This window comes from Massilia sp. PAMC28688, assembly GCF_019443445.1.
In the GTDB taxonomy this organism is placed as follows: Bacteria; Pseudomonadota; Gammaproteobacteria; order Burkholderiales; family Burkholderiaceae_D; genus Telluria_A.
Window position 1 is genome coordinate 1,028,433 of record NZ_CP080378.1, and the last position, 57,237, is coordinate 1,085,669.

Genomic DNA, 57,237 nt, shown 5'->3' on the forward strand with positions numbered 1-57,237 from the left:
CTGTCGGAAGTCAATATCGTCAGCCAGTTGCCGGAATCGCCGGCCGCGGTATCGATCGTGGGCACCACCAAGCTGATGCTGAAGGTGGAGATTGACGTTGCCGCCGAGCGCGAGCGCCTGTCGAAGGAAATCGCGCGCATCGAAGCGGAGATTGCCAAGGTCAATGCCAAGCTAGGCAATGAAAGCTTCGTGGCCCGGGCCCCGGCGGCCGTGGTGGCGCAGGAAAACGAACGGCTCGTCAATTTCTCGGCGACGATTGCCAAACTGCGCGAGCAATTTGCTAAACTTTAAGCCGTTCTCACGCTTTCCAGGGGCCGGACCATGAAACAATTTCTGTGCGCAAGCGCGCTGGCTGTCATTGCGGCCTTGCCCGCCTGCGCCCAGGAGCTCTCTCCGGTGGGCTTGTGGAAAAACATTGACGATATCACGGGCAAACCCAAGGCCTTGATCCGGATTGTCGAGGCCAATGGCGAGGTGCAGGGCAGGATTGAAAAGCTGTTCGTGGCACCTGGCGAAGATCCCCATCCGCGCTGCAGCAAGTGCACCGGTGCCAACCGTGACAAGCCCGTCATCGGCATGGTCTTCATGTCGGGCCTGCGCAAGGATGGCAGGGATTACACGGGTGGCGAAATCATCGATCCCGATGACGGCAAGGTTTACCGCAGCAAGCTGACGGTGGTGGACGGCGGCAAGAAGCTCAACGTGCGCGGCTACATTGGCATGCCCATGTTCGGGCGCTCCCAGATCTGGGTGCGGCAAGAGTAGCCTGCCCGCTCACGCTGGCTCCGCCTTCCGCCTTTACATCACAAGCTGGCCTTCTCGCCCGACGACGCCGCACCAGTTGCCTTGCTAATGACGTCTTCCTTGGTGCGGATCCCCGTTCCCGGGATATAGACTTTGTACCCATCAGGCAGGCGTGCTGCGCCAGCTATAGCCGCTGAAAAATTTCCCAGCATGAGTTGTGCCGCGGCGCTGAACATCAGGGAAGAATTTGTGTAATAGCTGCTGTCCGCTGCCGCGTCTGCCCTTACCGCTTTCCGGAAATTTTCCACCGCATCAGCGGCGTCGCCCGCCTGCAATTGCAGGATGCCCAATGCATGAAAATCAGCCGGCTCGCAGGGGAACGCACGCACAACCTGCTCCAGGTCGGCGATAGCTGCCTTGATATTTCCTTGGTGACTGAAGATAGCGGCGCGCTGGCGCTGAGCGGCAATGACTGCCATGTCATCTTGCATTAGCCGGTCGCACAAGGCCAGAGCTTTAGTGTAGTCACCTTTGCATGCCATTGCGTAGGCGGTATCAAGCACCGCGTCAAGCTCCCCATCGGAGCCAGGCCTGTCGTTATTGGGCATCATCATTAACGCTTTCCATAGTCAACCATATTGCCGCCACACTGTTCGCTGACCAGTCCACGAGCGCAGCTCTCGATGTCAGTATAACCAGCCGTGACGTGACGGGAATCTTCTTTATAACGTGGGTTAGCAGGTTGTCCATTGAACAAAAATTTCCGACAGAGATGCCTGGCCTCAGACCACTGCCGATCACAATCGGCGATACCAGGCTTGGTTCTTGGCACCATCACTCAAGCCCACTGTGGCCAAAAATAGGTCTATTCATTTCCGGCTGCCCATATGCTCTCCCTGATGAAGCATCAGACAGCAAAAAAAACCCAAGCGTCGATGCGTCCGGTAAGCTGTTGAGCTCACTCAAGCGGTCGGCGCAAGCCCTCGCCAAGTTTGGCATAGCGCGCCAGATGGCGGTCGAGCGCGTTGGCAAAACTCTGGCGGTCGGCCTGGCTGAACGGCGCCGGTCCGCCCGTATCCACGCCGCTGCCGCGCAACTCATCCATGAACTTGCGCATGGTGAGCATTTGCGCGATGTTGTCGTTGGTGTAGAACTCGCCGCGCGGATTGAGGGCATAGCCACCCTTTTCCAGCACGTCCGAGGCCAGCGGAATATCGCCCGTGACCACCAGGTCGCCGGGCGAGAGCAGGCGCACGATTTCCGCATCGGCCACATCAGGACCGGACGGCACTTGCACCGAGCGCACAAAGCGCGACGCCGGCACCCGCATGAGCTGGTTCGCCACCAGGGTGACGTTCAATTGCAGGCGCTCTGCCACGCGGTACAAAATTTCCTTGATCACTGCCGGACAGGCGTCCGCATCCACGTAAATCTGCATCATTGCTGTGTCCATCCCATACGCCAACGTGGCGCCATGATTTTCATGATCATGTTATTTTTAAATTAATTACACCAACTCCGTCTGGATTAGACCTCAACATGTTTTACCTCAGAATTTTGTCGTTCCTGGCTGGCAGCGCCGTCTTGCTTGGCGCCCCCTTCCTCATGCTCAGCGCCCGCGCCGGGCTCGCTTCCGGCCACGTTTTCCTGGTCCTGCTGGGGACCATTGCCGTGCTGCTGTTCGGTTTTGCCTACTTCTTTGTGGCACTTGCCGGGCACCGCACCGTGCGTTCCCAGCGTTTGCGCACCGCAACCGGCGCGCTGCTGGCCTTCCAGTTCGTCTCCGGCGGCGTCCTGCTCGCATTGTCCCAAAATTCCCAGCTACTGATGGCTTGCGGTGCCTTGCTGTGCGTGTCCGTGTTCCTGTTCCTGGCCTTTGTCTACCCGGGCGAGTTGCCGCGCACCCATCGTCCCATGCGCCGCCGCGACACGGCCGAGATGCTGCCCAACTGACTACTGGCAATTTCCATTGTGCTAAGCTTGGCATCTTTACAGATGCCAAACTTGGCCCCATGCTGACCTACCTTGCGCTCGCCGCGATCCGCCTCTACCAGACCGTGCTGTCGCCCTACAAGGGCTTTCGCTGCGCCTACGCGGCAACAACCGGTTGCGCGAGCTGTTCCACCCTTGGCTACCGCGCGATCCGCCGCTTCGGACTGTTTGACGGCTTGATCGTGCTGCAATGGCGTTTCGAGGAATGCGGCAAGGCTTACCGCCGCAACAGGCCCAGGCGCCCGATGGCACTGGGACACCAGCGTGGCGACTGCGACTGCGGCGGCTGCGATGCCATCGACCTCGACTGCTGTTCATGCGACCTCGGCTGGAACAAGGACAAGCGCTCGCGCCGCCGCAACAGGCAACCGGCCGGCACCACGTGGCGCCGCTTCACCCATGAACTCATGCGCAAAATGCGCAAAATGCCACCTTAGCGTCCGCCGCCCGTGTCCCACAGGTCGCCGGTAGCGCTCATGCGCGGCACGGCCACGCCAAAGTGCTGGTAAGCCAGCGGCGTGGCAATGCGCCCGCGCGGGGTGCGCTGCAGGTAGCCCTGCTGGATGAGAAACGGTTCGAGCACGTCTTCGATGGTGTCGCTCTCCTCGCCAATGGCGGCGGCCAGATTGCCGATGCCGACCGGCCCGCCGCCGAACTTGAACAGCACCGCTTCCAGCAGCTTGCGGTCCATGATGTCGAACCCCACCTTGTCCACATCGAGCATCAAGAGCGCCGCGTCGGCCATGGCCTTGGTGATTTCGCCGGTGCCCTTGACTTCTGCATAGTCGCGCACGCGCCGCAACAGGCGGTTGGCAATCCGCGGCGTGCCGCGCGCGCGCAAGGCAATTTCGCGTGCGCCATCTTCCACGATGGGCGCGCCCAGCAGGGCGGCGCTGCGCGTGACAATCCGCGTCAGTTCCGTCGCGTTATAAAATTCCAGCCGCGCCACGATGCCGAAGCGGTCGCGCAGGGGATTGGTGAGCATGCCGGCGCGGGTCGTGGCGCCCACCAGCGTAAACGGCTGCAAGTCCAGCTTGACCGAGCGCGCGGCTGGTCCCTCGCCAATCATGATGTCGATCTGGTAGTCTTCCAGCGCCGGGTACAGGATTTCCTCCACCACGGGCGAGAGGCGATGAATCTCGTCAATGAAGAGCACATCGTTCGCTTCCAGGTTGGTGAGAATGGCGGCCAGGTCGCCCGGACGCTCAAGCACCGGGCCTGAAGTCTGGCGCAGGTTCACCCCCATCTCACGGGCAATGATGTGGGCCAGCGTGGTCTTGCCCAGGCCGGGCGGACCGAACAGCAAGGTGTGATCCAGCGCCTCCTTGCGCTTGCGGGCGGCGGCAATGAAGATTTCAAGCTGGCCGCGGATTTTCTCCTGACCTACATATTCGTCCAGCTGCTTGGGCCGCAGGGCGCGCTCGATCGCTTCCTCGTTGGGCGAGGCTGGCGTGGCCGCGATCAGGCGCGCTTCACTGAAATTGTCGGTCTGGATACTCATCCTTATCCCTTGGACAGCGCCTTGAGCGCAAACTTGATACCGTCGGAAACACTGCTACCGGCGGGCATATTCTTCAGGGATGCCACAGCTTCCTTGTCCGAGTATCCCAGCGCCAGCAAGGCATTGAGGATATCCGATTGCGCGTCCGGCTGGGCTCCCGCGACAGCGCCGATATCGGCACCGAGCTTGCCCTTCAGTTCCAGCAGCAGGCGTTCGGCCGTCTTCTTGCCGATGCCGGGCACTTTGACCAGGCGCCCGGCTTCCTGCAGCGTTACCGCCTGGGCCAGGTCGGCAACCGTCATCCCCGACAGGATAGACAGCGCGGTGCGGGCGCCGACTCCCGTAATCTTGATCAGCTGGCGAAACACTGCCCGCTCGTTGGCATTGCCGAAACCGAACAGCAGGTGCGCATCCTCGCGGATGGCCTGATGGGTAAACAGCGTGACTTTTTCACCGGTGTGCGGCAAGTTGTAATAGGTACTCATCGGCACATCGACTTCATAGCCGACGCCATTGCAGTCGACCAGCAGTTGGGGCGGATTCTTTTCAAGCAGAATTCCGGAAATACGTCCGATCATGGGAGCTTTCTACAGTTAAACAAGACGGCCGCGCTTCATGCGCAAGCCCGAGAATGCGGGCGCCATGGCCCCGATCAGCGCCAGCGCGTCGACACTGTTGGCGTGGCAGATGGCAACGCCCAGTGCATCGGCGGCATCGGCGCCGGGCAAGCCGGGCAAGACCAGCAGGCGCGCCACCATGTCCTGCACCTGTTCCTTGGCCGCCTTGCCGTGGCCGGTGACGGCTTGCTTGACTTGTAGCGCCGTGTACTCGGCCACGGCCAGGTCCGAGCCCACCAGGGCCGTGATGGCCGCGCCCCGGGCCTGGCCCAGCAGCAAGGTTGACTGGGGATTGACGTTAACGAAGACTTTTTCAATGGCGGCGCAGTCGGGACGGTAGGTCCGCACGATTTCACCGATGCCATGCAGAATAATCTTGAGGCGCCCGGGCAACTCGCTTTCGGCCGCCGTCTTGATGGTGCCGGAAGCGATGTAACGCAGCTGGTTGCCCCGCTTTTCAATAAGTCCGAACCCCGTGGTGCGCAAGCCCGGATCAATGCCAAGAATAATCATTACCGAATGGTATACCGCCCGGCAAGTTTGGTGCGAGTTCCTTGCAACTTTTGTCGCACGAAACTCGCTCCCCGAGCTTGTTGGCCGGCGCTGATGCCCGGCGCTGATGTCCTGCGTTTAATGACGGAAATGACGGGCGCCGGTGTACAGCATGACCACGCCGCGCTCATCGGCCGCATCGATCACTTCCTGGTCACGCATGGAGCCGCCGGGCTGGATCACGCAGGTCGCGCCGGCATCCACCACCACGTCGAGGCCGTCACGGAATGGGAAGAAGGCATCCGACGCCACCGCCGAGTTGGCCAGGGTGAGGCCGGCGTTCTGGGCCTTGATGGAAGCAATGCGGGCCGAATCGATGCGGCTCATCTGGCCGGCCCCCACGCCCAGCGTCATGCCATTGCCGCAAAAGACAATCGCGTTGGACTTGACGAACTTGGCCACGCGCCAGGCAAACATCATGTCCTGCAACTGCTGTTGGGTTGGCTGCTTCTTGCTCACCACGCGCAATTCGCCCAGGCCCACATGCTTCGCGTCCGGCGACTGCACCAGCAAGCCCCCGCCAACGCGCTTGACATCGAAGGGATTGTGGCCGGCCCCGAGGGCGATCTGCAGCAGGCGCACATTCTGCTTGGCCGCCATCACGGACCGCGCCTCTGCCGAAAACGATGGGGCAATCAGCACTTCCACGAACAGCTTGGCAATGGCTTCAGCCGTCTGCACATCCACTTCCGTATTGAAGGCAATGATGCCGCCAAAAGCCGAGGTTGGATCGGTCTGCAGGGCGCGGCTATAAGCGTCCAGGGCATCGGTGCCGATGGCCACGCCGCAGGGATTGGCATGCTTGACGATCACGCAGCCGGCCGGCTGGCCCAGGCCGCCGAGCGACTTCACGCATTCCCAGGCGGCATCGGCGTCGGCGATATTGTTGTACGACAGTTCCTTGCCCTGCAGCTGGGTGTAGCTGGCCAGCGCCCCTGCGGCCGGGGCCAGGTCGCGGTAGAACGCCGCGCTCTGGTGCGGGTTTTCGCCGTAGCGCATGTCCTGGACCTTTTCAAACGTCATGTTGAAGGTTTGCGGATAGGCGGCGCGGGTGGCGTGGGCCTTGTCTTCGCCCAGGCTGGTCAGGTAATTGGTGATGGCGCCGTCGTACTGGGCCGTATGGGCAAACACTTTCTTGGCCAGCATGAAACGGGTGTCGTAGCCCACCGTGCCTGCCTGCATTTCCTGCAGCACGCGCTGGTAGTCGGCCGGGTCGCACACGACCACCACATCCTTGTGGTTCTTGGCTGCCGAACGCAGCATGGTGGGGCCGCCAATATCAATATTCTCGATCGCATCTTCCAGCGAACATGCTTCCTTGGCCACGGTTTGCTGGAAGGGATACAGGTTCACCACCACCATGTCGATGGCCGGAATGTTGTGCTCTTCCAGCTTGGCCACGTGCTCCGGGAAATCGCGGCGCGCCAGGATACCGCCGTGCACCTTCGGATGCAGGGTCTTGACGCGGCCATCGAGCATTTCCGGAAAACCCGTGTAGTCCGCCACTTCCGTTACCGCCACGCCATTATCAGCCAGCAGCTTGGCGGTGCCGCCCGTGGACAGGATGGCGACACCCTGGGCCGACAGTGCGCGTGCAAAGTCGAGCACGCCGGTTTTATCAGAAACGGAAATGAGAGCTTGTTTGATCATGAGAGTGGCCTGGTGATGGAAATTCGTCGAATGCACTGGCGCGCCTGGCGCGAAAGGCTCGCGCGGGACAGCACGGCCACTCAGTGTGCTAAAGCTGCTTAGAGCAGTCCGTGTTCCTGGAGTTTCTTGCGCAAGGTATTGCGGTTGATGCCCAGCATTTGCGCGGCGTGGGATTGATTGCCTTCCGCGCGCGTCATGACGACCTCGAGGATCGGACGCTCCACGGTCAACACCACCATGTCGTAGATGTTCGACGCTTGCTGCTCGCCCAGGTCATTGAAATATTCCTCAAGACTTTTCTGGACGACTTCCTGGATACTTTCTTTGCTCATGTTCTCTACTTCGCTTGGGTGTTGGAGTTTCTCAGCGCGGCTCTGCGGCCGCGTCGTCCCGGGTTCTTATGGTGTAATCATGACGCTGCCAGCGCACCTGCTTGCAGCGCGGCGGGCCGGTATTGTAACCGCTCCCCGTGCTGCTGTTGTGATTCAAAAAAACGGTCCACGGCCAGCAATTGGGCGTCGGCCGATTCCAGCAGGTTCATTTCCTGGCGAAACGGCTCGCCGCCCAGCAAGTCGCGTACATACCAGCCAATATGCTTGCGCGCCGTGCGCACGCCCAGATAGTCGCCATAAAACGCGTAATGGGCCTGCAGGTGCTCATGCATCAGCTTGCGCACTTCTTCCACGTAGGGCGGCGGCAAGTGCTCCCCCGTGCGCAGGAAATGATCGATCTCGCGGCAAATCCACGGCCGGCCCTGGGCCGCGCGCCCGATCATGACGGCGTCGGCGCCCGTGTGGGCCAGCACCATCCTGGCCTTCTCGGGCGTGGTGATGTCGCCATTGGCCACCACGGGCATCGAAACGGCTGCCTTGACGGCGGCAATGGTGTCATATTCGGCGTCACCGGTATAGCCGTCGGCGCGGGTGCGCCCGTGCAGGGTCAGCATCTGGATGCCGGCCTGTTCGGCAATGCGGGCAATGCGCAAGGCATTCTTGTTGTCGCGGTTCCAGCCGGTGCGGAACTTGAGCGTGACGGGCACGTCCACGGCAGCGACGACCGCGTGCAGGATCTTTTCCACCAGGTCTTCATGCTGCAACAGGGCCGAGCCGCACCAGCTGTTGCACACCTTCTTGACGGGGCAGCCCATATTGATGTCGATAATCTGGGCCCCGCGCTCGACATTGAACCTGGCGCAGTCGGCCAGGTCTTGCGGATCGGCACCGGCAATCTGCACCGCCTTCGGTTCCATTTCGCCCGCGTGATCGGTACGGCGCGCACTCTTTTCCGTGGCCCACAGGCGGGGATTGGAAGCGGCCATTTCCGACACGGCATAGCCTGCGCCCAGCTGCTTGCACAGCTGGCGGAACGGGCGGTCCGTTACCCCTGCCATGGGAGCAACGAAAACATTATTGCGCAACAAGTAGGGACCAATTTGCACAGGCTAGACCGGGAGATTCGGGGAACCGGCTATTTTACCCGATTTGCTGCTCAAATAATAAGCACTATTTTTTATAAAGCAAACGCTCTATAGATGGCATTGTTGGCAAGGGTGGTCAGGCCAGTTCGTCCAGGACACCGGCGCGCAGGTGGTCCACTTCGCCCCAGCTGGCCAGGGCCAGCCGGCCAGCGTCCATGGTAAAGCGGTTGATGCTCGCGTTTAGCACAGGGAAGTCGCGCGGCGTGTCCAGCGCCAGCCCCAGTGCCGCGCGGTAAGCGCATTCGAGCACGCCGCCGTGGGCCACCAGTGCAATGGTCTGGCCCGGGTGCCGCTCGCCGATATCGGTGATGGTATCGACGCAGCGCTGGTAAAAGCGGCGAAAGGTTTCCGCCACGCGCGTGCCGCGCGGCATGACGCCATCGATGTCGCGCGCCTGCCAGGCGGCAAACTCGCGCGGGAAGCGCTCTGCTATCTCCGCATACAGCAAGCCTTCAAAGCCGCCATAGCAGCGCTCGCGCAGGCCGGCATCCATGACCACCGGCATGCCGTGCAGGCTGGCCACGGCGGCGGCGGTCTGGTGCGCCCGTTTCAGGTCGCTGGCATAGATGGCGTTCAGGGGCGCGCCTGCCAGGGCCCGTGCCAATGCCGCGGCCTGGCGCACGCCTTCATCATTGAGGGCAATGTCGATATGGCCCTGCAGGCGGCGCTCGGCATTCCATGCGGTTTCCCCATGGCGAATGAGGAGGATGTGGGTGGTGTCAGTATTGGTAGCGGGCATCTAGGTGAGCGTGGTTACAACGTCGGGATTGAGCGAATACACGCCGAAAATCTGGGCTTCGTCCAGGATATGGCCGCGAATGGCCAGGCGCGCCTCGGGACCGGTGAAGCGCCCTTCGAGCGGCAGGCGCGGGATATCCAATGCATACAGGGTAAAGATGTACGCGTGGGCGCGCTGGTCGTTCCAGGGCGGGCACGGTCCGTCATAGCCGTAATACTCGCCTGCCATGTCGGGATCGGACGCGAACCAGCTGGTGTAGTCGTTGACGCCCTGGCGCAGCTGGTGTTCGGTGCCATTCTTGATGGTAAAGGGTACCAGCGGCCCCGGCTTGCCGTGCGGCGTGACCAGTTCCGACAGCAGGCCCTGGCCCAGGCTGCGCAGGGCCACGGGAATATCGACCAGGGTCCAGTGGTAAAAATCGGCCCGCGGCAATTCCAGCGCCACCACGTGGCCCTCCTTGTTGACATCGGTGCCGATGGTGGGCGCGTCAATGTCGCGGCACAGCAGCACGAGCGACTCGGTACCGGCGGGAACGTCGTCCCAGGCCAGATGGGGATTGCGGTTGGGCGCAAAACGCACGTGCGTGACCGGATCAATCACGGCAAAGGCACAGTCTGGCGGGATGATGCCGCCATCATTAAAGGAATCGCTCCACAGCTTCATGTCATGCTCCTGCTACTGATGGTATTGACCGTTTTTAGGACCCGGGGTTCGGCTTGGGCGCGACTTGCAGCCAGATCGTGACGGGGCCGTCATTGGTGAGGGAAACCTTCATGTCCGCGCCGAACCGGCCAACCTCGACCTTAGCGTGGCGCGCCCTGGCCTGGCGCACGGCATGGTCGAACAGGCGCTGGCCATCGGCCGGCGCGGCCGCCGGCGTAAACGAGGGCCGGGTGCCGGAGCGGGTGTCGGCCGCCAGCGTGAACTGGGGGACCAGCAGCAGGCCGCCCGCCGTGTCCGTGATGCTCAGGTTCATCTTGCCTGCCGCGTCGGCAAACACCCGGTAGCCCAGCAGCTTGGTCAGCAAGGCATCGGCTTGCTTCTCGCTGTCGCCCTTTTCCGCGCACAGCAGCACCAGCAGGCCGGCCTCGATGGCGCCGATCGTCTCGCCTTCCACCACCACGCTGGCGTGGCTCACCCGCTGCAGCAGGGCAATCATGCGGACAGGGTGACGCGGGCAAACTTGCGCTTGCCAACTTGCAGGACAAACGTGCCGGCAGCCATTTTCATGGCCTTGTCGCTCACCACGGCGCCGTCAATACGGACCCCGCCCTGGTCCACCATGCGCATGGCTTCGGAAGTCGATGCGCACAGGCCAGCCTGTTTTAACAGGTGGGCCACGCCCAGCGGGGCGCCGGACAGCGCGATCTCCGCCACATCATCGGGAATCCCGCCCTTGGAACGGTTGACAAAGTCCGCCAGCGCATCGTCGGCGGCCTGGGCCGAATGAAAGCGCGTCACGATCTCCTTGCCCAGCGCCACCTTGGCGTCGCGCGGATTGCGCCCGCCCGCCACGTCCGCTTTCAGTGTGGCAATGTCCGCAATCGAGCTGAACGACAGCAATTCATAGTAGCGCCACATCATGACGTCCGAAATGCTCATCAGTTTGGCAAACATGATGTTGGCCGGCTCGGTGATACCTATATAGTTGTTCTTGGACTTGGACATCTTGTCCACGCCGTCGAGTCCTTCCAGCAAGGGCATGGTCAGGATGCATTGCTGCTCCTGGCCGTAATCCTTCTGCAGCTCGCGGCCAACCAGCAAGTTAAATTTCTGGTCCGTTCCACCCAGCTCAAGGTCTGCCTGTAAAGCGACCGAATCGTAGCCCTGCATGAGAGGATAGAGGAACTCATGGACGGCAATCGGGGTCCCACTCTTGTAGCGCTTGGTGAAATCGTCGCGTTCCATCATGCGCGCCACGGTATAGCGCGAAGCCAGCTCAATCATGCCGCGTGCGCCGAGGGGATCGCACCACTCGGAGTTGTAGCGAATTTCCGTACGGGCCGGGTCCAGCACGAGCGAGGCCTGCTTAAAGTACGTCATGGCATTTTGTTCCACCTGTTCCCGCGTCAGGGGCGGGCGCGTGGCGTTGCGGCCCGACGGGTCGCCAATCATGGAAGTAAAGTCGCCAATAAGGAAAATGACGTGGTGCCCCAGGTCTTGCAGCTGGCGCATCTTGTTGAGCACCACCGTGTGGCCCAGGTGCAGGTCCGGTGCCGTCGGGTCCAGGCCCAGCTTGATGCGCAGGGGCTGGCCATCGCGTTCGGAGCGCGCCAGCTTTTGCGCAAATTCGCTTTCAATCAGCAACTCGTCCACACCGCGTTTGGTGATCGCGAGGGCTTCCAGCACCTTGTCCGACAGGGGCAAGGCAGGAGTGGAGACAGGCTTGGAAGGTGTGGTGGTGGTCATGTTTAACTTATAACGGTTCAATACGGAGTGAGGAAAAAGTTGGCTGACTTCAAGAATTTGGTATAATTCCCGATCCGATTAATCTTGCCTAGCGAAAACTAAACACAATAACAACAAGAAAAAGTAGCGCTCTTCGTGAATGTTCAAGCGGCAAATTTTAACTGATTGCATGAATCCTATACATAAAATCACAGGTAAAAGCTGGACCGGCCTGCTGGGAACGACGCGAAAAGCGCGCATTACGCGTGCTGGCGCGACCTTCCTGACAGTGTGCGCTTTCGGCGCTTACGGCGTTGCGCCGATTGCACCTGATGCATCGGATCTGCCGGTAAAGTCCATCGCCCAAGATCTCGAACTGCCAGACCTGGCCGAGCAGATCGCTGCCCTTCAGCAAGACGAACAGCAATTCGTCCAGGAAGAGCGCATCCGCCCAGGTGACACGCTGGCCATTTTGCTGCAACGCTTAGGCGTGCAGGATGCCGCCGCGGTCGAATTCATCAAGTCCGACAAGGTCGCCAAGACCGTCATGCAGCTCAAGACCGGCAAGAAGGTCCAGGCGCAGGTGGACGAAGAAGGCCAGCTGCAGTGGCTGCGCGCCACGCTGGTCGACGGCCGCGACAATCCTACCAAACAAGTGTCGATCACCCGCGAAGGCGACAAGTTCTACGCCCGCAGCGTGGTCGCCCAGCTCGAGCGCCGCGTGGAAATGCGCGCCCGTGAAATCACCACTTCGCTCTACGGCGCCACCGATGCCACGACCGACGGCGGCAAGCTGCCTGACACCGTGGTGGCCCAGCTGATCGAAATGTTTTCGACCAATATTGACTTCCGTACCGACCTGAAACGGGGCGACCGCTTCAATGTGGTCTACGAAACGTTCTGGCAGGATGGCGAAATGGTGCGCGCAGGCCGCATTCTGGCCGGCGAATTCACCAACCGCGGCACCACCTACCAGACGGTCTGGTACGAAGATCCTGTGACCAAGCAGAGCGGCTACTACAGCATGGACGGCAAGGCCCTGAAAAAAGGCTTCCTCAAGTCGCCGCTGGAATTTTCCCGTATTTCGTCCGGCTTCTCCAACCGCATCCACCCCATTTCGGGTGTGTGGAAGGCGCACAAGGGCGTGGACTACGCTGCGGCCCAGGGCACGCCAATCCGCGCGTCCGGCGACGGCGTCGTTGATTTTGCCGGCGTGCAGGGTGGCTACGGCAATTTTGTTGTGCTCAAACACTGGTCCAACTACACCACCGCCTACGCCCACATGAGCCGTTTCGCGCCTGGCGTGCGCCGTGGCGCCCAGGTCAAGCAGGGCGATGTGATCGGCTATGTCGGTTCCACCGGCTGGTCCACCGGCGCCCACCTGCACTACGAGTTCCGCGTTGGCAACGTTGCCCGTGATCCGATGACGGTCAAGGTCCTGAACCAGGCCCCGATGTCCGCCGCCGAGATGGCCCGGTTCCAGATGACGGCCGCCGACATGACCCACCGCTTCGCCCTGCTGCGCCCGACCGGCACCGCGATGGCTGTGCGCTGACCCGCGTCGCACGCAAGATCCAGGAAGGCCCGGTGTTCGCCGGGCCTTCTTTTTTTTGCCCATCAGGTTTAGGATGAAGGCATGACCACTTCCACCCTCTTTATCGGCTTAATGTCGGGCACCAGCATGGACGGCGTGGACGGGGTGCTGGCCGACTTTGCCGGCAACGCCATCCGCACCGTCAAGGCCGCCTTTTCACCCTTTCCCGCCCCGCTCAGGGCGCGCCTGATGGACTTGCAGACGGCCGGCGCCAATGAAATCGAGCGCGAAGCCCAGGCTGGGAATGCACTGGCAGCCATCTATGCCGGCTGCGTGGCCCAGCTGACACCGTTCGCGCAAGGAAAGATCGCAGCGATTGCCGTCCATGGCCAGACCACGCGCCATCGGCCCGAACTGGGCTTGACGCGCCAGACCAACAACCCGGCCCTGCTGGCAGAGCTGACCGGCATTGACGTCATTGCCGACTTTCGCAGCCGTGACGTGGCGGCGGGCGGCCAGGGCGCGCCGCTGGTGCCCGCCTTCCACCGGGCCCAGTTCGGCAAAGAAGGGGCAACCCGGGTAGTGGTCAACATTGGCGGCATCAGCAATATCAGCGTGCTGTACCCGGACGGGCGCACCGGCGGCTTCGATACCGGGCCGGGCAACGTCTTGATGGATGGGTGGATCGGGCGCCACCAGGGCCAGCCCTATGACGCCGACGGCGCCTGGGCGGCCTCGGGCCGGGTCGATGGCGCCCTGCTGGCGCGCTTGAAGCGCGAGCCCTACTTCAGCCAGTCGGCGCCCAAGAGCACCGGGCGCGACCTGTTCCACATGGACTGGCTCGATGCCCGTCTGCAGGGATCGCGCGCGGCGCCGGAGAACATCCAGGCCACCCTGACGGCCCTGACGGCCCACACCATTGCCGACGCCATCGGCATTGCCGCGCCCGGGGTGGAGGCCGTCTACGTGTGCGGCGGCGGGGCGAGCAACGGCACCCTGCTGCGCGAACTTGCCGCGGCGCTGGGAGGAAGAGTACCGGTGGAATCGACGGAAGTGCTCGGGGTGGCACCGAACCACGTGGAAGCGCTGGCCTTTGCCTGGCTGGGCTACCGCTTCACGCGGCGCGAAGCGGGCAACCTGGCCGCGGTGACGGGCGCCAAGGGCCCCAGGGTCCTGGGCGCCCTCTATCCCGCGTGAAACGCGGCGCCGTGCAGCTTAGACGGAAAACGAGGAGCCGCAGCCGCAGGTGGAGGTAGCGGTGGGATTCTTGATCACGAACTGGGCACCCTCGAGGTCATCCTTGTAGTCAATTTCAGCGCCCACCAGGTACTGGTAGCTCATGGAATCGATCAGCAGTTGCACGCCGTTCTTGACCATGGTGGTGTCGTCTTCGTTGACGATTTCATCGAACGTGAAGCCGTATTGAAAACCCGAGCAGCCGCCACCTTGCACGAACACGCGCAACTTCAGGTCGGGATTGCCCTCTTCCTCGATGAGCTGGGCCACTTTTTGGGCGGCGCTGTCGGTGAAGACGATCGGGGCAGGCATTACATCCAGGGATTCGATAACGGCGTTCATGTGATACTCCTACGGGGACAATGGGTCCATTATAGACTGTTGGCGGTCCTCACGCCTCCGATACCTTGAAGATGGACGGGGGAGTGATGGCGATATGAAACTCCGGTTCGCCGGCTTCCTGATGGGTGAGCGTGCCGGCCACGGTGGCGCCACTATGCATTTCCAGTTTTTTATAGTGGACATTGCCTATGATGCGGCCTTTCGGCTGCAATTCAAGCAGTTCCGTCGCGTACACATCGCCGGCGATGTAGCCTTCCACGATCAGGGTGGCACAATGGACATTGCCCAGGATGCGGGCATGCTCGGACACGATCAGCACGTTTTCCGTGCTTTCGCCGCCCAGCACGTCGCCATTGACCTCGCCGTCAATGCGCAGCCCGCCTGTAAAGCACAGATTGCCCTCAATCCGGGCGGAAATTCCGACCAGGCTATCAATTTCCGTTTTTGAACTACGACCGAACATGATGGCACTCCTCAAAGTGACAGGTTGCGAAACCGCAGGCACCGGGAGGAGCGCGCGGACGGTGGGGTCTTGCCAGATCGACCAGAGCCTGAAGTGAATTTACAGCTATCAGTTCTGGCAGGAATTGATCTGCCCCACACCATCCGCAAGGAGCCGTAGCGGCCCCGTCAGACGTTTGCTCAAGGCAGCAGCGCCACCTGCTGCAAGCCCTTGCCTTCGTCCAGGCCAAACATCAGGTTCATGCACTGGACGGCCTGGCCGGATGCGCCCTTGACCAGGTTGTCCTGTACCGCCAGGATAATGACGGTATTGCCATCATTGGGGCGATGCAGCGCCAGGCGCAGCATGTTCGAGCCGCGGGTGGAGCGCGTTTCCGGGTGCGAGCCGAACGGCATCACGTCGACGAAAGGCGCATCGCGGTAAGTATCCTCGAACAGCTTTTGCAAGCCATCATTGTCGATCGCCGTCGTCAGGCGCGCATACATGGTCGAATGCATGCCGCGGATCATCGGCACCAGGTGAGGCGTAAAGATCAGGGATACCGGCATGCCCGTATAGCGCTGCAGCTGGGCCACGGTTTCCGGCGTGTGGCGGTGGCCGGACACGCCATAGGCCTTGAAATTGTCGCTCGACTCCGAAAACAGGGTGCCGATCTCGGCCTTGCGGCCGGCACCGGACACGCCCGACTTGGCGTCAGCGATCAGGGCACTGGTATCGATCAGGTTGGCCTTGATCAGGGGATAAAAGCCCAGCTGCATGGTGGTGGGATAGCAACCGGGATTGGCGACCAGGCGCGCGCCCTTGATGGCGTCGCGGTTCAGTTCCGGCAGACCGTAGACGGCCTCTTCCAGCAGATCCGGGCAGGTGTGGGGAATCTTGTACCACTGCTCAAAGACTTCCCTGTTCTTGATGCGGAAGTCGGCGGCCAGGTCGATCACCTTGACGCCGGCGGCCAGCAGTTCCGGCGCCTGGGCCATGGCCACGCCGTGCGGGGTGGCAAAGAAGACCACATCGCACTTGGTCAGGTCGACCTTGTCGGGCGCCGAAAAGGCCAGGTCCACGCGCCCGCGCAGCGAAGGAAACATGTCCGCCACCGGCAAGCCATCTTCCTTGCGCGACGTGATGGCCGTCAGTGTCACATCCGGATGAACCGACAGCAGGCGCAGCAGTTCCACCCCTGTATATCCCGTACCGCCGACGATGCCAACTTTAATCATATGCATTCCTTGAAATGAGTGGGCTCGCGCCCGAACCATGCAATTTTAACAGCGCCACGAAAACCCCGCGCCCGCCACCCCCACCCCGGGGTCAGACCACTTAAAAGCTTAAAAAGTAATAGCCCGTCGTCACTACCGTCCCGTCACGCAACGCTTTCAGTGCCCCGCAACCAGCATATTGCCCGTTCCTTCGCAAAAACCGGAGTCCAGCACTACTTCGCGCTGCTAAAACCGAAGAATATGTATCGCAAGCATTGAATGCCGACAAAGTTGCAATTTCGTCGTTTAAGTGGTCTGACCCTGGTGGTAGGAAATGTTGGAGATCGAGGGGCGTAAAAAAAGCCGCAGGCGGGGCCGGCGGCTTTTTCGGTCCGGGCGCACCTGGGTGCGCCGGCGGAAGCACAATTAACGCTTCGAGAACTGCTTGGCGCGGCGTGCTTTGCGCAGGCCGACTTTTTTGCGCTCAACTTCGCGCGCATCGCGGGTGACGAAACCGGCACGTGCCAGGTCGCCCTTCAGTGCTGCGTCATAGTCGATCAGGGCGCGGGTGATGCCATGACGTACTGCACCTGCCTGGCCCGACTCGCCACCACCGTGAACGTTGACCTTGATGTCAAAACGCTCAACGTTGCCGGTCAGTTCCAGCGGCTGGCGAATCACCATCAGGCCGGTCTCGCGCGAAAAATAATCCGCTGCTGGCTTGCCGTTAACGATGATTTGGCCAGTGCCAACCTTGATGAACACGCGAGCGACTGCACTCTTGCGACGGCCTGTGCCGTAATTGTAGTTACCGATCATGTCAGCTCCTTAGAGAACGAGTGCTTTAGGTTGCTGGGCCGCGTGCGGATGGGAACCTTCCGCGTACACTTTGAGCTTCTTGATCATCGCGTAGCCAAGCGGGCCCTTAGGCAGCATGCCCTTGACCGCTTTTTCCAGCGCGCGACCCGGAAAACGCTGCTGCATTTTCAGGAAATTGGTTTCGTAGATGCCGCCTGGGTAGCCCGAGTGACGGTAGTAGGTCTTCTCGGTGGCCTTGGTGCCGGTAACGCGCAGCTTGCCTGCATTGATCACGACGATGAAATCGCCCGTGTCGACGTGCGGAGTGAATTCTGGTTTATGTTTGCCGCGCAGTCGGCGTGCCACTTCGCTGGCAACACGTCCGAGGACCAAGTCCGTCGCGTCAACCACGAACCAATCGCGCTGGACTTCATGTCCTTTAGCGGAAAAAGTTTTCATGTTGACTTCCTAATAATAGTACATCGCTCAAATGGTGGTTCCGCCCTGATAGCTTGCGGACTCTGCCTTATAGTCTTTCCTGAGCAAACGGAAAGCCGGCTACTATAACGCAATAAGATTCATCCAGTCAAGGCCTGGACGCAACTGTCCGCCAGGCATCATGACCTGCCATAGATACAGCGCAAATCGCTATGGCGAACCCAGCCATAGACTCTTCTTCACCTTACTTACAAGGAGAAGGGTCATGAACAATTTTCCTCGACAATTGACGCACGCTTCGGGCGCTCCCATGCTGCTCGATCCCACCCGCCTGCTGCTCGTTTTCAAGCAGCCCATCGAGCGCAACAACCTGCTGCGCATGCTGTCCGAACTCGACCTGCTGCTCGAAGACGGTGCGGCCGAACTGGAACAGGCAGTGCCCGGTGAAGTCGTCAATCATTCCGCCACCCGCGCCTTTGTCCAGTCGCGCCGCGCCATCACCCAGCAGCGCTTCGAGACCATCCAGACCACCGCCCTGATCTTCGGCCTGAGCTTTATTGCGCCGGTCTATCGCCTGGCCGGTGAATCGGGCCGCCGCGCCCTGGTGGTGCCGCTGCCCAATGTGCTGGTGGTGCGCCTGCGCGAGCAGGTCGGCCAGCAGACCCAGCAGCCGCCCGTCATTGCCGGCACCCAGCTGGCCCAGGTTGGCCAGGAGTTCCAGGGCGTCCAGTCCCTGCTCGGCCTGCCCCAAGTGGACTTCGCGCCATTCTTCGCCGCCGCCACCTTCCCTGCCGGCGCGGCTCCCCGCATCCAGGAAGTGCCCGAGAAATCGCGCTATCTGAATGGCTTCCGTTATTTCGTCATCCAGAACCCCGAACAGGTCAACGCCTACCAGCTGCGCGCCCTGCTCCAGCGCGATACCACGCGCCAGATCGTGGACGTGCAGTTCGAGACGCTGCCGATGATCAAGCCCACGGCAGCGGTACCGACCGATGCCCTGTTCTCGCAGCAGTGGGACATGGTACGCATCGGCGCCGCCGGCCCCGGCACCACGGGCTGGGATATCTCGATCGGCGACGCCACGGTGGTGGTGGCCGTCCTCGATGAGGGCGTGGACCTGTCGCATCCGGACCTCAGGTTCGCCAGCAATGGCGTCAATCTGGGCAACCTGTCCCTGCCCGGCGCTCCCACCGGCAATCACGGCACCGCCGTCGCCGGCATCGTGGGCGCCTTGATCAACAATGCGCTGGGCATCGCAGGCGTGGCCGGTGGCACCCGCATCCTGCCGCTGGCATTTGATACCTGGAGCGACGTCGAGGTGGCCATCGGCATCAACTATGCCCGCCTGCACGGGGCCGATGTGATCAACATGAGCTTTGGCTTTAACGGCTGGAGCCAGGCCATCATCAATCCGGCCATCGACGCTGCCTTTGCCGCCAACATCGTGCTGGTCGCCGCCACCCATAATCACAATGGCGCCATCACCTACCCGGCCACCCATCCACTGGTCATTGCCGTTGGCGCTTCCGATGAAGTGGACAACCGCAAGAGCCCGACCTCGCCCGACATGGAAGGCTGGGGCTCGAACTTCGGCGCCCAGATCTCGGTCGTCGCCCCCGGCGTCCACATTCCCACCACCGACCGCCTGGGCGCGGCCGGCTACAACACCACCCCCGGCAGCGCGGGCGACTTCATGTTGACCTTTAACGGCACCTCCGCCGCCACGCCCCACGTGGCCGGCCTGGCCGCCCTGATCCGCGCCATCTACCCCACCCTCACCAACGTCCAGATCCGTACCCTGATCGAACGCTCGGCCGAGAAAGTGGGCACGGTGGCGTACAACCCGGTCACCGGCTACCCCAGCGGCACCTGGAACCAGGAGATGGGCTATGGCCGCATCAATGTGATGCGCGCCCTGGACGCGGCCGACGTCATCATCAAGGACGCCCCGGCCGATACCGGCACCGAGCCCTTCGCAGGCGGCAATTTCTGGGCCTTCTCCGACATCGTGGTGCGCATCACCGACGATGGCGTGTTCGTGCCGGGCGACCCGCTGCAGTCGAAGAACGTGGAACGCGGCCAGCCGAACTACGTCTACATCCGCGTGACCAACAACGGTCCGCGCGAGGCGCGCAATGTGTCCGTCACGGCCCGCATCACGCCGTTCATCGGCCTGCAGTTTGTCTACCCGCACGACTTCACCGTGGTCGACGCGGCCCACGTCTCGCCGGCACCGCTGCAGACCACCTTTGCCAGCATCCCGGCCGGCACCTCGGTCCTGGCCCGCTTCCGCATCGAAGCTGCCCAGACCGAGACCCTGTATGGCTGGGTCGCAGGCCAGAACTGGCACCCATGCCTGCTGGCGACCGTGGTGGCGGACAATGACTATGCCTTCTCCACCACGGCCCTGTCGGGCACCACCGCGGTCACCCCGCGCGTGAACAACCTGGCCCAGCGCAACCTGTCGGTGATCGACGTGCTGGCCGGCGCCACCGCCACCCTGCCTTTCATTGCCGGCCACCGCCTCAATGCGGAGCGCAGCATGACGCTGGTGATCGACCGCAGCCGCCTGCCGCAAAAGACGCCCCTGCTGCTGTCGCTCGACGATGACGGCTCGGCTTTCCCGCTGGTCGATTTCGTACCGCCCCAGCGCGATCCCGACGACATGGAGCAGGACGAGTGCGGTGCATCCTCGCTGGTCTTCCTGGAGCCTACCCGGATCCAGACCCGGCTTGGCTGCAGCTCCGGCATCATGACGCTGGCGCGCGGGTCGCGCTTTGACTGCGCTGCCGTCACCCAGCCGGGTGCGGTGGAAGTCATCGGTGGGGACGTGATCGTGCGCGGCAACCGCCGCTACGTGAGCATCGAAGCGTCGCAGGTGGTGGTGCGCATTCAAAAGGCACCCAACCAGATCTACGCCATGTCGCTGAAAACCACGATCGCCGCCGGCGCCGAAACCGGCGAGCAGTACCTGATCCAGATCGCGCAGCAAAACGCCCAGGGCACCGTGGTCGGCGGCGCCGCTGTGGTGTACGTGGTGGCCTGACGGACCTGACCGGTGGCCACCACGGCACCGGTCGCTGACAGGGCATCACAGGTAGTCAGAGCACAGGGGGCGCGGCCGCACCCCCTGTGCTTTTTTTTGCCTTTCTGCACCATACATATCCCATTCTCATTGACGGCAGAAAGAATGGCACCTTAGTATGTCCGTGCATCCATTGACGGGAGACACAGTGAAATTGAGGACGATCGTACGCGTCGCGCTGCTTGCGCCCGCTGCCGTGACGGCCGCCGTGGCCGCCGCCGCGCCCGGCAAGAGCTGCCATTTGCCCGGCGCCGAAGAAGCCCTGCGCTGCGTGACGCTGGCCGTACCCCTCGACTACAGCAAGCCGTCCGGATCCACGCTCAAGCTGCACGTCACGGTGGCACCGGCGTTTCGCGAGTCGGCCCGGGGCGACCCGGTGTTCCTGCTCGCTGGCGGGCCCGGCCAGGCCGGTTCGGACGTGCTGATGGTGCTCAACTCCACCCTGCGCCGCGTGCGCGCCACGCGCGACGTGGTCATCATTGACCAGCGCGGCACCGGCAAGTCGGGGCGCCTGGCCTGCCCGCACGAAAAGAACGAAGACAGCATGTCCCAGGACGAGATCGAAGCGGCCGTCAAGCGCTGCATTGCCAGCGTCCGCCAGCCTTACGCCGCCTTCAGCACCGCCAATGCCGCGCGCGACATGGAGCAGGTGCGCAAGGCGCTCGGCTACGACAGCATCAATTTGCTGGGCGTCTCGTACGGCACGCGCCTGGCGCAGCACTACGTGCGCCTGTATCCGGGCCAGGTGCGCGCCATGGTGCTCGATGGCGTGGCCGCGCCCGACCAGATCATCCCGGCCGCCGGGCAGGATGGCGAAGCGGCCCTCAAGCGCGTGTTTGCCGACTGCGCGGCCGACAAGGCCTGCAATGGCGCCTTCCCCGCCATCGGCCAGCAGTTCGATGCCCTCAGAAAGCGCGTGGAAGCCGGCATCGACCTCGAATTTCCCGATCCGCGCACGGCGCGCCCGTCCAGGGTCCGCATGACGCCGGACCGCTTCTACAGCACCTTGCACCAGATCCTTTACAGCCCGGACGACAGCCGGCGCCTGCCCTTTCTCATCAACAGCGCCTACAACAACCGCTGGCAGCCCTTTATCGCGCGCCGCAATGCCGGTTCCGACTTTTCCGTCGACGGGCCGGTGTCCACCCTGATGCACCTGGCCGTGGTGTGCGCCGAGGATGTGCCGCGCCTGGGCCAGGCCCAGCGCAGCGCCGAACAGGCCACCCTGGCCGCCCCCCTGCTCGACAGCGTCCTGAAGGCGTGCGCCATCATGGATGTGGCGCCCGCCGCGCCAGCCCCGGCGACCATCATCAAGGCGCCGGTGCTGATGCTCTCCGGCGCGCTCGACCCGGTCACGCCGCCGCGCCGCGCCGAGGCAGCGGGCAAGTTCATGAGCGCGGCCCAGCACCTGGTGGTGGCCAACGCCGGCCACGGCATCCTGTCCCTGGGCTGCGCCCCGCGCCTGCTGCGCGAATTTCTCGACCGCCCGAGCCAAAAAGTGGCCGCCAAGTGCCTGGACGAGATTCCGGCGCCCACCTTCCAGCTCGGCAGCGCCGGGCCGCAACCCTGAACCACGGACAGGAACCACCATGATTGAAGTCAACGACGTGCGCAAGCAGTTCGGTGCGATCCAGGCCCTGGGTGGGGTAAGCTTTGCCGCGCGCGACGGCCAGATCACCGCCCTGCTGGGCCCCAACGGGGCCGGCAAGACCACGCTGCTGCGCCTGCTGGTGGGCCTGCTCAAGCGCGACACGGGCAGCATCCTGATCGATGGCGTGGACCCGGAAAAAGACCCCATGAGCGTGCGCCGCAACATCGGCTTTCTCACCGACCAGTTCGGCCTGTACGAACGCATGACCACGCGCGAATACCTGCTGTACTTCGGCGAACTCAATGGCATGACGGTGGCCGCCGCCAATCTGCGCATCGATGAAGTGTCGCATTTGCTGGGCCTGGGCGACATCCTGGAACGCCGCTCCAAGGGCTTTTCGCAGGGCCAGCGCATCAAGGTCGCCATGGCGCGCACCCTGCTGCACCGCCCGCGCAACCTGCTGCTGGACGAACCCTCGCGCGGCCTGGACGTGATGAGCACGCGCGCCCTGCGCACTGCCCTCGGCGTGCTGCGCGCCGAAGGCTGCTGCGTGATCATGGCCACCCACGTCATGCAGGAAGTCACCCACCTGTGCGACGACGTCATCGTGATCGCCAAGGGCCACACCGTGGCCCAGGGTTCGCCCGCAGAACTGTGCCGCCGCACCGGCATCGCCAGCCTGGAAGACGCCTTTGTCAGCCTGGTGGGCACCGAAGAAGGAATCGTCGCATGAAGTCCAGGTTCACCATCGTTTTCCTCAAGGAGTTCCGGGAGCACCTGCGCGACAAGCGTTCGCTGGCCATGCTCGGGGTGTTCGTGCTGATGTTTCCCCTCATGCTCGGCTACATCCTCAACAACTCGATCGAAAAGGCCACCAAGCCGGAGCGCGAAGGCATGGAGCTGGCCGTCATTGGCGGCGCCCAGGCACCGACCCTGATGTCGCAGCTCAGGCAGAAGAACATCACCGTCGTCGACATGGAAGACATGGACGAGGAAGCCATCACCAGGCTGCTGCGCCAGCGCAAGGCGGTGGCCGTGCTGCGCCTGAAAGACAATTACGCGGCCAACTACATGGAAATGCGCCCGGCCGACATCGAGCTGTGGTTCGACTCGGCCAGCGACGACGGGCCGCGCCGGCGCGACATCGAGGACGTGCTCAATGCCTACAGCTCCGCCATCGCCGGCGCGCGCCTGCTGGCGCACGGGGTCTCGCCGGCCACGCTCTCGCCGGTCAAGGTGCAGCGCTACGACACCGGCAGCAATGCCTCGCGCTCGGCCACGCTGCTTGGCGCCATGCTCGGCATGCTGTTCCTGCCCGCTTTCACATGCTGCATGTCGGCCGCGGTCGACAGCACCGCCGGCGAACGGGAGCGGCGCTCGCTCGAAGTACTCATGGCCCAGCCGGTCACGCCCTGGACCCTGGTATGCGGCAAATGGATTGCCGCCGCCGCGCTTGGCCTCATTGGCCTGTGCCTGGGCATGCTGCTGGCGCACCTGATCCTGAGCTGGCTGCCGCTGGAGGAAATCGGCATGTCGTGGCGCCTGACTTCGTACGACCTGCTGCGCGTGTGCGTGGCCTCGATTCCCCTGTGCCTGTTCGGCGCGGCGCTGCAGATCGCCCTGGCCATGAATTCCAAGAGCTACAAGGAGGCGCAAAGTGTGCTCAGCATCGTCACCCTGCTGCCGCTGGCGCCGGGCGCGGTGGTGGCCATGATGGATATCGAAGCTGCGTGGTGGATGTACCTGGTGCCGATGCTGTCGAACCAGAACCTGATGCGCGAACTGGCCAAGGGGCAGGAACTGGGGGCGCTGCCCTATGTGATGACGGCATTATGCTCGCTGCTGCCGGCGCTGGCCATCATTGCCTTTGCCAGCTGGCGCATGAAGAGCGAGCGTTACGTGCTGGCGGTGTAGGACCGCGCACCGGCTAATTGGGGGCGCCGCAAACCTGAATGCGCCGCCTCATTTACAATAAGCCATTGCACACAGGAGAGCCGCATGGAAGTGACAGTCAGCTGGAATGGCCCGTCGGGCATGAGTTTCCGGGCCCGCACGGGTTCCGGCCACATGGTAAGCATGGATGGCGCGCCCGAAGGCGGCGGGCACAATCTGGCGCCCCGTCCCATGGAAATGGTATTGCTCGGCACCGGCGGCTGCACCGCCTATGACGTGGTCCTGATTCTCAAGCGCGGGCGCGAAGATGTGCGCGGCTGCGAGGTGACGCTCAAGGCCGAGCGGGCCGAGACCGATCCCAAGGTCTTCACCCGCATCCACTTCCATTTCACCGTCACCGGCAAGAACCTCAAGACCACCACCGTGGAGCGGGCCGTGAGCCTGTCGCACGACAAATACTGCTCGGCCTCGATCATGCTGGCCAAGTCGGCCGAGATCACCCACAGTTTCGAGATCGTCGAAGGCTGATTCCGCCGCGCGAGCGGTCAGACGTAGTAGGCAGTGGTGGTCATCACCTTGGCCATGGCCGACATCACCTTGCGCACCGGCGCCGGCGCGTCGATCGCGCCCAGGTCGCGTGCGGCCTGGCCGTGGGCCGCTTCATCCTGGCGCATCTGCTCGACGATGGCGCGCGACTTGGCATCCTGCTCCGGCAGCATGGCCAGGTGGCCCTGCAGGTGTTCTTCCACCTGGCGCTCGGTTTCCACCACAAAGCCCAGGCTGCGCTTGTCGCCCAGCTGGGCAGCCAGGGTGCCCAGCGCATAGGCGCCGGCATACCACACGGGATTGAGCAGCGAAGGCTGCGAGCCGAGTTCAGTGAGGCGCTTGGCGGTCCAGGCCAGGTGGTCTTCTTCCTCGCGCCCGGCCTGCTCGAACTGGGCGCGCATGGCATCGCTTTTGGCAAAGCGCGCCTGCGAGTTGTACAGCGCCTGGGCGCACACCTCGCCCACGTGGTTGACCCGCATCAGCCCTGCCGCATGGCGCTGTTCGGCCGCGTCGAGCTGGCCGTCGGCGGCGCGCGCGGCCGGGGTGGGACGCGAGGCGGAGGCCACGCCCGCCATCACGCGCAGGGCCTTGTCGACGCCGACGATCAGCTGGTCCAGGGGAGTGGAATGGCGTTTTTCAAGCATGATGGGCCTCGCGTGCGGTAAAAACCTGATTATAGGCCGCCTGGCCCGGCGCTGCCGTCCGCCGCCTCGGTTGCCCCGTCGCTTGCCGCGTCGGTTACCGCGGCCGGCTCGGACGGCACCGGCGTGGGCTGGCGCTCGATCCAGTCCAGCAGGGCGCCGCCGATATCGACCTTGGAAATATTCTTGGCCACGCCCAGGTTCAGCGACAGCAAAAAGGGAATGGTGTTGACGGGGACCTGGGGACAATGCGCCTTCATGGCAGCGATGAAGCGCGGTGATTCCACCACCGCCACCACCTTGTCGCCGCTCATGAACTGCAGCACGCTGGTGATGCTGTGGCCTTTTCCGATCGACTGGTAGATGAAGCGGTTAAAATCGCGGTCGACCTTTTTAAAGTCAAGTTCATCCGGCGTCATGAGGCCGGACAGGTAATACAGTCCCAGCGCCGTGCGGAACCACGCGGTTGCCTCGACGGTACCGCGTCCGCAGCGCGTAACGGCCAGAACGTTCTCTTTAATAACGCTATCCATCCGGACATTATCCACATTTCCTGGCGGATTGGCGCTGGAATTGCATGGCAGCCGTGTTGCTAGCGCGAATTTGTGCATGCTACCCTCATACTTTAACGACAGGATGGCCCGATGATCGAAGTTTTTGGCCTGGCAAAGCGCTTTGCGACGCCTCCCCACAAGGAGCGGCGGGCCAGACAGCGCGACGTGCGCGAGCATGATGGCTGGTTTCACGCCGTGCGCGACGTGTCGTTCCAGTGCGCGCCCGGAGAAGTGCTGGGCCTGCTCGGACCGAACGGGGCCGGCAAGACCACCACCTTGCGCATCCTCTCGACCGCCCTGCGCCCGGATGCGGGCACGGCCTTCATCAATGGCATGGACGTGCTGGCCGAACCGCTGGAAGCGCGCAAGCGCATCGGGTTCCTGTCCGGCAGCACCGGCCTGTACGGGCGCCTGACCGCGCGCGAGAATGTCGAATACTTCGGCCGCCTGCACGGCATGGCGCCCGAGCGCATCAAGGCGCGCTGCAATGCCCTGTTCGAGCAGCTGCAGATGCACGAATTTGCGCACAAGCGGGCCGACCACCTGTCCACCGGCATGAAGCAGAAGTGTGCCATTGCCCGCACCGTCATCCACGAGCCGCAGATCGTGATCCTGGACGAGCCGACCACGGGCCTGGACGTCATGTCGGCCAAAATCCTGCTCGACTTCATTGCCAGCTACAAGGCGCTGGGCGTGCCACTGATCTTTTCCACCCACCACCTGCACGAAGTGGAAAAGCTGTGCGACCGCGTATGCGTGATCAATCACGGCAAGACTGCCTTCAACGGCAGCCTGGCCGAGATGCGCCACCTGGGCGGCAGCGAGGACCTGTACGACGCCTTTGTCAGCGTCATCAACGAGGAGCCTGTCTAGATGTGGACCGTCTACCTCAAGGAAATGCTCGAACTGCTGCGCGACCGCAAGACCTTCATCTTCACGGTGCTGGTGCCGATTGTCGCCATGCCGCTCATCTTTGCCGGCCTGGGCTACCTCAGTTCTTCGATGTTCAAGAAATCCGAAAATGCGGAACTGACCTACGCCGTCTTCGGCAAGCAGAATGCGCCCCAGCTGTCGGAGCGCTTTGCCCGCGAAAAGGGCTTTCGCGAAGTGCCGCTGGCGGCCCAGGACGACATCAAGCGCGCCATCGACGACGACCGCATCAAGTTTGCACTGGTGATTCCCGACGGCTTTGAAGCAACGCTCAACCGGCATCTCCAGGCTGGCGTGGCCCTGCACTACAACAATGCCGTGGCGGTGGACGTCACGCGCAAGCGCGTTACCGCCGTCATCGACGCCCACAACCACGCCCTGCGCGAAGATGCGCTGTCGGCCATGAAGATGAGCAAGGCGGAACTGCGCTACGTCCTCAATCCGATCCGGCTCGAAGAAATCTCCACCGCCGGCACGCGCGAGCGCCTGGGCGCCATCGTGGGCGGCTTTTTGCCCTACATCCTGCTGATGGTGTGCCTGATGGCCGCCATGTACCCGGCCATTGACCTGGGCGCGGGCGAAAAGGAGCGCGGCACCCTGGAAACGCTGCTGCTGGCCCCCATTCCCCGCACCCAGCTGGTGCTGGCCAAGTTCCTGGTCCTGTTTTCGGTGGGCCTGATGTCGGCCCTGCTGATGGTGGCCAGCATGGGACTGCTGCTGTCGCTGTTCGGCGAGCGCCTCGAAGGCAGCCTGGCGCTGCTGGTTCGGGCCGTGGGCGCGCTCGACCTGGCCATGGTGGCACTCATGCTCATGCCCACGGCCGCCATTTTCGCCTCCATCCTGCTGTCCATTTCCATTTATGCCAAGAGCTACAAGGAAGCGGCCGGCATGGTCTCGCCCCTGATGATGCTGGTGATCGTGCCGATCGTGGTGGCCATGCTGCCCGGCGTCGAGCTCAACTGGTTCTGGTCCATGGTGCCGCTGACCAATGTTTCCCTGGCCATGAAGGAACTGGTCAAGGGCACCATGGATTACCGCATGTTTTCCGCCATCCTGCTCTCGACCACCCTCATTGCCGGCGCCCTGCTGGCCTGGTGCTGCCGCTGGTTCAACCGGGAGGAAGTGTTGTTTCGTAACTAACTTTCCATCAAGAACCCTTGCAACAGGGCGCCGCCCTGCTACCCTGTTTGCGCACTTCGCACCGGTCAAATTGCCGCCTATCGCAAGAAGCGGGCCACCGGGGCGCGCATTTAATACAATGCAATAATAAAAATCCCATGCACAGCATGGGCGTACTGGATCAGGAGTCAGGAATGGAATTACGCATCCGCAATTTGTCCAAGACCTACGCCAATGGCGTGGTGGCCCTGGACAAGGTCAGTCTGAACATCCCGGCCGGGATGTTTGGCTTGCTGGGCCCGAACGGCGCCGGCAAGTCGACCCTGATGCGCACCCTGGCCACCTTGCAGGAATGCGATTCCGGCTCGGTCTTCTTTGGCGAACTCGATGTGCTGGACGACAAGGATGAGATCCGCCGCCTGCTGGGCTACCTGCCGCAGGACTTCGGCCTGTACCCGAAGGTGACCGCCTACGAGCTGCTCGACCATTTTGCGGTGCTCAAGGGCCTGGCGCACCGGGGCCGGCGGCGCGAGGTGGTCGACGGCCTGCTCCAGCAAACCAATCTGTTCGAGGTGCGCAACCAGCGCCTGGGCGGCTTTTCGGGCGGGATGCGCCAGCGTTTCGGCATTGCCCAGGCGCTGCTGGGCGACCCGCAGCTGATCATTGTCGACGAGCCCACTGCCGGCCTCGATCCCCAGGAGCGGGTGCGCTTTCACAACCTGCTGTCCGACATTGGCGAAGACAAGACCGTGATCCTGTCCACCCACATTGTGTCCGACGTGTCGGACTTGTGCGCCAACATGGCCATCATTAACAAGGGCCAGGTGCTGCTGTGCGGGGAACCGCAAAAGCTGATCGACGACATCGATGAAAAAATCTGGGCCCGCTTCGTGACCAAGCAGGAGCTGGCCCACTTCCAGCGCGAACACGATGTCATCTCCACCCGCCTGCTCACCGGCCGCACCCTGATCCACGTGTATGCCGAGCGCGATCCGGGCGAAGGCTTCGAGCCGATCGCCGGCGACCTGGAAGACGTCTACTTCGCCACCATCGCCGGCCGCCACGGCGCCGCAGGTGCCTGCTAGCATGGCGTCGATGCTGCATATCGCCCTGTTCGAGGCCCGCCAGCGCCTCCGGCTGCTCTCGACCTGGGTGTACTTTGGCATGTTCTTTTCGCTGGCCATGCTGTGGATGGCAGCGGCCGGCGGCGTGTTCCGCGAAGCCTTTGTCTCGTTTGGCGGCCAGGTCGCCATCAATGCCCCGTTTTCGATCTCGATCACCGTATCCTTCCTCGGCAGCCTGGGCGTGATCGTGGTGGCGGCCATGGTGGGCCGCTCGGTCCAGCAGGACTTCGAGTACGACATGCACCACTTCTTCTTCACCGCCCCGATCCGCAAGCGCGACTATGTGTTCGGCCGCTTCCTGGGCGCGGCCGCTACCCTGGCCATTGTGTTTTCCAGCGTGCTGCTGGGCGCCTGGCTGGGCACGTTCATCCCCGGCATTGCCCCCGAGCGGCTGGGACCGGCGGTGTTCTGGCACTATCTGCAGCCCTACCTGACGCTGATGCTGCCCAACCTGTTCATCTTTGGCGCCATCTTCTTTGTCCTGGCCGCGCTCACGCGCCGCATGCTGCCCGTGTACGTGGCCAGCGTGGTGATGCTGATCGGTTACATCGTGGCGCCGTCCCTGGCGCGCGACCTCGATTACAAGGCGCTGGCCGCCCTGATCGACCCGTTCGGCACGGCGGCGGTGATCAACATGACCGAGTACTGGACCATTTCGGAGCGCAATACCAGGCTCATTCCCTTCGAAGGCCTGTACCTGCTCAACCGCGTCCTGTGGAGCGGCTTTGCGCTGGTGGTGCTGCTGCTCGGCTACTGGCGCTTCCACCTGGTGGGCACCGTGGACAGCCGCGCCGTGCGCCGCAGCGAAGGCGAGGCGCCACTGCAGCTGTCGCACAGCGCCATTGCCACCGCCGAAGCACCCGACTTTGGCAGCGGCACCATGGCCATGCTCATGCTGCGCTCGACCTGGATGAACCTGCGCGAATCGGTCAGGGACGTGTATTTTGCCGTGATCCTGCTGGCCGCCGTGGCTGCCATCTTCTTCCTGTCCATGAACATGGGCAGCATGTTCGGCACCACCACCTATCCGGTCACCTACCTGGTGCTGGAGGTGATCAAGGCGGCCCTGACCCTGTTCATGGTCGTCATCACCACTTTTTACGCCGGTGAACTGGTGTGGCGCGAGCGCGAGGCGCGCACCGCCGGCATGCTCGACGCCCTGCCCCTGCCCAGCTGGGTGCCCTTGCTGTCCAAGCTGTTTGCCCTGATCGGCCTGCAGGTGCTGGTGCTGGCAGTGGCCATGGTGTGCGGCATGCTGGTGCAGCTGTTCCATGGCTTTTACCGCTTCGAGGTGGCCCTGTACGTGCAGTCGCTGTTTCTGATCGCGCTGCCGTCCTATGTGCTGCTGGCCGTGCTGGCCATTGCCGTCCAGGTGCTGGTGAACCACAAGTACCTGGCCTACTTCGTGATGATCCTGTATTACGCTGCCACCATCAGCGTCGATTCCCTGGGCCTGGACCACCCGATGCTGCTGTACGGCACCACGCCCGAATTCATCTATTCGGCCATGAACGGCTACGGCCACTTCCTGGTGCGCGAGCGCGCCTTTAACCTGTACTGGGGCGGCGCCGCCCTCGTGCTGCTGGTGCTGTCCTGCGTGTTCTGGCCGCGCGGCAGCAATGCCGACTGGCGCAGCCGCGTGCAGCTGGCCCGGCGCAACCTGACGCTGCCGGTACTGACCGCCCTTGGCGCCGGCCTGCTCATCTTTGGCGCCACCGGCGCCACCCTGTATTACACCCTGCACGTCGATGGCAACTACGAGACCGCGTTCCAGGCCGACCAGCGCCGCGCGCAGTACGAGCGGCGCTACCGCCAGTTCGCCTTTGCGCCCCAGCCGCGCATCACCGATGTCGACCTGCGGGTGGCCATCGTGCCGGAACAGCGCCGGCTGGGCGTGATCGGCACCTATCAGCTGGAAAACAAGACGACCCGGCCCATCAGCGTGCTGGCCGTGTCGGTGGCGCCGGGACCGGCGGTGCGGCTCAAGCCGGGCCAGGGCGCACGCCTGCAGCTGGGCGACCCGCAGCGCGGCTTTTATTTGTACCAGCTGGCCACGCCGATGGCGCCCGGCGCCCGCCTGGCGCTGTCGTTCGAGCTCGCGTTCGAACCTGGCGGCCTGGCCGGCATGGGCCGCGACAGCCCGGTGCTGGGCAACGGCACCTTCTTCAACAACGATATCCTGCCGCGCATCGGCTACCAGCAGGGCATGGAGCTGGTCGACGACCGCGACCGCAAGCGCCACGGCCTCGCCGCGCGCCAGGGCATGCTGGCGCCGGACGATCCGCGCGGGCAGGCCAACAGCTTTTTTGCCTCCGACAGCGACTGGATCAATTTCAATGCCGTCATCAGCACCAGCCCGGACCAGATTGCCGTGGCACCGGGCACGCTGGAAAAGGAATGGCTGGCCGGCGGCCGGCGCCATTTCCACTACCGCATGGACAAGCCGATCATGAATTTTTTTGCCGTGCAGTCGGCCAGGTATGAGGTGCGCCACGACCGCTGGCAGGACGTGATCATCGACATTTATTACCACCCGGGCCACGAGTACAACCTGGAGCGCATGATCAAGGGCGTCAAGGCCGCGCTGGCCTACAACACCACCCACTTCAGCCCATACCAGCACAAGATGGTGCGCATTGTCGAATTCCCCCGCTACCAGGCGTACGCGCAGTCCTATCCGGCCACCATCCCGTATTCCGAGGGTCTGGGCTTCATTGCCAAGGTCGAAGAAGACAACCCGCGCGATATCGACTACCCGTTCTACGTGAGCGCCCATGAAGTGGCGCACCAGTGGTGGGGCCACCAGCTGGTCGGCTCCAACACCCGCGGCGCCCAGCTGCTGTCGGAAACGCTGGCCGGCTATTCGGCCCTGATGGTGATGAAGGACGAGGTGGGTCCGGCCCGGATGCGCCGCTTCCTGCGCTACGACCTGTCCGGCTACCTGCGCGGGCGCGCCATGGAGAAACGGCGCGAAGTGCCGCTGGCCGACAGTGAAAACCAGCCCTACCTGCACTACCACAAGGGCAGCCTGGCCATGTACCGCCTGCAGGAAGCCATGGGCGAAGACAAGATCAACACGGTGCTGCACGGACTGCTGGCAGGCCACGCCTTCCACGCCGCGCCCTACCCTTCGGTGACGGTGCTGCTGGACGGCCTGCGCGCCGCCGCCACCCCGGCCCAGCAAGCCCTGGTCACGGAATTGTTTGAATCGATCATCCTGTACCAGAACCGCGCCGTGCAGGCACGCGCCGTGCCCCAGGGCGACGGCAAATACAGCGTGACCGTCAAGGCGCATGTCAGCAAGGTGCGGGCCGGCCCCACGGGCGAGGAGCGCGAGGTGGCCCTGGGCGACTATATTGAATTCGGCGTCGATGACAAGGATGGCAAGCCGCTGGCGCGCGTGCGCCAGCGGGTGACCGCGAACGAGGTCAGCGTGACCATGGTGGTGGGCGCCGAGCCGGCCCGGGCCGGGGTCGACCCTGACCACAAGCTGATCGACCGCAAACCGGGCGACAATATGATCGGGGTCCAGCGCTAGGCATCTCAACAAGGCGCTTTGAATGTTTCTGTTCGTATAGAATTGGCGCTTTTGTAACGGAAGAGCAGCATGCACAGCGCCGCCAGCATTGACCACCATCGTTTCAAGAGCATTCTCACGAGAAACGTCGCCCTCCCGCTGGCAATCGGCGTCTTCAGCGTGCTCATTTTCATCGGCGTTGTCGGTTATCTGCTGTCGATCCTGTCGGGCGTGGAACAGTCCGAGCGCGTGATTCGCCAGGCCAACGAGGTGTCCAAGCTGGCGGTCGACCAGGAAAGCGGCCTGCGCGGCTTCATGCTTACCCATGATGAATCCTTCCTGACGCCCTACAATATCGCGCTGGCCAAGTCCGGCCCGGCCATGCAGAACCTGATTGCAATGTCGCAGGACGATCCGGCGCAGACATCGCGCCTGCGCCAGGTGGTGGAGCTGCAAAGCCAGTGGACCCAGTTTGCCAATGACGCCATTGCCTTGCGCCGCGCCGACGGTGATGTCGTCAGTTTTGTGCGCAGCCGCCGCGGCAAGCTCATTTTCGATGAAATCCGCGAACAGTTTTCCCAGTTCCTGCTCATCGAGCAGCGCCAGCTCATCGAGCGCAGCGCGGCCGCCCAGCGCTTTACCCGCATTGGCGTGGCGATCTACCTCATTGCCAGCCTGGCGCTGGCCTGCATCCTGGCCTGGTTTGGCCGGCGCGACCTGCTGCGCCTGTCGAAGTCGTTCAACGATGTGATCGACCAGCAGCGCGAACATGCCGACGCCCTCGAACGCCAGGCCTGGCAGCGCAGCGGCCAGACCGCCCTGGCTGAACGCTTCATCGGCCAGCAAGGCCTGGCGCGCCTGGGCGCGGCCACCCTGGACCACATTGCCAGCTACACGGGCGCCACCATCGGCGCCATCTACGCGCGCGATGAAGATGGCACCTTGCGCCGCATCGGCGGCTATGGCGTCTCGCCCCAGGACAGCGCGCGCGAAGATGAAGTGTCCCATGCCCGCGACCTGGTGGGACAGGCCATGTCGTCCTCGCGCGTGATCATGCTGGCCGACCTGCCGGATCACTATCTGAAGATCAGTTCAGGGCTGGGCAGCGCCGCCCCGCGCCACGTGGTGCTGGTCCCCGTGGAAAACGAAGGCCAGGCCAACGGCGTGATCGAGCTTGGCTACCTGCAGCTGCCGCCACCGCGCACGCTCGAGTTCCTCGAACTGGTGGCGCCGAATGTGGGCCGCGCCATCGAGGGCGCCATGGCGCGCCGCCGCCTGCAGGATGCACTGGCTGAAACCCAGCAGCTCAACGAAGAACTGCAGGTGCAGCAGGAAGAACTGCGCACCGCCAACGAGGAACTGGAAGAGCAGTCGCGCGTGCTGGAAGAGTCACAGACCATCCTGGAAAACCAGAAGGCCGAACTGGAGCAGAGCAACGAACAGCTGGAAGACCAGGCCAGGGCGCTGGACCAGCGCAACGAGGCCCTCGGCGTGGCCAAGGTGGAGCTGGAAGAGCGCGCCCGGGAATTGCAGCGTGCCAGCAAGTACAAGTCCGAATTCCTGGCCAATATGTCGCACGAACTGCGCACCCCGCTCAACAGTTCGCTGATCCTGGCCAAGCTCCTGAGCGAAAATGCCAAGGGCAACCTGGAGCCGGAACAGATCCAGTTTGCCAATACGATCTACGCAGCCGGCAACGACCTGCTCAACCTGATCAACGACATTCTGGATATCTCCAAGGTGGAAGCGGGCCGCCTGGAACTGGCGCCGGAAACCATATCCCTGGTCAGCCTGGCCGACTCCATGCGCATGACGTTTGCGCCGCTGGCCGAGCAGAAGCACCTGAGCTTTACCACCGAAGTTGATCCCGCGGCGCCGCCCTCGCTGCACACCGATGGCCAGCGCCTGCAGCAAATCCTCAAGAACCTGCTGTCGAACGCCATCAAGTTCACCGACCAGGGCCAGGTGTCGCTGACCATCTCCGGCCACGATGACGGCATGATTGCGTTTGCCGTGCATGATTCGGGCATCGGCATAGCGCAGGACCAGCAGAGCATCATCTTTGAAGCGTTCCGCCAGGCCGACGGCACCACCAGCCGCCGCTACGGTGGCACCGGCCTGGGATTGTCCATCTCGCGCGACCTGGCCGCCCTGCTTGGCGGCCGGATCGAGATCAGCAGCACGCCCGGCAAGGGCAGCACCTTCACCCTGGTGCTGCCGGCGGCACTGGGCGTACAGGCCACGCCGCCAGCCGCCGCCCTGCCGGCGTCCCGCCCCGCTGCCCCGGCCGCGGCCCCTTCCAGCGCCGCGCCGGCAGTGACGGCGCAGTTCCCCGACGACCGCGCGCGCGAACGCGATGGGGCGCGCACGGTGCTGGTGATCGAAGACGATGTGACGTTTGCCCGCATCCTGTTCGACCTGGCCCACGAAATGCAGTACCACTGCCTGGTCGCGCACAACGCCGCTGACGGCCTGCGCACCGCGCACGAACTGCTGCCGGACGCCATCCTGCTCGACCTGGGCCTGCCCGATGGTTCCGGCCTCGATGTGCTGCAAAAGCTCAAGGATGACCCGGAGGCGCGCCACATCCCGGTCCACATCGTGTCGGCCAACGACCGCGCCGATGCCGCCCTGCAGCTTGGCGCCGTCGGCTACGTGGTCAAGCCGGCCACGCGCGAACGCCTGCGTGAAGTATTCCAGACCCTGGAAGGCAAGTTCACCCAAAAGCTCAAGCGCGTACTGCTGGTCGAAGACGACGAGCGCCAGCGCGAGAGCGTGGTGCAGCTGATCGGCGGCGAGGATGTGGAGATCCGCGCCGTGGCCACCGGCGCCGAGGCGCTGGCGCTGCTGCGCGCCGAACTGTTCGACTGCATGATCATCGACCTCAAGCTGCCGGACATGCAGGGCCACGAACTGCTGCGCACCATGGCCGCCGAGCAGATTCGCGCCTTCCCGCCGGTGATCGTCTACACCGGCCGCACCCTGACCCGTGACGAGGAAGCCGAACTGCTCAAGTACTCGCGCTCCATCATCATCAAGGGCGCGCGTTCGCCCGAACGCCTGCTCGACGAAGTGACCCTGTTCCTGCACCGGGTCGAGTCGCAAATGTCGGCCGAGCGCCAGAGCATGCTCAAGACCGTGCGCAGCCGCGACCGGGTGTTCGACGGGCGCCGCATCCTGCTGGTTGACGACGATGTCCGCAACATCTTCTCGCTCACCAGCGCGCTGGAGCAGAAAGGCATCGAGGTGGAAGTGGGCCGCAACGGCTTTGAGGCGCTCGCCAAGCTTGACGAAGTGCCGGACGTGGACCTGGTGCTGATGGACGTGATGATGCCGGGCATGGACGGGCTGGAAGCGACACGCCGCCTGCGCGCCGATGCGCGCTTTGCCAAGCTGCCCGTGATTGCCATCACCGCCAAGGCCATGAAGGATGACCAGGAACAGTGCATGCGCGCGGGCGCCTCGGACTACCTGGCCAAGCCGATTGACCTGGACCGCCTGTATTCGCTGCTGCGGGTATGGCTGCCGAGCGTGGAGCGCCTGTAAATGAATAATCCGGACAGCGGCACGATCGAACTGCGCCTGCTGATGGAGGCGATCTACCTGAAGTACAGCTATGACTTCCGGGACTATTCCGGCGCCTCGCAAAAGCGCCGCGTGCATCACGCCCTGCATCAGATGGATTGCGAGAGCATCTCCGAGCTGCAGGCGCGCGTGCTGCACGACCCGGACGCCTTCATGACGCTGCTGCAATACCTCACCATCCCCACCAGCGAAATGTTCCGCGACCCCGCCTACTTCCTGGCCCTGCGCGAACAGGTGGTGCCGCACCTGCACACCTACCCCTCGCTCAAGATCTGGATCGCCGGCTGCAGCACCGGTGAGGAAGTCTATTCGATCGCCATCATGCTCAAGGAAGAAGGCTTGCTCGAGCGCTCCATCATCTACGCCACCGACATCAACCCGCAATCGCTGGAGCGGGCGCGCAAGGGCGTCTATCCGCTCGAGCGCATGCGCGCCTATACTGCCAGCTACCAGATGGCGGGCGGGCGCGCGGCGCTGTCGGACTACTACACGGCAGCCTACGACAGCGTGCTGTTTGACCGCAGCCTGATCGACAATGTCAGCTTTGCCGACCACAGCCTGGCAACCGACAGCGTCTTTTCCGAGACCCACCTGGTGTGCTGCCGCAATGTACTGATCTATTTCAACCGCCGCCTGCAGGAGCGGGCCCTGGGCCTGTTCCACGATTCGCTGTGCTACCGCGGCTTCCTGGGGCTGGGCAGCAAGGAAACCATCGACTTTTCGGCCTATGCCGGTGCCTTTGAACCGCTGGTCAAACCGGAGCGCATCTACCGGAAGGTGGCGAAATGAGCCAGCCCAACACCCAGCCGCGGCAAAAGCCGCGCCAGCGCCGCCACATCCAGGCACTCGTCATCGGCGCCTCCGCCGGCGGTATCGACGCCCTCCTGCGCCTGCTCCCCGGCCTGCACCCAGGCTTTCGCTTTCCGGTGGTGGTGGTGCTGCATGTACCGGAAGACCGCGACAGCCGCCTGGCCGAGGTATTCCAGCAGCACCTGCCCATGCCGGTCCTGCAGGCGCAGGACAAGGAGATGCTGCAGCCTGGCCGCGTCTACTTTGCCCCGCCCGGCTATCATCTGTCGATTGAAAGGGACCGCAGCTTTTCCCTCAGCCAGGAAGACCCGGTGCATTTTTCGCGCCCGTCCATCGATGTGCTCATGGCGTCGGCCGCCGACGCCTACGGCGCCGACATCTGCGCCATCCTGCTGACCGGCGCCAGCCAGGACGGGGCGGCGGGCCTGGCCAGCATCACCGACAGCGGCGGGCTGACGATCGCCCAGGACCCGCAGGATGCCGAAATTTCGACCATGCCGGCGGCGGCGATTCGTCTGCGCCAGCCGGAAATGATCCTGCCGCTGCGCGAGATGAACGCGCTGCTGGCAAAACTGGAGACCATGTGATGGCCATGAACGCGCCTGGCAGCCAAGAGCACACCACCAAACTGCTGATAGTCGACGACTTGCCGGAAAACCTGCTGGCCCTGTCGAAGATCATCGAGCAGGATGACCGCATCATCTACCAGGCCAGTTCCGGCGAGCAGGCCCTGTCGCTGCTGCTCGAACACGACTTCGCGCTGGCCATTGTCGACGTCATGATGCCGGGGATGGATGGCTTTGAACTGGCAGAACTGATGCGCGGCACCGACCGCACGCGCCACGTGCCGATTGTCTTCGTCAGCGCGGCCGGCAAGGAACTCAATTACGCCTTCAAGGGCTACGAAACTGGCGCCGTCGATTTTCTGTACAAGCCGCTCGACATCGCGGCCGTCAAGAGCAAGGTCAATGTGTTTGTGGCCCTGTGCCAGCAGCGCCACGAAGTCAAGCGCCAGGTGGAGGCACTGGAACAAAGCCGGCGCGAACTGCGCGCCACCCAGGCCGAGCTTGAGCACGCGGTAAGAATGCGCGACGACTTCATGTCGATGGTGGCGCACGAATTGCGCACCCCGCTCAACACCCTGTTCCTGGAAACCCAGCTGCGCGGCATGCAGCTTGAAAAAGGCAATATGGAAGCGTTCAGCGAAGATCTGTTGCGCACCATGGTCGCGCGCGACGGGCGCCAGATCCAGGCCATGATCCGCCTGATCAACGACATGGTCGACGTGACGCGCATCCGCAGCGGCAAGCTGTCGATCCGTCCTGCCCAGGCCGAGCTGGCCAGCCTGCTGGCGCGCATCGTCAGCGACCTGTCCCAGCGCACGGAAGCTGCCGGCGGCACCATCGAGCTGCATGCGCCGGCGCCGGTGGAAGGCGTGTGGGACGAGTTCCGCCTGGAGCAGATCATCATCAACCTCTTGACCAACGCGCTGCGCTATGGCGGACGCAAGCCGGTAAGAATCACGCTCACCACCGGCGAGGACCATGCCAGTATCGAGGTCAAGGACCAGGGCAGCGGCATTTCGCCGGAAGACCAGGAGCGCATCTTCAACCCGTTCGAGCGGGCCAGTACCAAGGAAGTGCGCGAAGGCCTGGGCCTCGGTCTGTACATCGCGCGCCAGCTGGCGGAATCCCACGGCGGCCGGCTGGAAGTGGAAAGTGTGCCCGGCCAGGGCGCCGCATTCCGCCTCACGCTGCCCCTGCATGCCCCCGCCTAGGGCGGCCGCAGGCGGCAGCCACTCGGCACGGAACGCCGCTGGCGGTATGATGGGAGCCCGAGCGCATTGTGGAGCCTTTCAATGAAAAAAATCGCCTTTTCCGGCACGCTGGACCCGATCACCAATGGCCACATGTGGGTGATCGGTGAAGCCCGTGAGCTGGCCGATGAAGTGGTGGTCTTCATTTCGGAAAACGCCTCCAAGCGGCCGCAGTTCACGGCGGACCGGCGCAAGGAAATTATCGAAAGCAGCGTGGCGGCCGTGGGCTGGGACAACGTGAGCGTGATGATCGTGCGCGGCGACTACACGGCGCGCGCGGCCAAGCGCCACGGCATCAACTTTCTCATCCGCGGCATCCGCAACACCACCGACTTCGACTACGAAAACCTGCTGCAGCAGGCCAACGTGGACGTCCTGCACGGCTCCAAGACCCTGTTCGTGATGCCGCCGCGCGACCTGGGCTCGGTCAGCTCGAGTTTCGTGCGCGGCCTGCAGGGCCCCGTGGGCTGGCACTGGACCACGGCGCGCTTCATGCCGGCGCCGGCCTACCGCGCCTGGATCCTGGACTGGCTGCGCAACGAGTGGGATTCGCTCTGGCCGCAAGGCCACAGCACGGCCGGTGAATGGTTCGAGCGCCTGACCGGCGCCGACGGCTACGATGGGCCGTCCCGGGCCTATCACAATCTCGACCACCTGGTTCACGGCCTGTCGGAGTTGCGCGCCTGGGCCGCCAACACCGGTGCCAGCGCCGCCGACACCGCGGCACTGAAGAAGGCGTTCTGGTTTCACGATGCCGTCTATGGCGGCAGCATCGACGGCGTATCGAACGAGGAACAGAGCGCGCGCCTGTGGATCGCCAGCGCGCTCGACGACGGCGCCGCGCGCGACGACGTGACGGCCCTGATCCGCACCACCGAGCATGCGCGTCCCGCCGCGCCGGCCCACCGCCTCTCCAGCGCCATGATGAGCGCCGACCTGGCCATCTTTGGCCAGCCGGAGGATGTCTACGACAACTACGCGCGCTCGGTGCGGGTGGAATACGCGCATGTGGATGAAGCGAGCTACCGCGCCGGGCGCGCCAATATCCTGCGCCACTTCCTGGGCCTGCGCACGTTGTACGCCGATCCTTACTTCGCCGACTTGTACGACGAGCAGGCGCGCGCGAACCTGCAGCGCGAGCTGGCCACGCTGGCATAAAAAAACGCGCCATCCGGCGAGGAAGGCGCGCTCTCTTTTACTACGGCGTGGCGTGTGAGCGTAGTTGTGTGAGCTTACTTCTTTGGCGCCGCCTTCTTCGCAGGTGCCTTTTTTGCAGCGGCTTTTTTGGCCGGTGCTTTTTTCGCCGCCGCCTTTTTGGCCGGCGCCTTCGCTGCCGCCTTGGCAGGCGCCGCTTCTTCGCCTTCCACCGTTTCGGCTACCGGCGCGGCTACCGGCGCGGCCTTGCCCTTGGCGGGCGCTTTTGCCTTGCGCTCTTCAAACTCGAAACTGATCTTGCCATCCTTGCCCTTGACCAGGAAGGCCTTGAACGGACGGCGCGTGCGCTGCGATACAAAGCCCGGCAGCAGGTCGGTCTTGCCTTCAACCAGCAGCTTGGTCATCTGCTCGGGCAGGATTTCCTGCTGCAGGATGATGCGGCCGCTGCGGAAGTCGCATGTCTTGGGCTTGGCCACGCTGTGTTCACACACGTAGGCCAGGCCCATCTCGTACACGCCGCCGCTGCACTTGGGGCATGGTCCGAGCGCGGTCTGGCCGGTAAAGTCGACGCCTTCGCCGTCTTCGCCACCTTCGTCATTCTGGCCAAAATCGAATTCGAGTTTGCAGTTCTTGATCTCTTCGTCCCGCACGATGCGCAGGATGGCCGCGAACGGACGGCCCATCTTGGAGCGGAAGCCCTGCATCGGGCCGATGGTGCGGTTGGCCAGCAGCTCTTCGACTTCAGCAATCTCGAACTGGCGGCTGCCCGGCGTCTTGCTCATGTTGAATTCGCACTTGGTGCAGGCAAAACGGCGGTAGTTTTCCTTGACCACGCCGCCGCAGTTGGGGCATGGCGTCTTGAGCGTGTGATAGTCGCCCGGAATGGTGTCGTTGTTGTATTCCTTGGCGCGCTTGACGATGATCTGGGTCATCTTTTCGATCTCGCGCATGAATTCTTCGCGTGAGATCTTGCCCTTTTCCATCTGCGAGAGCTTGTATTCCCACTCGCCGGTCAATTCCGGCGCCGTCAGTTCGTTCACGCCCAGGCCGCGCAGCAGCGTCATGAGCTGCGACGCTTTCGCCGTCGGCATCAGTTCGCGCCCTTCGCGCAGCAGGTAGCGCTCGCCCAGCAAGCCTTCGATGATGGCGGCGCGGGTCGCCGGCGTGCCCAGGCCCTTGCCGGCCATGGCGTCGCGCAGCTCGTCGTCGTCAATGAGCTTGCCGGCGCCTTCCATGGCCGAGAGCAGCGTCGCTTCCGTGTAGCGTGCGGGCGGCTTGGTGACCAGGCCATTGGCCGTGACTTTTTCGGTATGGACCTTCTCGCCCTTGGCCACCGGGACCAGGTTGCCGCCCGTGTTGTCGTCCTTGTCGCTGTCGGTCGACGCTTCCTTGCCGTAGATGGCGAGCCAGCCCGGGTTGGTCATGACCTTGCCTTCGGTCTTGAACTGGTGGCCCGACACTTCGGTAAAGCGCGTGGTGACCTGGAACTCCGCAGGCGGGAAGAACACTGCCATGAAGCGGCGCGTCACCAGGTCATACAGCTTTTGCTCCGGTTCCGACAGGTTCTTGGGCGCCAGCGTGGTCGGGATGATGGCAAAGTGGTCCGAGATCTTGGCATTGTCGAAGATGCGCTTGTTCGGCTTGACCCAGCCCTTGTCAGTGATCTGCTTGGCGAACTGGTGGTAGTTGTTGTTCTCCGCCAGCGACAGCATGGTTTCCTTGACGGTAGCAATGTAGTCTTCCGGCAGATGGCGCGAGTCGGTACGCGGATAGGTCAGCACCTTGTGCTTTTCGTACAGCGCCTGCGCCAGGCCGAGCGTGTTCTTGGCCGAAAAGCCGAAGCGGCCATTGGCCTCGCGCTGCAAACTGGTGAGGTCGAACAGGGCCGGCGCCATCGAGGTGGTGGGCTTGGATTCTTCCGTCACATTGCCGGGACGGCCCTTGCAGGCCATGGCGATGGTGTCGGCCGCGGCGCGGCTCCACAGGCGTTCGGCGCGCTTTTCCGGATCGTTCTCATCCTTCTTGAAGGACTGGTCCAGCCAGCGGCCTTCATACACGCCGGCGGCGCACACGAATTCGGCCCGCACTTCCCAGTAGTCGCGCGGGACGAAGCGCTTGATCTTGTCTTCGCGCTCGACCACGATCGACAGGGTCGGCGTTTGCACGCGGCCCACGGTGGTCAGGTAAAAGCCGCCCTCTTTCGAATTGAACGCGGTCATGGCGCGGGTGCCGTTGATGCCGATGAGCCAGTCGGCCTCGGAGCGGCAGCGCGCGGCGTCGGCCAGCGGCAGCATCTCTTCATCGCTGCGCAGCTGCTTGAAGCCTTCGCGGATCGCGCCCGGCGTCATCGACTGCAGCCACAGTCGCTTGACCGGCTGCTTGGCCTTGGCGTTTTGCGCGATCAGGCGGAAAATGAGTTCACCTTCGCGGCCCGCGTCGCATGCGTTGATCAGCTGCGAGACATCCTTGCGCTTGATGAGCTTGTTGAGCACCTTCAGGCGCGCCTCGGTCTTGGCGATCGGGTTCAGTGCAAAGTACGGCGGAATCATGGGCAGGTGGGCAAAGCTCCACTTGCCGCGCTTGACGTCGTGCTCTTCCGGCACCGCGATTTCCAGCAGGTGGCCCACAGCGGACGAGAGGACGTATTCGTCGGACTCGAAATACTCATCGTGCTTGGTGAAGCCGCCCAGCGTCTTGGCGATATCGTTCGCGACGGAGGGCTTCTCGGCGATGATGAGGGTTTTGGTCATAGGGTTCTCGTCGTACTTATAGTAGTGGTTCGGCACGCGCATCATACATGCTCGTGCGCAGGCGCCATTGATTTCGGCTAGGCACGTGGCCATCCTGATTCACGAATTGTAACAATCCGCTTGCGCGGCCAATGATAAGCGGGTTGCCGGGAAAACCGCAAGTGGCCGATGCACACACGTGTATACAATCAGCGAAACGGGGCGCTGGCACGCCCGTTTGCGTTGTTTCTACAGGGAAGAGGGGAAAAAGTGCCACGGCGGGCACGGCCGGCTCAGTGCAGCAGGCGCGGGGCCTGTTCATCGTCGGAGCCGAACAGGTCGTCGAACATGAGTGCGTCCGGTTCCTTGCCCTGGCTCCAGAGCAGCATGAGCACGATGATCTTGAGCTTGCCCAGTCCCACGGGCGACTCTTCCAGCGCCAGCGCCCGCTCGATGACGATTTCGCGCTGCACGGGCGTGAGCACCTTGGCGCTTTCGAGAAACTGGATGAAGCCGACGGCGGGCGTGCCGAGCGCGTCGTATTCCTGTTCCACGTAGAAGCGGGTACCGGAGGAAGCAAAGGCGGCGCCGGTGTCGGCACCGGCCATTTCCGTGAGGTCGCTCAGCCAGACGATGGCTTCGGAAATTTCTTCCTCATCGAAGCCGACGGCCGACAGTTTACGGGCGAGCGCTTCCGGCTCCGGACAGGCGTCAGGACGGTAGTACGTCTCGTACAGGTAGACCAGGATATCAAACATGGCTCTACTCTATCAGTTAAGCTCGTTTTAACACAAGCCCTGTACGCCCCGCCTCATCGATTGATGCGCTGGAACAATCCGCCAGGCAACCGTTCTATCTTCCCGCACATTTCCAGGGCCAGCAGGCGGGTGGCCAGCGCTGCCGGGCCCATGCCCGGCAGCGCGGCCAGGGTATCGCCATCCACGGGGCCGTACCCCATGGCGTCGAGCAATTCATCGTGGCCCTGTGTCCCATGCCCGAACAGCGGCCCCGCCACGGCCCCCTGCTCCAGGTGCAGTTCCACCAGCACATCCCAGGCGCACTCGACCAGCTTGGCGCCCTCCTTGATCAGGTAATGGCAACCCTTGGCCAGGGGCGAATGGATGGAGCCGGGAATGGCAAAGATATCCCTGCCCTGCTCATTGCCCACCCGCGCCGTGATCAGGGAGCCGGACCCGGCCGCCGCTTCCACCACCAGCACCCCGCGCGACAGGCCGCTGATGATGCGGTTACGGCGGGGGAAATTGGCGCTCGCCGGCGGCGTGCCAAGTGAGTACTCGCTGACGATGCAGCCCTTGGCAGCAATGGCGTGGGCAAGCGCCCGGTTGCGCGCCGGGTAGATGCGGTCGGCGCCGGTGCCGATCACGGCAATGGTGGCGCCGGCGCCGGCCAGGCCCCCTTCGTGGGCAGCCGCGTCGATGCCGGCCGCCAGGCCCGACACGATGGTCAGGCCCGCCTCGCTCAGGGCCTGGGCAAAGGCGCGCGCATTGATCAATCCCTGCTGGGTGGCATTGCGGCTGCCGACCATGGCCAGGCACTGGTTGGCCAGCAATTCGGTGCGGCCAATACAATACAGCAGGAGGGGACGATCGGAGAGCTGCCTGAGGGTCGCCGGATAGCGCGCGTCGTCCATGGGAATGATGGCATGCCCGGGCATCTGCGCCCATGCCAGGGCGGCATCGATGGCAGCGGCCAGCTCGGCCGATGGCGGGGCGTGCAGGGTGCGCGCTTTATTACGGGAAATGACGCCCGCCAGCTCGTCGACACTGGCGGCCAGCACGGCATGCGGGGTGGCGAACCGGTCGATCAGGTCCCTGACCGAGGTCCCTCCCACGCCCGGGGTCAGTTCCAGGCGCAGCCAGTGGGCCAGGGCGTCTGCCGGGCCGGCTCGGGGGGAGGGTTCCGTGGCTTGCACGGTGGAATTTACTCCGGTGACTTGACGACGTCGCCAACTTCCACTGGCTGGGTCGACTGCATGATCAATCCATACGAGACATTCGGGAACACGCGGAAAATGAACAAGGTGCCCGATTCTTCGTCCGGCAGCTTGATCGTGGGGCGGCGCCCGAAATGATTCGCCTTCGCCGTGCGGTCTTCCACGGTTCTGCCCAAAGTGTACAGCTGCATGACGGCGCCGACATCGAGTCCGTCAAGTGCACCGCGATTAATGCTCACCACCTGATTCTGGCCGGCATATTTCACACCCGAATAGACGCCGGCAACATTGCCCTCGACCGATTCCAGCGGCGGATGCGGCATATAGTTCTGCAAGGCCGTCGGCGGCTGGGGCACCAGCTGGTCGCCCACGCCAATTTCCTGCACCGATGACGCCAGCACGAAGGTATGGATGTCGCTCCCAGCCTTGGCTTCCGCATGCAGCTTGACCGAACCGAGGTACACCGCCTCGTAAGCGAGCAGCTTGTCGGTCTTGGGATCCTTGAGCGGCGTGCCCGGACGGAACACCTGGAACGAGCTGACGCCGTTCAGGTCGCCGCGCACATAGGCCTTGTCATCCTTGCCCAGGAAGACCTTGCCCTCTTGCCCGGCCACGATGCGGGGCGCCTTCTCCAGCTCGTTGGCGCTGATGATCAAGGGACGGGTCAGGAAAGGCTCGATCAGTTCGGACGGAATCGAGGAAATGGCATCGCTGCCCAGACCTTCATTGCGGATCTGGGGCGACAGGCGCACCGTGCCATTGGGCCCGGCCATGCCGCTGCCCGAACCGGGCTTGTTGAGCGACAGGCGGCCGGTGGCGCGGTCAAAGTAGACGATCTGGCCCGGATAGATCCAGTGCGGATTCTTGATCTCTGCCTTGTTCAAGCCCCACACCTGGGGCCAGCACCATGGATGCGCCAGGAACTTGCCGGAAATATCCCATAAGGTATCGCCCTTGACGACCACGTGCTGGTCCGGTGCATTGGGCTTGAATTCGCAGCTGCGGCGCTCGGCGGCGCCGGCGGCTTGCACGGGAGTGGCGAGAACGCCGGCGAATAGCGCTGCAACTGCAAGGCGGGCGCTGACTGTGCTAAAATTTTTCATTGGAGATGTCCGTTAAGTGCGGCATTACACATTATTGCTAGCTGGACTTATTACCTGTGCCAGCCAAAGCGCAAGAGACAGCTAGTAACGCTACCCTAACGACAAAAGTGGGGACAAGGCTTGCCGAACTGGATCAAATTCTGCACATAAATCCTTGAACTAGCAAGAAAAACCGCGCCCCACCTCCCTCTTGACCTGTTGTGTTTTTGTTGTTTTATGGCATCTTAAGCACTTGTGCATGAGAAATAAACAAACGAATTGTTACCGAGTTAATTAAAATTATGGCAATACTTAATATCCTCCGCTATCCGGATGCGCGTTTGCATAAGGTTGCCAAGCCCGTGACCGAATTTGGCGAGCGCATCCATGCGCTCGTGGCCGACATGGCGGAAACCATGTACGAGGCGCCCGGCGTGGGCCTGGCTGCCAGCCAGGTCGACGTGCATGAACAGCTGATCGTGGTCGACATTACCGAAACCAAGGATGACTTGCGCGTATTCATCAATCCGCAGATCACCTGGGCCAGCGCCGAAAAGCGCGTCTACGATGAAGGCTGCCTGTCGGTGCCGGGCGTGTACGATGGCGTGGAGCGCCCGGCCCAGATCCGCGTGAGCGCACTGGACGCCGACGGCAAGCCGTTCGAACTGGAAGCGGACGAGCTGATGGCCGTGGTCATCCAGCATGAAATGGACCACCTGGCCGGCAAGGTGTTCGTGGAATACCTCTCCCCTCTCAAGCGCAACCGCATCAAGGCCAAGATGCTCAAGGAAGAACGGGGCATGCAGCGCGAAGCGGCGCTCAAAGCTGCCGGCCGGCGCTACTGAGGCATGAACGTCGTTTTTGCCGGCACGCCCGAGTTTGCCGCGGTGGCCCTGCAGGCGCTGCATCGCGCAGGTTTCGCCATTCCGCTGGTGCTCACCCAGCCCGACCGCCCGGCCGGGCGCGGCATGCAGCTGCAGGCATCGGCCGTCAAGCAATACGCCCAGGCCCATGGGATCGAGGTCTTGCAACCCTTGTCGCTGCGGCTCGACAGCAAGGATCCGGAACGTGCCGCCCAGGCCAAGGCCGCCCACGACCGCCTGCTGGCGCTTGACTATGACGTCATGGTGGTGGCGGCGTACGGCTTGATTTTGCCACGCAGCACGCTCGACATCGCTCCCTGCATCAATATCCACGGTTCATTATTGCCACGCTGGCGCGGCGCCGCACCGATCCACCGCGCCATCGAGGCGGGCGACCGCGACACGGGCGTGACCATCATGGAAATGGAAGAAGGCCTGGACACCGGCCCCATGCTGCTGATGGAACAGGTCCAGATTGGCGAACAGGACACCACCGCCACCCTGCACGACCGTCTGGCAGCGCTCGGCGCCGACATGATCGTGCAAGCCTTGCGGCTGCGGGCCGACGGCAAGCTGGCCGCAACAGCCCAGCCGGCCGACGGCGTGACCTACGCGGCCAAGATCACCAAGGAAGAAGCGGCGCTCGACTTTACCGCACCGGCGGTGGATATCGGGCGCAAGATCCGCGCCTTTAACCCCTTCCCCGGCGCCCACGGCCAGGTCAACGGCGTGACGGTCAAGATCTGGGGAGCGCAGGTCGTGGAAGAAAAATCGGCGCACCGGCCCGGCACCATCCTGGCCGCTGACGCCCAGGGCGGGATTGTTCTGGCCTGCGGACGGGGCTCCTTGCGCCTGACGGAACTGCAAAAACCCGGAGGCAAGCGCTTGCCTGCTGCCGAGTTCCTCAAATCATTTCCTCTGGCCGGGCTCAGCTTTCAATAAAAAGCCTGCCCGGCAATTCCCAATTATTCCGCAGCCGCCTTGGCGGCGCGCTGCGCATCCATGTGGTCGCGCAGGATCTGATTGATCCGGGTCTGGTACCCTGGACCGGCCGACTTGAACCAGTTGAGCATGTCCACATCCAGGCGGATCGTCACGATCTGCTTGAGCTGCTGATTGCTGCCAGGACGCGCGGTCACGGGAGCGCTATCGTTGCTGGTGGAACCCTGCTCGGGCCAGGTCGCTTGGAACTCGTCATTCATAGTTTCTTCCTCATCATCATGTGTTGCTGCATAAATACAATTGTGATCCGCTCATGTATCGTAAAGATTGCAGGCACGCCGTGATTTGTAACGCTATGTATCAGAGCGACTGGAAATTACATAAATATACAAAAGAGGGGTCTCCAGAGCATTTATTGCTGTTGACGTATAATTTCAGGCCGCCTTCCGGCCCTGCCGGCTGCGCGCCGCCGACCCGCCCAGATGAAAGACCACATGATCACTACCGCCGTCCCATCCCCGATTGACAGTCAGCTGCGCGACATCCTGCGGCGCCGCATCATGATCCTGGATGGCGCGATGGGCACCATCATCCAGCAGTACAAGCTCGATGAAACGGCCTATCGGGGCGGTCCCGGCGGCCGCTTCATTGATTTTGCCGCGCCCGCGGCCAGCGGCGCGCGCGAGCTCTTCGTCAAGGGCAACAATGAACTGCTCACCCTGACCCAGCCGCACATCATTCAGGAAATCCACGAGCGCTACCTGGCCGCCGGCGCCGACCTGATTGAGACCAATACCTTCGGCGCCACCGGCATTGCCCAGGACGACTATCACATGGCCCACCTGGCCTATGAGATGAACGTGGAAGCGGCGCGCCTGGCGCGCGCGGCCTGCGCCAAGTACAGCACGCCCGACAAGCCGCGCTTTGTCTGCGGCGCCCTGGGGCCGACGCCCAAGACGGCATCGATCTCGCCGGACGTGAACGACCCGGCGGCGCGCAATGTCACCTTTGACCAGCTGGTGGCCAGCTACCACGAGCAGGTGCGCGGCCTGGTCGATGGCGGCGCCGACGTGCTGCTGGTCGAGACCATCTTCGACACCCTCAACTGCAAGGCAGCCCTGTTCGCCATTGACCAGTACTTTGACGAGCATCCCGCCCTGCCGCGCCTGCCGATCATGATTTCCGGGACCGTCACCGATGCTTCCGGCCGCATCCTCTCGGGCCAGACCGTGCCCGCCTTCTGGAACTCGGTGCGCCACGCCAAGCCGCTCACCATTGGCCTCAACTGCGCCCTGGGCGCGGCCCTGATGCGGCCATATGCCCAGGAGCTGTCGCAAATTGCCGATACCTTCGTCTGCATCTACCCGAATGCCGGCCTGCCCAACCCCATGAGCGACACCGGCTTTGACGAGCTGCCGGCCGACACCTCGGCCCTGCTGCGCGAATTTGCCGACAGCGGCTTCATTAATATTGCCGGCGGCTGCTGCGGCACCACGCCCGACCACATCAAGGCCATTGCCGACATGCTGGCCACCACCGCCCCGCGCGCCGTGCCGGCCATTCCCGTGGCCCAGCGCCTGTCGGGCCTGGAGCCCTTCACGATTGACGAGAACTCCCTGTTCGTCAACGTGGGCGAGCGCACCAACGTCACCGGCTCCAAGGCGTTCGCGCGCATGATTCTCAATGAGCAGTACGACGAAGCGCTGTCGGTGGCGCGCCAGCAGGTAGAAAACGGCGCCCAGGTCATCGACATCAACATGGACGAGGCCATGCTCGACTCGCAGGCGGCCATGGAGCGTTTCCTCAACCTGATCGCGTCGGAACCGGACATTTCGCGCGTGCCCATCATGATCGACTCGTCCAAGTGGTCGGTGATCGAGGCAGGCCTCAAGTGCGTGCAGGGCAAGGCCATCGTCAACTCCATCTCGATGAAGGAAGGCGAGGAAGAATTCATCCGCCAGGCGCGCCTGTGCCGGCGCTACGGCGCCGCCGTCATCGTCATGGCCTTCGACGAGCAGGGCCAGGCCGACACCTTCGAGCGCAAGATTGAAATCTGCGCGCGCGCCTACAAGGTGCTGACCGAGCAGGTGGCCTTCCCGCCCGAAGACATCATCTTCGACCCCAACATTTTTGCAATCGCCACCGGCATCGAAGAGCACAACAACTACGCAGTGGACTTCATCAATGCCACGCGCTGGATCAAGGACAACCTGCCGCACGCGAAGATCTCGGGCGGCGTATCGAACGTGTCATTCAGCTTCCGCGGCAACGACCCGGCGCGCGAAGCGATCCACACCGTGTTCCTGTACCACGCCATCAAGGCCGGCATGACCATGGGAATCGTCAACGCCGGCATGATGGGCGTGTATGACGACATCCCGGCCGAACTGCGCGAGCGGGTGGAAGACGTGGTGCTCAACCGCCGTGCGGACGCCACCGAGCGCATGATCGACATTGCCGGCACCCTCAAGGCGGGCGGGCGGCAGGATGTGCAAAACCTGGAGTGGCGCAGCGGCACGGTGCAGCAGCGCCTGTCGCATGCGCTGGTGCACGGCATCACCCAATGGATCGTGGAAGACACGGAAGAAGCGCGCCAGCAATTGCTGGGCAATGGCGGGCGCCCCATCCACGTGATCGAAGGCCCGCTCATGGATGGCATGAACGTGGTGGGCGACCTGTTCGGACAGGGCAAGATGTTCCTGCCGCAGGTGGTCAAATCGGCCCGGGTCATGAAGCAGGCCGTGGCGCACCTGATTCCCTACATTGAAGAAGAAAAGCTGGCCGAGGAAAAGCGCACCGGCATCGTGGCCAAACCGAAGGGCAAGATCGTCATCGCCACCGTCAAGGGCGACGTCCATGACATCGGCAAGAACATCGTCTCGGTGGTCCTGCAGTGTAATAACTTTGAAGTGGTGAACATGGGCGTGATGGTGCCGTGTTCGGAGATCCTGGCGCGCGCCAAGGTGGAAAATGCGGACATGATCGGCCTGTCGGGCCTCATTACCCCGTCGCTGGAAGAGATGGCGCACGTGGCGCGTGAAATGCAGCGCGACCCGCACTTTCGCATGATGAAGATTCCGCTCCTGATTGGCGGTGCCACCACCAGCCGCGCCCACACGGCCGTCAAGATCGCCCACAACTATGACGGTCCTGTGGTGTATGTGCCCGACGCCTCGCGTTCGGTCTCGGTGGCGCAGTCGCTGCTCACGCCCGAAAGCCGCGACCAGTACATCGACGACATTGCCCAGGATTACGTGCGCATTCGCGAGCAGCATGCCAGCAAGAAGGCGCTGCCGATTCTGCCGCTGGCCGCCGCGCGCGCCAACAAGATGAAGCTGGCATTCGACCCGGTGCGGCCCAAGTTCATTGGCCGCCGCGAATTTCGGAACGTGGACCTGGCCACCATTGCGCGCTACATCGACTGGGGTCCGTTCTTCCAGACCTGGGACCTGGCCGGTCCCTTCCCTGCCATCCTGAAAGACGAGGTGGTGGGGGACGCTGCCAGCCGCGTGTTCGAAGAAGGCCAGGCCCTGCTCAAGCGCATCATCGAAGGGCGCTGGCTGACCGCCAACGGCGTCATCGCCCTGCTGCCTGCCAATAGTGTGGGCGACGACGATATCGAAATCTATACCGACGAGACGCGCAGCAGCGTCGCCTTTACCTACTACGGCCTGCGCCAGCAGGGCGTCAAGCCGGTGGTCGATGGCGTGCAGCGGCCCAACCAGTGCCTGGCCGATTTCATCGCGCCCAAGACGTCGGGCGTGAAGGATTACATCGGCATGTTCGCCGTCACCGCCGGCCTGGGCATAGAAAAATACGAGAAGCGCTTCGAGGACGCACATGACGACTACTCGTCCATCATGCTCAAGTCGCTGGCCGACCGCCTGGCCGAAGCGTTTGCCGAATACCTGCACGAGCGCGTGCGAACCGACCTGTGGGGTTACGCACCGGACGAAAACCTCAGCAACGACGACATGATCGCCGAGCGCTACCAGGGCATCCGTCCCGCCCCCGGCTATCCGGCCTGTCCCGAGCATACGGTGAAAGCCGACATGTTCAAGACCCTGCAGGCCGACGAGGTCGGCATGGCGCTGACGGAATCGTATGCCATGTTCCCCGGCGCGGCCGTGTCCGGCTTCTATTTTGCCCACCCGGAATCGAAGTACTTCGTGGTCGGCAAGATCGGCGACGACCAGGCGGCGGACATGGCGGCGCGGCGCGGCGTGGACAAGCAGGACGTGGAACGCTGGCTGGCGCCCAACCTGTCATGAGCACCCGCGGCCGCTGAACTTTTTGCGCCTTTGCTGGCCTAAGCCAGTACAGGCGGCGCCCGGCGCAGCGCTGCCCTGCTGTATATGCCCGTATTGTTCCGCGCCGGCTTACCTGCAGGAGGCATCATGGCATTGCACTTCACCAAAAGGCGCTGGCAGGATCAGGTCATCCTGCTGCTGGGCCTGTGGCTATTCTTTTCCCCGTGGGCGCTCGATTACGTGCCCGGGTCGGCAATCGCGCTCAACGCGAACATCGCCGGCACCGTCATCATGCTGCTCGCGGCCTTTGACCTGTATAAAACCTATGCCTGGGCAGTCATGCTCAACCTGGCCGTCGGCGTGTGGGTGGCCGTCTCGCCCTGGGTCGATGCGCTGGCCGACCGCAGCGCCATGATGAGCAATTGCGTGATCGTGGGCGTGGCGGTGGCCTTGCTGGCCCTGTGGGAACTGCGCAGCGACCCGGAACTGCACCGCCAGGTGGTGGGCGGCACCTGAGGCTGCACGCTTGACCAGCTTGCGGACCTGCGGGTCCGCTTTTTTTCCGGCGGGCGCGTTTAAATGGCGTAGCGCACCACGTTGTCGCTCCACTCGAACGCGGCCATTTCCGCTTCCACCAGGTCGTCCGCGCTCAGCGCCAGGTCGCGCAGCGCGGGGGCGATATTGGTTTCCTTGTCTTCCAGCTGTTCGATGGACTCGGTCAGGTGCAGCAGTTCGCCGAAAAAGCCCGTACGGTTCAGCAAGGCGGCACTGACATCATCGCTGACGGGAATCTGCTGCAGGATGTCTTCCATCGACATGCCAAACAGGGTATCCATCAGCGACATGATGCCCACCGTGAAAGCGACGTCGGCCACATTGCGCTGGGACGGCTGCAGGCGCTGCGCCAGCAGCTCCAGCATGCGCCCGCGGGTGGTGGCCAGCATCAGCAGCGGCGTGGTGCGCTGCCCTGCGCGCGATGGCTCGGCGTACAGCAGGATCTGCAGCCAGCGCTGCAGCTGGCGCCGGCCCAGCACCGTCACCGCCTGGTTGAGCGAATCGATGCGGTAGCGCGCCCCCACGGCGGCCGAGTTCACCAGCCGCAGCAGGTTCAGCGCCAGCGTCACATCCTTTTTCACGGCGCGCTCGATGGCGTTGTTGTCGGCGTCGGAGGTGATCAGTTTCATCATCTCGATCACGGCCAGCTGCGAGGGCGACAGCTTGCGCCCGGAAATGACGGCCGGCTTGGCAAAATAAAAGCCCTGGAAATAATCAAAGCCGAGTGCCACACAGGCGTCGTAATCGTCGCGCGACTCCACCTTCTCGGCCAGCAGTTTCTTGCCGGCTTGCCGGAAGGTGTGGGCCAGCTCCACCAGCTGCGGGCGCGGCATGTGGCGCAGGTCGAGCTTGACGAAGTCGATCAGCGGCAGCAGCTGCCTGACCTGGTCGGACACCTTGACCACGTCGTCGAGGGCAAAGCGGAAGCCGTGGCCCGCCAGTTCGCCAATGCGCGCCAGGATGGCCGGCGTGACCGTCATGGTTTCCACGATTTCCAGCACCACCTTGTCGCGCGGCAGGAAGACAAAGATGTCACTCATGAGTACTTCGGCATCGACATTGATGAAGGCCAGCGCCTCGCCAATGGCCTTGTCCAGGCCCAGCTGGGCCGCGTGGGCAATCACGGCGGCCGTGGCACTGATGTCGGTATCGATGTTGGCGTCGCCTGAGTCGGCCGTGCGAAACAGCATTTCATAGCCGAACAGGGCCTGGTTGCGGTCCAGGATCGGCTGGCGGCCGAGGAAAAAATCGCGCACATTGGCGGTCAGGGAGGGGTCGGCTGGCCTGGTGCTCATCTGCGTTTCCGTGGTCGGTATTGTCAATGGCACTAATGTACCTGAAACATCTCAGGCTGGCATCCCGTCGACAAACACTTTCAGTTCGCCCGGCGCGAAGCGGGTCCAGGTTTCATTGGCGGTGAGCGGCTCGGTCACGATGATGGCGACCCGGTCGTCGGGCGTGGTGACCTGGGAAAAATCCACGCTGACATCCTGATCGGACAGCCGCGCCGTGACAAAGGGGTATTGCCGCACCACGTAATGCAGATTGGTGGAGCAATGCACGTAGAGCGCGGCGCCGTCCGAGAGCATCATGTTGAAGGTGCCGTGGGCGGCAATGGCGTGCGCCAGCTCGCCCAGCGCCGCCCGCAATGCGTCCAGCGGCGGCGCGCTGTCGCCAAAGCGGCGCCGCAGTTCCTGCAGGATGAAGCAGAACGCACGCTCGCTGTCGGTGGTGCCTACCGGGCGAAACGCCCCATCGAGGGCCGGCGCAAATTGCTTGAGGTCGCCATTGTGGGCGAACACCCAGTAGCGCCCCCACAGCTCGCGCACGAAGGGATGGCAGTTTTCCAGCGCCACCTGGCCCTGGGTGGCCTTGCGGATGTGGGCGATGACGTTGCGCGATTTGATCGGATACTGCTTGATCAGTTCGGCTACCGGGGAGGCAATGGCGGCCTGGTGGTCGACAAAATGGCGCACCCCGGCGCCTTCAAAAAAGGCAATCCCCCAGCCGTCGTGGTGGGTATCGGTATGGCCGCCGCGCATGGCGAAGCCGGTAAAGCTAAACACAATGTCGGTCGGGACATTGCAATTCATTCCGAGGAGTTGGCACATGCGATCAGCATACCACGGCCGGTTTTGCGCCCGAGTGTCGCGCCCCGTCCTCAAAACGAAAATTTCCTCGTTGCATTTTGCCGTGCGCGCGCCGGAGGCGGTTAAAGTGTGCAAGTTCGCAATATTTCAAAATAAGCTTGTCAAAGGAAGCAGCATGCCACTTCACAGTATTCGTCTCCAGATCAACAAACAAAGTCACGAGATGCGGGTCGAACCGCGCCTGACTCTGCTTGAAGCCCTGCACGAGCATGCTGAGCTGACCGGGACCAAGAAAGGCTGCGACCATGGCCAGTGCGGCGCCTGCACCGTCCACATCGATGGCAAGCGGGTCTTGAGCTGCCTGACCCTGGCCGTGCAGGCCGAAGGCAGGCAGGTGCGCACCATCGAGGGCGTCAGCGGCGACGATGGCAAGCTCCATCCCGTGCAGGCCGCGTTCGTGGCCTGCGATGCGCTGCAGTGCGGCTACTGCACGCCCGGCCAGATCATGTCGGCGATCGCCTGCATCGCCGAAGGGCACACCGGCAGCGATGACGAAGTGCGCGACTACATGAGCGGCAACCTGTGCCGCTGCGGCGCCTATCCGAATATCGTCAAGGCCGTGCGCCAGGCGGCCAAGGACGCGCCATGATCGACTTTGACTACTCCCGCGCCACGCACGAAGCCAACGCCCTGATGGAGGCCAGCCAGGCCGGCACCCGCATCCTGGCCGGCGGCACCACCCTGCTCGACCTGATGAAATGCGGGGTCGAGGCGCCGCGCCGCGTGATCGACATCGCTCGCCTGCCCGACATGGCTGGCATCGAGGTGGGCGTGGCGTCGATTCGCATCGGCGCCCTGGCCACCATGGCCCAGTGCAGTGAACACGCGGGCCTGCGCGCCGCCGCGCCGGCAGTGACGCAGGCGCTGGCGCTGGCCGCGTCGCCCCAGATCCGCAACATGGCCACGCTGGGCGGCAACCTTCTGCAGCGTACGCGCTGCAGCTACTTCCGCGATCCCCAGGCCTACAGCGCCTGCAACAAGCGCAAGCCGGGGTCGGGCTGCGCGGCCCTGGCTGGCGTGAACCGCGACCATGCCATCCTCGGCACCAGCGCCAGCTGCATTGCCGCCTATCCGGGCGACCTGGCAGTGGCGCTGATGGCCTTCGGGGCCAGGCTGCATATCGCCGGCAAGGTGGCGCGCGTGGCGGACGTCGACGGCTTCTATCGCCTTCCCAGGAACCGGCCGGACCTGGAAACCGAGCTGGCGCCGGGCGAGATCATCACCGCCATCGAGCTTCCCGTCAGCGCCGCCTTGCGCCGCTCGCACTATCTCAAGGTGCGCGACCGCGCTTCGTTTCAGTTCGCAGCGGCCAGCGCGGCCGTGGGGCTGGAGCTGGCCAATGACCAGACCGTGCGCGCGGTGCGGGTGGCGCTGGGCGGCGTGGCCACCCGGCCATGGCGCGCCATGCCGGTGGAGGAAGCCTTAACTGGCAAGCTGTTTACGGAAGCGAACGTGCGCGCCGCCGCCGAACGCGCGGTCGATGGCGCCAGGGCGCATGCCCACAACCGCTACAAGCTCGCGCTCACGCCCAGGGTGGTGGCCCGGGCCCTGATGGAAGCGGGAGGACTGGCATGAAGGCGCTGTTGAACATGAAGCTGCGCCGCCGCAGCGTGATCAAGGGCATGGCAGCAGGTGCCGCGGCCGCGGCAGTGGCCACGCCGGCAGCAGCGCAGGCCGCGCCTGCGCGCCTCGCCACAGGTCCCGGCGCGGCGCTGGGCGAACGCATCCCGCGCCAGGAGGGCGAACAGAAGGCCAAGGGCGTCGCGCGCTACGCCGTTGAACGTTCGCTCGACCGCATGGTGCATGCTGTCGTGGTCCAGTCCACCATTGCATCGGGGCGCATCAAACGCATCGACAGCACCGCCGCCCGCGCCGCGCCGGGCGTGATCGCTGTCTATTCGCCGTTTAACCGCCTGCCGATTGCCCAGGCTACGGTGGCCGGCAAGGGCGGCGCCGCCTTTGAAGCCTTCACGCCGCTGCAGGACAAGCGCGTGCGCTTCAATGGCCAGCATATCGCACTGGTGGTAGCCGAAACGCTGGAACAGGCCACCCATGCCGCGCGCCTGGTCAAGGTGAGCTACGCCAGGGCCAGCGCGGTGCTGCACATGGACGACCGGCGGGCCAGGGCCAAACCGGTCCCGCACCTGACGGTCTCGTGGGGCGACGCGGCAGCGGCGCTGCAGGGCAGTCCCGTCAGGGCCGGCGGGACCTACACCACGCCGCGCGAATACAACATGCCGATGGAACTGCATGCCTGCATCGCGGCCTGGACCGGCGACGAACTGACCGTGTGGGAGCCCAGCCAATGGGTGGGCGGCGCGCGCCAGGTGATCGCGCAGTGGATGGGCGTCGATCCGGCCAGGGTGCGCGTGGTATCGCCCTATGTGGGCGGCGCATTCGGCAGCAAGGCGTCACCCCATCCGCACGTGGCCATGGCCTGCGCCGCCGCACGCGTGCTGCGCCGGCCGGTCAAACTGTCGCTCACGCGCCAGCAGACGTTTACCGGCTTTGGCGGGCGCCCGGCCACCAGGCAGACACTGACGCTGGGCGCCGACCGCGATGGCAAGCTGCGCGCGATCGTGCACCAGGGCTGGAACGAGACCGCCATTGACGACATGTATGTGGAAGCATGCAATGCCACCACCACCATCACGTATGCCACGCCCAATCTGGCATCGC

53 protein-coding genes (2 of these 53 running past the window's edge) are annotated in these 57,237 nt (G+C 63.5%); 27 read left to right on the top strand and 26 right to left on the bottom strand.

The features are described from left to right. Together KY495_RS04530 and KY495_RS04535 are read left to right on the top strand one after the other, a co-directional pair. Nucleotides 1-291 carry the final stretch of a valine--tRNA ligase gene (locus KY495_RS04530; RefSeq protein WP_219882564.1) on the top strand. 2,508 nt of this gene lie to the left of the window's left edge, so only the last 291 of its 2,799 coding nucleotides appear in the window; the start codon falls outside the window, past its left edge; the stop codon is at nucleotides 289-291. A gap of 30 nt (nucleotides 292-321) precedes the next feature. After that, nucleotides 322-765, top strand: coding sequence for a DUF2147 domain-containing protein (locus tag KY495_RS04535; RefSeq protein WP_219882565.1), 444 nt, complete (start codon nucleotides 322-324; stop codon nucleotides 763-765). Nucleotides 766-803: 38 nt separating this feature from the next. On the opposite strand, the gene KY495_RS04540 is transcribed toward KY495_RS04535, so the two are convergent. Next, nucleotides 804-1,358 (bottom strand): M48 family metallopeptidase, encoded by a 555-nt coding sequence (locus tag KY495_RS04540; protein WP_219882566.1) that lies wholly within the window; start codon nucleotides 1,356-1,358, stop codon nucleotides 804-806. A gap of 344 nt (nucleotides 1,359-1,702) precedes the next feature. Then, nucleotides 1,703-2,182, bottom strand: coding sequence for a YaiI/YqxD family protein (locus KY495_RS04545; RefSeq protein ID WP_219884089.1), 480 nt, complete (start codon nucleotides 2,180-2,182; stop codon nucleotides 1,703-1,705). A 101-nt stretch (nucleotides 2,183-2,283) separates the two neighbouring features. Between KY495_RS04545 and KY495_RS04550 the strand changes: the two genes are divergently transcribed. After that, nucleotides 2,284-2,697, top strand: a complete 414-nt coding sequence (locus KY495_RS04550) for a hypothetical protein (protein WP_219882567.1) — start codon at nucleotides 2,284-2,286, stop codon at nucleotides 2,695-2,697. Between the two features lie 59 nt (nucleotides 2,698-2,756). After that, the gene (gene yidD, locus KY495_RS04555) at nucleotides 2,757-3,173 is read left to right on the top strand and encodes a membrane protein insertion efficiency factor YidD (protein ID WP_219882568.1); all 417 of its coding nucleotides are present in this window, start codon (nucleotides 2,757-2,759) and stop codon (nucleotides 3,171-3,173) included. Here yidD and ruvB read toward each other — a convergent pair. The 10 genes from ruvB to tyrS all read right to left on the bottom strand — a co-directional run bounded on the left by ruvB (nucleotide 3,170) and on the right by tyrS (nucleotide 11,681). Then, the gene (gene ruvB, locus KY495_RS04560; RefSeq protein ID WP_219882569.1) at nucleotides 3,170-4,237 is read right to left on the bottom strand and encodes a Holliday junction branch migration DNA helicase RuvB; all 1,068 of its coding nucleotides are present in this window, start codon (nucleotides 4,235-4,237) and stop codon (nucleotides 3,170-3,172) included. The genes yidD and ruvB overlap by 4 nt on opposite strands. A gap of 2 nt (nucleotides 4,238-4,239) precedes the next feature. Then, entirely contained in the window at nucleotides 4,240-4,815 is a 576-nt protein-coding gene (gene ruvA, locus KY495_RS04565) for a Holliday junction branch migration protein RuvA (RefSeq protein ID WP_219882570.1), read from the bottom strand. Between the two features lie 15 nt (nucleotides 4,816-4,830). Beyond that, complete coding sequence (gene ruvC / locus KY495_RS04570) at nucleotides 4,831-5,367, bottom strand: crossover junction endodeoxyribonuclease RuvC (protein ID WP_219882571.1); 537 nt, start codon at nucleotides 5,365-5,367, stop codon at nucleotides 4,831-4,833. Between the two features lie 117 nt (nucleotides 5,368-5,484). Further along, nucleotides 5,485-7,056: a bifunctional phosphoribosylaminoimidazolecarboxamide formyltransferase/IMP cyclohydrolase gene (gene purH, locus KY495_RS04575; RefSeq protein ID WP_219882572.1), complete on the bottom strand. Its 1,572-nt coding sequence runs from the start codon at nucleotides 7,054-7,056 to the stop codon at nucleotides 5,485-5,487. Between the two features lie 98 nt (nucleotides 7,057-7,154). Continuing rightward, nucleotides 7,155-7,388 (bottom strand): helix-turn-helix domain-containing protein, encoded by a 234-nt coding sequence (locus KY495_RS04580; RefSeq protein ID WP_018058143.1) that lies wholly within the window; start codon nucleotides 7,386-7,388, stop codon nucleotides 7,155-7,157. 77 nt (nucleotides 7,389-7,465) lie between these two features. Next, entirely contained in the window at nucleotides 7,466-8,494 is a 1,029-nt protein-coding gene (dusB, locus tag KY495_RS04585) for a tRNA dihydrouridine synthase DusB (RefSeq protein WP_219882573.1), read from the bottom strand. 115 nt (nucleotides 8,495-8,609) lie between these two features. After that, nucleotides 8,610-9,272 carry a histidine phosphatase family protein gene (locus tag KY495_RS04590; protein WP_219882574.1) on the bottom strand — a complete coding sequence of 221 codons (663 nt, stop codon included), beginning with the start codon at nucleotides 9,270-9,272 and terminating at the stop codon, nucleotides 8,610-8,612. Continuing rightward, nucleotides 9,273-9,935: a YbhB/YbcL family Raf kinase inhibitor-like protein gene (locus tag KY495_RS04595; protein ID WP_219882575.1), complete on the bottom strand. Its 663-nt coding sequence runs from the start codon at nucleotides 9,933-9,935 to the stop codon at nucleotides 9,273-9,275. A 34-nt stretch (nucleotides 9,936-9,969) separates the two neighbouring features. Beyond that, nucleotides 9,970-10,431, bottom strand: a complete 462-nt coding sequence (dtd, locus tag KY495_RS04600) for a D-aminoacyl-tRNA deacylase (protein WP_219882576.1) — start codon at nucleotides 10,429-10,431, stop codon at nucleotides 9,970-9,972. Then, nucleotides 10,428-11,681, bottom strand: a complete 1,254-nt coding sequence (tyrS, locus tag KY495_RS04605; protein ID WP_219882577.1) for a tyrosine--tRNA ligase — start codon at nucleotides 11,679-11,681, stop codon at nucleotides 10,428-10,430. Before tyrS ends, dtd begins: the two co-directional genes overlap by 4 nt. A gap of 169 nt (nucleotides 11,682-11,850) precedes the next feature. Here tyrS and KY495_RS04610 point away from each other — a divergent pair, with 169 nt between their 5' ends. Both KY495_RS04610 and KY495_RS04615 read left to right on the top strand, forming a co-directional pair. Beyond that, nucleotides 11,851-13,215 carry a peptidoglycan DD-metalloendopeptidase family protein gene (locus KY495_RS04610; RefSeq protein ID WP_219882578.1) on the top strand — a complete coding sequence of 455 codons (1,365 nt, stop codon included), beginning with the start codon at nucleotides 11,851-11,853 and terminating at the stop codon, nucleotides 13,213-13,215. Nucleotides 13,216-13,296: 81 nt separating this feature from the next. Next, nucleotides 13,297-14,391: an anhydro-N-acetylmuramic acid kinase gene (locus tag KY495_RS04615; protein WP_219882579.1), complete on the top strand. Its 1,095-nt coding sequence runs from the start codon at nucleotides 13,297-13,299 to the stop codon at nucleotides 14,389-14,391. Between the two features lie 18 nt (nucleotides 14,392-14,409). On the opposite strand, the gene erpA is transcribed toward KY495_RS04615, so the two are convergent. From erpA to rplM, 5 genes are all read right to left on the bottom strand, one after another. After that, on the bottom strand, nucleotides 14,410-14,772 hold the full coding sequence (gene erpA, locus KY495_RS04620; protein WP_219882580.1) for an iron-sulfur cluster insertion protein ErpA: 363 nt from the start codon (nucleotides 14,770-14,772) through the stop codon (nucleotides 14,410-14,412). Nucleotides 14,773-14,821: 49 nt separating this feature from the next. Next, entirely contained in the window at nucleotides 14,822-15,235 is a 414-nt protein-coding gene (locus tag KY495_RS04625; RefSeq protein WP_219882581.1) for a polymer-forming cytoskeletal protein, read from the bottom strand. A gap of 179 nt (nucleotides 15,236-15,414) precedes the next feature. After that, nucleotides 15,415-16,452, bottom strand: coding sequence for an N-acetyl-gamma-glutamyl-phosphate reductase (gene argC, locus KY495_RS04630; protein ID WP_219882582.1), 1,038 nt, complete (start codon nucleotides 16,450-16,452; stop codon nucleotides 15,415-15,417). A gap of 405 nt (nucleotides 16,453-16,857) precedes the next feature. Next, nucleotides 16,858-17,250 carry a 30S ribosomal protein S9 gene (gene rpsI / locus KY495_RS04635; protein ID WP_018058049.1) on the bottom strand — a complete coding sequence of 131 codons (393 nt, stop codon included), beginning with the start codon at nucleotides 17,248-17,250 and terminating at the stop codon, nucleotides 16,858-16,860. Nucleotides 17,251-17,259: 9 nt separating this feature from the next. Then, entirely contained in the window at nucleotides 17,260-17,688 is a 429-nt protein-coding gene (gene rplM, locus KY495_RS04640; RefSeq protein WP_219882583.1) for a 50S ribosomal protein L13, read from the bottom strand. Nucleotides 17,689-17,932: 244 nt separating this feature from the next. Between rplM and KY495_RS04645 the strand changes: the two genes are divergently transcribed. From KY495_RS04645 to KY495_RS04665, 5 genes are all read left to right on the top strand, one after another. Then, nucleotides 17,933-20,713: a S8 family serine peptidase gene (locus KY495_RS04645; RefSeq protein WP_219882584.1), complete on the top strand. Its 2,781-nt coding sequence runs from the start codon at nucleotides 17,933-17,935 to the stop codon at nucleotides 20,711-20,713. A gap of 187 nt (nucleotides 20,714-20,900) precedes the next feature. Beyond that, entirely contained in the window at nucleotides 20,901-22,322 is a 1,422-nt protein-coding gene (locus tag KY495_RS04650) for an alpha/beta fold hydrolase (protein WP_229518495.1), read from the top strand. Nucleotides 22,323-22,341: 19 nt separating this feature from the next. Next, complete coding sequence (locus tag KY495_RS04655) at nucleotides 22,342-23,076, top strand: ATP-binding cassette domain-containing protein (protein WP_219882586.1); 735 nt, start codon at nucleotides 22,342-22,344, stop codon at nucleotides 23,074-23,076. Further along, on the top strand, nucleotides 23,073-24,257 hold the full coding sequence (locus KY495_RS04660; protein WP_219882587.1) for an ABC transporter permease: 1,185 nt from the start codon (nucleotides 23,073-23,075) through the stop codon (nucleotides 24,255-24,257). The genes KY495_RS04655 and KY495_RS04660 overlap by 4 nt, the downstream gene beginning before the upstream one ends. 84 nt (nucleotides 24,258-24,341) lie before the next feature. Continuing rightward, nucleotides 24,342-24,764, top strand: a complete 423-nt coding sequence (locus KY495_RS04665; protein ID WP_219882588.1) for an OsmC family protein — start codon at nucleotides 24,342-24,344, stop codon at nucleotides 24,762-24,764. A gap of 17 nt (nucleotides 24,765-24,781) precedes the next feature. On the opposite strand, the gene coq7 is transcribed toward KY495_RS04665, so the two are convergent. Next, nucleotides 24,782-25,426, bottom strand: coding sequence for a 2-polyprenyl-3-methyl-6-methoxy-1,4-benzoquinone monooxygenase (gene coq7 / locus KY495_RS04670; protein ID WP_219882589.1), 645 nt, complete (start codon nucleotides 25,424-25,426; stop codon nucleotides 24,782-24,784). Nucleotides 25,427-25,455: 29 nt separating this feature from the next. Further along, nucleotides 25,456-25,956 (bottom strand): hypothetical protein, encoded by a 501-nt coding sequence (locus KY495_RS04675; RefSeq protein WP_229518496.1) that lies wholly within the window; start codon nucleotides 25,954-25,956, stop codon nucleotides 25,456-25,458. A gap of 111 nt (nucleotides 25,957-26,067) precedes the next feature. Between KY495_RS04675 and KY495_RS04680 the strand changes: the two genes are divergently transcribed. From KY495_RS04680 to coaD, 9 genes are all read left to right on the top strand, one after another. Further along, entirely contained in the window at nucleotides 26,068-26,850 is a 783-nt protein-coding gene (locus KY495_RS04680) for an ATP-binding cassette domain-containing protein (protein WP_219882590.1), read from the top strand. After that, nucleotides 26,851-28,047, top strand: coding sequence for an ABC transporter permease (locus KY495_RS04685; protein ID WP_219882591.1), 1,197 nt, complete (start codon nucleotides 26,851-26,853; stop codon nucleotides 28,045-28,047). Nucleotides 28,048-28,220: 173 nt separating this feature from the next. Further along, a complete protein-coding gene (locus tag KY495_RS04690) occupies nucleotides 28,221-29,111 on the top strand; it encodes an ABC transporter ATP-binding protein (protein ID WP_219882592.1) in 891 nt (296 codons plus the stop codon). 1 nt (nucleotide 29,112) lies between these two features. Further along, a complete protein-coding gene (locus tag KY495_RS04695) occupies nucleotides 29,113-32,688 on the top strand; it encodes an ABC transporter permease (protein WP_307728243.1) in 3,576 nt (1,191 codons plus the stop codon). Between the two features lie 69 nt (nucleotides 32,689-32,757). Next, nucleotides 32,758-36,213, top strand: a complete 3,456-nt coding sequence (locus KY495_RS04700) for a response regulator (RefSeq protein ID WP_219882593.1) — start codon at nucleotides 32,758-32,760, stop codon at nucleotides 36,211-36,213. Beyond that, a complete protein-coding gene (locus KY495_RS04705) occupies nucleotides 36,214-37,041 on the top strand; it encodes a protein-glutamate O-methyltransferase CheR (protein ID WP_219882594.1) in 828 nt (275 codons plus the stop codon). Beyond that, nucleotides 37,038-37,649 carry a chemotaxis protein CheB gene (locus KY495_RS04710; RefSeq protein ID WP_219882595.1) on the top strand — a complete coding sequence of 204 codons (612 nt, stop codon included), beginning with the start codon at nucleotides 37,038-37,040 and terminating at the stop codon, nucleotides 37,647-37,649. Before KY495_RS04705 ends, KY495_RS04710 begins: the two co-directional genes overlap by 4 nt. After that, nucleotides 37,649-38,839: a hybrid sensor histidine kinase/response regulator gene (locus KY495_RS04715; RefSeq protein ID WP_229518604.1), complete on the top strand. Its 1,191-nt coding sequence runs from the start codon at nucleotides 37,649-37,651 to the stop codon at nucleotides 38,837-38,839. Before KY495_RS04710 ends, KY495_RS04715 begins: the two co-directional genes overlap by 1 nt. Nucleotides 38,840-38,920: 81 nt before the next feature. Continuing rightward, nucleotides 38,921-40,036: a pantetheine-phosphate adenylyltransferase gene (gene coaD / locus KY495_RS04720; protein ID WP_219882596.1), complete on the top strand. Its 1,116-nt coding sequence runs from the start codon at nucleotides 38,921-38,923 to the stop codon at nucleotides 40,034-40,036. A 74-nt stretch (nucleotides 40,037-40,110) separates the two neighbouring features. On the opposite strand, the gene KY495_RS04725 is transcribed toward coaD, so the two are convergent. The 4 genes from KY495_RS04725 to KY495_RS04740 form a co-directional block, all read right to left on the bottom strand. Then, complete coding sequence (locus KY495_RS04725) at nucleotides 40,111-42,783, bottom strand: DNA topoisomerase III (protein ID WP_219882597.1); 2,673 nt, start codon at nucleotides 42,781-42,783, stop codon at nucleotides 40,111-40,113. A gap of 272 nt (nucleotides 42,784-43,055) precedes the next feature. Continuing rightward, complete coding sequence (locus tag KY495_RS04730; protein WP_219882598.1) at nucleotides 43,056-43,520, bottom strand: DUF494 family protein; 465 nt, start codon at nucleotides 43,518-43,520, stop codon at nucleotides 43,056-43,058. A 53-nt stretch (nucleotides 43,521-43,573) separates the two neighbouring features. Further along, entirely contained in the window at nucleotides 43,574-44,695 is a 1,122-nt protein-coding gene (gene dprA, locus KY495_RS04735; RefSeq protein ID WP_219882599.1) for a DNA-processing protein DprA, read from the bottom strand. Nucleotides 44,696-44,703: 8 nt separating this feature from the next. Next, on the bottom strand, nucleotides 44,704-45,819 hold the full coding sequence (locus KY495_RS04740) for a LysM peptidoglycan-binding domain-containing protein (RefSeq protein WP_219882600.1): 1,116 nt from the start codon (nucleotides 45,817-45,819) through the stop codon (nucleotides 44,704-44,706). A 281-nt stretch (nucleotides 45,820-46,100) separates the two neighbouring features. Here KY495_RS04740 and def point away from each other — a divergent pair, with 281 nt between their 5' ends. Next, nucleotides 46,101-46,643 carry a peptide deformylase gene (def, locus tag KY495_RS04745; protein WP_219882601.1) on the top strand — a complete coding sequence of 181 codons (543 nt, stop codon included), beginning with the start codon at nucleotides 46,101-46,103 and terminating at the stop codon, nucleotides 46,641-46,643. Nucleotides 46,644-46,646: 3 nt separating this feature from the next. Beyond that, entirely contained in the window at nucleotides 46,647-47,603 is a 957-nt protein-coding gene (gene fmt, locus KY495_RS04750; protein ID WP_219882602.1) for a methionyl-tRNA formyltransferase, read from the top strand. A 23-nt stretch (nucleotides 47,604-47,626) separates the two neighbouring features. Here the strand turns inward: fmt and KY495_RS04755 are convergent, their stop codons facing one another. Beyond that, nucleotides 47,627-47,899, bottom strand: coding sequence for a BrnA antitoxin family protein (locus tag KY495_RS04755; RefSeq protein ID WP_267876174.1), 273 nt, complete (start codon nucleotides 47,897-47,899; stop codon nucleotides 47,627-47,629). Between the two features lie 198 nt (nucleotides 47,900-48,097). Between KY495_RS04755 and metH the strand changes: the two genes are divergently transcribed. Next, entirely contained in the window at nucleotides 48,098-51,874 is a 3,777-nt protein-coding gene (gene metH / locus KY495_RS04760; protein ID WP_219882604.1) for a methionine synthase, read from the top strand. A gap of 126 nt (nucleotides 51,875-52,000) precedes the next feature. Next, nucleotides 52,001-52,369 (top strand): SPW repeat protein, encoded by a 369-nt coding sequence (locus tag KY495_RS04765; RefSeq protein WP_219882605.1) that lies wholly within the window; start codon nucleotides 52,001-52,003, stop codon nucleotides 52,367-52,369. A 59-nt stretch (nucleotides 52,370-52,428) separates the two neighbouring features. On the opposite strand, the gene KY495_RS04770 is transcribed toward KY495_RS04765, so the two are convergent. Both KY495_RS04770 and KY495_RS04775 read right to left on the bottom strand, forming a co-directional pair. Beyond that, nucleotides 52,429-53,703, bottom strand: a complete 1,275-nt coding sequence (locus tag KY495_RS04770; RefSeq protein WP_219882606.1) for an EAL and HDOD domain-containing protein — start codon at nucleotides 53,701-53,703, stop codon at nucleotides 52,429-52,431. Nucleotides 53,704-53,754: 51 nt separating this feature from the next. Beyond that, on the bottom strand, nucleotides 53,755-54,519 hold the full coding sequence (locus tag KY495_RS04775; RefSeq protein ID WP_219882607.1) for a class II glutamine amidotransferase: 765 nt from the start codon (nucleotides 54,517-54,519) through the stop codon (nucleotides 53,755-53,757). Nucleotides 54,520-54,673: 154 nt separating this feature from the next. On the opposite strand from KY495_RS04775, the gene KY495_RS04780 reads away from it, so the two are divergent. The 3 genes in view from KY495_RS04780 to KY495_RS04790 are tightly spaced (each overlapping or abutting the next) and all read left to right on the top strand, a layout consistent with a single transcriptional unit that may run on beyond the window. After that, nucleotides 54,674-55,147: a (2Fe-2S)-binding protein gene (locus KY495_RS04780; RefSeq protein WP_229518497.1), complete on the top strand. Its 474-nt coding sequence runs from the start codon at nucleotides 54,674-54,676 to the stop codon at nucleotides 55,145-55,147. Continuing rightward, entirely contained in the window at nucleotides 55,144-56,133 is a 990-nt protein-coding gene (locus KY495_RS04785) for a xanthine dehydrogenase family protein subunit M (protein ID WP_219882609.1), read from the top strand. Before KY495_RS04780 ends, KY495_RS04785 begins: the two co-directional genes overlap by 4 nt. Next, on the top strand, nucleotides 56,130-57,237 hold the 5' end (the start) of the coding sequence (locus KY495_RS04790; protein ID WP_219882610.1) for a xanthine dehydrogenase family protein molybdopterin-binding subunit. 1,271 nt of this gene lie beyond the right edge of the window; the window shows 1,108 of its 2,379 coding nt (coding positions 1-1,108); it begins with the start codon at nucleotides 56,130-56,132; its stop codon lies beyond the right edge, outside the window. The genes KY495_RS04785 and KY495_RS04790 overlap by 4 nt, the downstream gene beginning before the upstream one ends.

Coding starts and splice junctions, on each gene's coding strand:
- argC (WP_219882582.1), bottom strand. CDS start 16,452: ATGATTAAAGTTGGCATCGTCGGCGGTACGGGATATACAGGGGTGGAA.
- rpsI (WP_018058049.1), bottom strand. CDS start 17,250: ATGATCGGTAACTACAATTACGGCACAGGCCGTCGCAAGAGTGCAGTC.
- erpA (WP_219882580.1), bottom strand. CDS start 14,772: ATGAACGCCGTTATCGAATCCCTGGATGTAATGCCTGCCCCGATCGTC.
- KY495_RS04730 (WP_219882598.1), bottom strand. CDS start 43,520: ATGTTTGATATCCTGGTCTACCTGTACGAGACGTACTACCGTCCTGAC.
- KY495_RS04615 (WP_219882579.1), top strand. CDS start 13,297: ATGACCACTTCCACCCTCTTTATCGGCTTAATGTCGGGCACCAGCATG.
- KY495_RS04665 (WP_219882588.1), top strand. CDS start 24,342: ATGGAAGTGACAGTCAGCTGGAATGGCCCGTCGGGCATGAGTTTCCGG.
- KY495_RS04765 (WP_219882605.1), top strand. CDS start 52,001: ATGGCATTGCACTTCACCAAAAGGCGCTGGCAGGATCAGGTCATCCTG.
- dtd (WP_219882576.1), bottom strand. CDS start 10,431: ATGATTGCCCTGCTGCAGCGGGTGAGCCACGCCAGCGTGGTGGTGGAA.
- ruvC (WP_219882571.1), bottom strand. CDS start 5,367: ATGATTATTCTTGGCATTGATCCGGGCTTGCGCACCACGGGGTTCGGA.
- tyrS (WP_219882577.1), bottom strand. CDS start 11,681: ATGACCACCACCACACCTTCCAAGCCTGTCTCCACTCCTGCCTTGCCC.
- ruvA (WP_219882570.1), bottom strand. CDS start 4,815: ATGATCGGACGTATTTCCGGAATTCTGCTTGAAAAGAATCCGCCCCAA.
- KY495_RS04595 (WP_219882575.1), bottom strand. CDS start 9,935: ATGAAGCTGTGGAGCGATTCCTTTAATGATGGCGGCATCATCCCGCCA.
- KY495_RS04590 (WP_219882574.1), bottom strand. CDS start 9,272: ATGCCCGCTACCAATACTGACACCACCCACATCCTCCTCATTCGCCAT.
- def (WP_219882601.1), top strand. CDS start 46,101: ATGGCAATACTTAATATCCTCCGCTATCCGGATGCGCGTTTGCATAAG.
- fmt (WP_219882602.1), top strand. CDS start 46,647: ATGAACGTCGTTTTTGCCGGCACGCCCGAGTTTGCCGCGGTGGCCCTG.
- KY495_RS04775 (WP_219882607.1), bottom strand. CDS start 54,519: ATGTGCCAACTCCTCGGAATGAATTGCAATGTCCCGACCGACATTGTG.
- KY495_RS04545 (WP_219884089.1), bottom strand. CDS start 2,182: ATGCAGATTTACGTGGATGCGGACGCCTGTCCGGCAGTGATCAAGGAA.
- KY495_RS04580 (WP_018058143.1), bottom strand. CDS start 7,388: ATGAGCAAAGAAAGTATCCAGGAAGTCGTCCAGAAAAGTCTTGAGGAA.
- KY495_RS04680 (WP_219882590.1), top strand. CDS start 26,068: ATGATCGAAGTTTTTGGCCTGGCAAAGCGCTTTGCGACGCCTCCCCAC.
- KY495_RS04610 (WP_219882578.1), top strand. CDS start 11,851: ATGAATCCTATACATAAAATCACAGGTAAAAGCTGGACCGGCCTGCTG.
- KY495_RS04770 (WP_219882606.1), bottom strand. CDS start 53,703: ATGAGCACCAGGCCAGCCGACCCCTCCCTGACCGCCAATGTGCGCGAT.
- KY495_RS04655 (WP_219882586.1), top strand. CDS start 22,342: ATGATTGAAGTCAACGACGTGCGCAAGCAGTTCGGTGCGATCCAGGCC.
- KY495_RS04725 (WP_219882597.1), bottom strand. CDS start 42,783: ATGACCAAAACCCTCATCATCGCCGAGAAGCCCTCCGTCGCGAACGAT.
- KY495_RS04710 (WP_219882595.1), top strand. CDS start 37,038: ATGAGCCAGCCCAACACCCAGCCGCGGCAAAAGCCGCGCCAGCGCCGC.
- yidD (WP_219882568.1), top strand. CDS start 2,757: ATGCTGACCTACCTTGCGCTCGCCGCGATCCGCCTCTACCAGACCGTG.
- KY495_RS04645 (WP_219882584.1), top strand. CDS start 17,933: ATGAACAATTTTCCTCGACAATTGACGCACGCTTCGGGCGCTCCCATG.
- KY495_RS04625 (WP_219882581.1), bottom strand. CDS start 15,235: ATGTTCGGTCGTAGTTCAAAAACGGAAATTGATAGCCTGGTCGGAATT.
- KY495_RS04685 (WP_219882591.1), top strand. CDS start 26,851: ATGTGGACCGTCTACCTCAAGGAAATGCTCGAACTGCTGCGCGACCGC.
- KY495_RS04715 (WP_229518604.1), top strand. CDS start 37,649: ATGGCCATGAACGCGCCTGGCAGCCAAGAGCACACCACCAAACTGCTG.
- KY495_RS04675 (WP_229518496.1), bottom strand. CDS start 25,956: ATGGATAGCGTTATTAAAGAGAACGTTCTGGCCGTTACGCGCTGCGGA.
- coaD (WP_219882596.1), top strand. CDS start 38,921: ATGAAAAAAATCGCCTTTTCCGGCACGCTGGACCCGATCACCAATGGC.
- KY495_RS04690 (WP_219882592.1), top strand. CDS start 28,221: ATGGAATTACGCATCCGCAATTTGTCCAAGACCTACGCCAATGGCGTG.
- KY495_RS04705 (WP_219882594.1), top strand. CDS start 36,214: ATGAATAATCCGGACAGCGGCACGATCGAACTGCGCCTGCTGATGGAG.
- KY495_RS04700 (WP_219882593.1), top strand. CDS start 32,758: ATGCACAGCGCCGCCAGCATTGACCACCATCGTTTCAAGAGCATTCTC.
- KY495_RS04535 (WP_219882565.1), top strand. CDS start 322: ATGAAACAATTTCTGTGCGCAAGCGCGCTGGCTGTCATTGCGGCCTTG.
- KY495_RS04695 (WP_307728243.1), top strand. CDS start 29,113: ATGGCGTCGATGCTGCATATCGCCCTGTTCGAGGCCCGCCAGCGCCTC.
- coq7 (WP_219882589.1), bottom strand. CDS start 25,426: ATGCTTGAAAAACGCCATTCCACTCCCCTGGACCAGCTGATCGTCGGC.
- metH (WP_219882604.1), top strand. CDS start 48,098: ATGATCACTACCGCCGTCCCATCCCCGATTGACAGTCAGCTGCGCGAC.
- KY495_RS04780 (WP_229518497.1), top strand. CDS start 54,674: ATGCCACTTCACAGTATTCGTCTCCAGATCAACAAACAAAGTCACGAG.
- rplM (WP_219882583.1), bottom strand. CDS start 17,688: ATGAAAACTTTTTCCGCTAAAGGACATGAAGTCCAGCGCGATTGGTTC.
- KY495_RS04540 (WP_219882566.1), bottom strand. CDS start 1,358: ATGATGATGCCCAATAACGACAGGCCTGGCTCCGATGGGGAGCTTGAC.
- KY495_RS04785 (WP_219882609.1), top strand. CDS start 55,144: ATGATCGACTTTGACTACTCCCGCGCCACGCACGAAGCCAACGCCCTG.
- KY495_RS04550 (WP_219882567.1), top strand. CDS start 2,284: ATGTTTTACCTCAGAATTTTGTCGTTCCTGGCTGGCAGCGCCGTCTTG.
- KY495_RS04660 (WP_219882587.1), top strand. CDS start 23,073: ATGAAGTCCAGGTTCACCATCGTTTTCCTCAAGGAGTTCCGGGAGCAC.
- KY495_RS04740 (WP_219882600.1), bottom strand. CDS start 45,819: ATGAAAAATTTTAGCACAGTCAGCGCCCGCCTTGCAGTTGCAGCGCTA.
- purH (WP_219882572.1), bottom strand. CDS start 7,056: ATGATCAAACAAGCTCTCATTTCCGTTTCTGATAAAACCGGCGTGCTC.
- ruvB (WP_219882569.1), bottom strand. CDS start 4,237: ATGAGTATCCAGACCGACAATTTCAGTGAAGCGCGCCTGATCGCGGCC.